Below are 57,066 nucleotides of genomic sequence, written 5' to 3'. Positions count from 1 at the left end.
GGAAACTACGACGGGTGGGAACGCACTGAAATTCTACAGCTCGGTCCGCCTCGACATCCGCCGTATCGGCGCGATCAAGAACCGCGACGAGGTCGTCGGTAACCAGACGCGCGTCAAGGTCGTCAAGAACAAGGTCGCGCCGCCCTTCCGTCAGGTCGAATTCGACATCATGTACGGGGAAGGCATTTCCAAGACGGGTGAGCTGATCGACATGGGCGTTCTGGCCGATGTGATCCAGAAAGCCGGGTCTTGGTATAGTTATGGTGATGAGCGGATCGGCCAGGGCCGGGAGAACGTCCGCAAGTTCCTGATGGAAAATCCGGATGTCATGGCCGAGGTCGAGCAGAAGATCCTGCGCGAAAAGGGTTTGCTCGACGATGAACTGCTGATGCCGAGCGATGAGCAGGTTGAAGATAATGGCTCAGAACCCCAATTGGGGATCGGTGCCTGATGTCCTGATCGGACTGTTCAGCCCGTATTCAAGTGCGGGCAGATAGACATATTAAAAATCGGGACGCGGACCGCGCAAGCGATCCGCGTCCTTTTTCGACTCGCGACCGCATCCGTCCAGCGGTAATGAGTTGATTCCGTCCGGGGGTCTGGCTTGAATGCGCGGTCCGTCCACTGCGCTTCCGGATCCCCGGGCACCAGATAAGGCCTCACCTCTGATACGCGTGAGCGTCGCAGGGGCAAAAGCTCCGTGGTGCACTTATTCAACGAGCGACAGGCAGAGCCGTTCCAGCGAACTGCAGTTATGTTTCAGTCGGCTTCATACCATTCATAAAGTGAGCCTGCCGATCGGTCAGGTGAGGCCAAGATCGACTTCCAGTTCACTGATGGAATGGGTGAAATTGTTCGGCAGGATAGTCTGTTTTCCGGTCCATTCAATGTTGGGGAAGCGGTCGAAAATCTGCGTAAAGGCAGCATTGAGCTGCATGTTTGCGATCCGCTGGCCCATACAGACATGGCTACCAACACCGAAGGCGATATGTTTCGACGCATTGGCGCGTGTGACGTCGAACTGATCGGGATTGGCGAAAATTTCAGGGTCGCGATTGCCGGCCCCGTACCACATGACAATCTTCTCTCCCGCTGCGATGGTCTGACCCCGCACGGCAGTTTCGTTGAGGGCGGTCCGGCGCATATACATGACCGGGCTGACCATCCGGACAATTTCGTGGCACATATTCGGCAGCAGCGAGCGATCCGCCATCACTTTGGCCTTCTGATCGGGATTGCGCCCGAGCAGCCGCAATCCGCCCGAGAGCGAGTTGCGGGTCGTGTCATTGCCAGCCACGATAATCAGCAACCAGGAGCCGTCGAGAAACTCGTCGGGTAATCGTGCGCCATCCACTTCGACATTCGCGATGGCCGACAGCAGGTCATCCGTCGGTTCGGCCCGTCGCTTCAACAGAATATCACGGCCATAGGCGAACATGGCTTCGACTTCGGAGAGGAACGTCATGACCATCTGGGGGTCGATTGAAGACAGATCCTGCTGGCCGAGAATATACTGCGCCATTTCCAGCATATCCATCCACTCACGGATCTTGGACCGATCCGCTTCCGGCACGCCGAGCATTTCGCATAATGTGAAGAGCGGCAATTGCGAGGAGAAGTGCTCGACCCAGTTCAGTCGCGGACCAACCTTTTGCGCGGCATCGAGCAAAGCGGAGACGCGCTGATCGACCTTCTGGCGCAGTTGCTTGACATAGTCCGGCTTGACGAACTGCATGTGTTCACGCCGCAGCTGCATGTGATGCGGCGCATCCAGACAGATCATGGTGTTCAGCGAGGCGGAATGCAGCTTCGAATGCTGTCGCTGATCATTGGCATAAGCCATCATGATCCCGCCCATTTGCGACGACCAGTTCTGCGTATCCAGACTGACGGAACGAATATCGTCATAACGGGTCAGCGACCAGAACCCTTCCAGATCCTTGTCAGCCATGGAATGCCACATGACGGGCGCCTTTTCCCGCATGGTCTTGAAATGATCGAAGGGCTGCTCCCCGGCAAAGGTGGTGGCACTACCCAGATCGACCGGTGTTTGGAAATTGAAGATCGGAGGGTGGATAGGGTCACGCGGACCACGATCCGGTTGAACCGTGTCCGTTACCAATGGCAAACCCATGATCGTCTCCGTGCTAGAGTCCCTCGGGTCGCCCGATCACGAGCTTGAAGGGTCTGATGTCAATATCCTGCGGCAGACCTGCCTTGGCATAAGGGTCATCGGCCAGCCATCTGTCCAATGCCTCACGGGAGGGGGCTTTGACAATGAGGAGGGACCCTCGCATCGCATCTGTGTTATCGAGCCAGGGGCCGGCAGACAGGACAGTGCAGTCTGATGGGGCTTTCAACCAGTCGAGATGGTCCTGGCGAATGCGAGCGCGAATGGAAGGTCCGTCAGGAACGTCTCGGGACAGGATCATGAAGTCAGGCATAACAAACGCTTAATGTCGGAATGACCGCCTGTCGATACAGGCCGTTAACGGCTGAAATGAGGCCGTGATGGACGCCCAAAAACAAAGGCCCACCGGCAATGCCAGTGGGCCTCGTTTTGAAGTTTGGGTCTCACGGGACGCCATGCCCGCTTCGTTAGTGGTCGTTACTATGGACGCATCCGGCGCAATCGACCCTACCCAGTTTCGCGTTTACGAAAGGCTGAGCTAACAGCTCTGGGCAGACCCCCCAAAAAAGATAGACAAGTCACACCTCCTTTCATTCACGCGGCCCCACCATGGGACGGCAGTTGATGAATCACATCTGTGTCGGAAGTTCGATTCACGCAAGTAAGAAATTTTATGAAATTGCAGGCGGCGTTAACCGCCTGCTAACCATGCATCAGGCCGCATCCGGGATGAAATCCAGGGCGACGCCATTATTACAGTAACGCAGTCCGGTTGGTCGCGGACCATCCTTGAAGACATGCCCCTGATGGCCGCCGCAGCGCGCGCAATGATATTCGGTGCGCGGCACAACCAGTTTGAAGTCGCGCTTGGTATCGATCGCCCCGTCAATGGTCGTGAAAAAGCTCGGCCAGCCCGTTCCGGAATCGAATTTCATCTCCGTGGTGAACAGGGGTAGTGCGCATCCGGCGCAGATATAGGTTCCGGGTCGCTTTTCATCGTTCAGTGCGCTCGAAAACGGACGTTCAGTGCCTTCCTTGCGAAGCACATAGAACTCTTCCTCCGTCAGCCGGTCTTTCCAGTCCGCGCGTGTCAGCGCAGCCCAGTCGATATTGCTCTCAGTTGCGCTCATGACGTCGGTCTTTCTTTGTGCTTGGGCCTGACTGCGAGCCCGACCCTGAGTCTGGTCCTGGGCCTGGCCGCTGGCGCCACAGGCGCTCAGGATAAAGGCGGAACCGCCCATCGCCAAGCCTGACAGGGTGAAATGGCGGCGGTCGATCTGTTGTGGTGACTGTTTCATATCGGCCATGTGAGGATGTTACGCGCAGAATGCCAATCAGGTTTCCCTCACAACTGGGTGAGGACGAGGCCGGTGATCAGCCAAAATGCGGCCCAGACATTAGATTGGAACAGGCTCAGCGCATTGGCATAGTCATCCTTATCCAGCTTTACGACCTGTCGGGCCAAGTGAGCGGCAAATGGTATGATGGCGAGCGCGGTGAATCCGTTCTGGGAAAGGCTGAGGCCGACCGCGATGAGCGTAACACTCAGGCCATAAGTGACGGCAACCCCGCGCTTGACCTGAACGCCAAAACGCCGCGCTGTGCTACGGACTCCGATCATCGCATCGTCTTCGATATCCTGCAGCGCATAGATAGTATCGTAACCCACGGTCCAGCAGGCTAATCCGAGATAGATGAGGCCGATCGTCAGATCGAGACCGCCCGTCTTGATCGCATAGGCGACTAGGACGGCCCAGTTAAAGGTCAGGCCGAGCCAGACTTGCGGCCACCATGTGATCCGTTTCATGAACGGGTAGGCCGCGACCAGCGGCAGAGCGGCCAAGGCAACGATTTTCGCGCCTAGGGGCAAGGCCAGCCAGACGGCGAAACCGATCGCCAGTTGCAACGCCAGCCAGATCCAGGCCTGCTTCACGCTGATACGCCCCGAGGGCAGGGGGCGAGACTGCGTCCGCTCGACCTGTGCGTCGAGATCGCGGTCGACAATATCGTTATAGCTACAGCCCGCGCCGCGCATGGCGATGGCGCCGACGAGAATTAACCCGGCCCAGTAAAGCGGCGAGACAATCAACTGCCAGTCGGGACGGCAAAGCCAGGCCGGAACCAGCAAGCCGATCCATCCCGGCAGGGCCAGGAGCCAGTAGCCGACAGGTCGATCCAGCCGCGAAAGTTGGAGGTATGGCCGGATCGTTTCTGGTGTCCGGTTGACCCAATGCGATCTGGCCGCATCGGCGACCTTCATCGGCGTGTCTCGTAGAGGGCGATCCCGGCGGCTGTCGCCACGTTAAGGCTTTCCGCCTGCCCGGCCACAGGCGCGGATTGCATCGGAATGCGCGCCAGCACATCGCAGTTGCGCGCAACGAGTTCGCGCAGCCCCGGCCCTTCTGCACCCATGACAAGCGCATAGCGGCCCTCGCCTTTCAAGGCTTGCGCCACGGTCGTGTCCGTTTCGCCGGCCAGTCCGACGACCGTATAGCCGAATGTCTGCAGGGTCTTGATAGACTGAGCGATATTGACTTCCAGGCAGACAGGCACGGTTTCGACGCAGCCCACGGCAACCTTGGCCGTCGCTCCCGACAGGGGCGGGGCTTTGCGGGTCTGCATCACCAGTGCAGTGACTCCGAACGCACTGCACAGGCGCAGCATGGCCCCGACATTGTGCGGGTCCGTGATCTGGTCGAGGACTAAAATGACGGCGTCGTCATCCGCATCATCGGCCAGCTGCGACAGGTCGGGCCATTCCAGCGGCGCTGCCTTGACCGCAACACCTTGATGCGCCGCGCCGCGCGGCAGGGCGCTGTCGATATAGTTCATGGCGACAATCTTCAGGTCAGGGCGCCCATCCGCCAGACCGAGTCGTCCTGCGGCCTGTTCCGTCACCATGATCTGATGGATGGTGCGCCTGGGGTTGGCGATCACGGCCTGCACGGCATGCCAGCCCCAGATCCAGCTTGTGCCGCCACCTGATCCGGATCGTCCACCGTTTCCCTTCCGGCCACGGCTGCGATTCGGTCGACGCGGACTGGACAGGCTGGTATGCTGACGCGCCCCTTTCGATTTTCGCGGCTGATCTTTGGACGAGCCGCCGATCATGCCCTTGGACCGGAAAGCGCCTTTTCCCTCTGAGCGGGCGGAATTGCCGGAAGAATCCCCGGAATCGGTGCGTTGACGCCGACCCCGCTTTCCCCCGGTTCTACCTGCGTTTTCGTCCTTGCGCGGACCTTCTTCCATGGTTATATGCCCGCTTCGATCAACATCATGTCTCTGTTCCCGGCGCGGCTAACACGATGGCCCTTTGGGTGACAGAGCGTTTTTTGTTGGAATGAGCACTTTCGCGGTTTTTGCCCTGCGTTCAGGGCGGAAATCCAGATATATCAGGAGTTTCCACCCAGGACGGAAAATTGGCCTAAACAGAAAATTGGGAGGGGTGGCCGAGTGGTTAAAGGCGCCAGACTGTAAATCTGGTCACTATGTGTACGTTGGTTCGAATCCAACCCCCTCCACCACTTTCCGCGAATTTGCCCGGGGTCTGCGCCCCAAAAAACCGCAGCGGGTATAGCACAATGGTAGTGCAGCAGCCTTCCAAGCTGAATATGCGGGTTCGATTCCCGCTACCCGCTCCAGAATACGGATATCACCGCAAGGTGGGTCCGCGATGACAGTAAACCCTTAACGGCCTGATGAGTGGGCCAATTGAGAGGACTAGCCAGATGGCGAAGGAAAAGTTCGAGCGTAACAAGCCGCACGCGAACATTGGCACGATTGGTCACGTTGACCATGGCAAGACGACGCTGACGGCGGCGATCACGAAGTATTTTGGTGACTTCAAGGCGTATGACCAGATTGATGGCGCGCCGGAAGAGAAGGCCCGCGGGATCACGATTTCGACCGCTCACGTGGAATATGAGACGGACAACCGTCACTATGCTCACGTCGACTGTCCGGGTCACGCCGACTACGTCAAGAACATGATTACGGGTGCGGCGCAGATGGACGGCGCGATCCTGGTGGTGAACGCGGCTGACGGCCCGATGCCACAGACGCGCGAGCACATCCTGCTGGCCCGTCAGGTCGGTGTTCCGGCGCTGGTCGTCTATATGAACAAGGTTGACCAGGTCGACGATGAGGAGCTGCTGGAGCTGGTCGAGATGGAAATCCGCGAGCTGCTCTCATCTTATGAGTTCCCGGGCGACGACATTCCCGTCATTGCCGGTTCGGCGCTCGCCGCCATGGAAGGCCGCGATCCTGAGATCGGTGAAGAGTCGATCAAGAAGCTGATGGCTGCCGTCGACGAGTATATCCCGCAGCCTGAGCGCGCGGTCGACCAGCCTTTCCTGATGCCGATCGAGGACGTGTTCTCGATCTCGGGTCGGGGAACGGTTGTGACCGGTCGTGTCGAGCGCGGCGTGATCAATGTCGGTGACGAGATCGAGATCGTCGGTATCCGCGACACGTCCAAGACGACCTGTACCGGTGTCGAGATGTTCCGCAAGCTGCTGGACCGCGGCGAAGCCGGTGACAATATCGGCGCGCTGCTGCGCGGCATCGACCGCGAAGGCGTCGAGCGCGGCCAGGTTCTCTGCAAGCCGGGTTCCGTGACACCGCACAAGAAGTTCGAGGCCGAAGCCTACATCCTGACCAAGGATGAGGGCGGTCGCCACACGCCGTTCTTCAACAATTACCGTCCGCAGTTCTACTTCCGGACGACGGATGTGACCGGTGTCGTGACCCTGAAGTCGGGCACGGAGATGGTCATGCCGGGCGACAATGTGAACGTCGATGTCGAACTGATCGTGCCGATCGCGATGGAAGAGAAGCTGCGCTTCGCCATCCGCGAAGGCGGCCGCACAGTCGGCGCAGGCGTCGTGTCCAAAATCACGGAGTAGGGAGACGTAGGGGTATAGCTCAGTTGGTAGAGCACTGGATTCCAAATCCAGGTGTCGAGGGTTCAAGTCCTTCTGCCCCTGCCATTTTCTAACACATCCGGGCCCGGCAGAACGGGTTCGGGACCGGGCGTCGCGGGGGCTGACAAAGCTTCCGCGTTTCGCCGTTTAAGCAAGGGAACGCCCTGATGGCGAAAGGCAAACAGGCCAATCCAGCCAAGAAGGACGCAGATGTTGCGCCCAAGGTCTCTCCGGCGACCTATCTGGCTCAGGTTCAGCAGGAAGGCCGTAAGGTCGTCTGGCCGACCTGGAAGGAAACGCGTCAGACAACCGTGCTCGTGATGATCATGGTTCTGATCATGGGTCTGTTCTTTTTCCTGGTGGACTTTCTGATTGGCATCGTCGTGCCGTGGGTTCTTAGTTTCGGGAGTGCTTCTTAATGGCCGCACAATGGTACATCGTTCAGGCCTATTCGAATTTCGAAAAGCGCGTGAAAGAAACGCTCGAGCGTGAAGCCGAAGACAAGGGTCTGGCCGATCTCTTCGAGGAAATTCTCGTGCCGACGGAAACGGTCGTGGAGGTGCGCCGGGGCCGCAAGGTCGAGAGTGAGCGCAAGTTTTTCCCGGGCTATGTTCTGGTCAAGGTCGACCTGACGGACGCTGCCTACCATCTGATCGCCAACTCCCCGAAAGTGACGGGATTTCTCGGCGCATCGGGGGCGTCCAAGAAGCCGCGTCCGGTTCCTGAAAAGGAAGTGGCGCGCATTATCGGTAACTCGGAAGACGGCGCTCCGGCACCGCGTCCGATGATCAGTTTCGAGATTGGCGAGACCATCAAGGTTGTCGACGGACCATTTCAGAGCTTTTCGGGCTCTGTTGAGTCGGTCGACGAAGAGGCTGCGCGCCTCAAGGTCCTGATCAATATCTTCGGGCAGGGAACGCCCGTCGAACTCGATTATTCGCAGGTCGAGAAGGAGAGCTAGTCTCGGCGATCTGCAAATCGTGACTGTGGGAGGGGCGGCGAAAGTCCAGCCGTTCCCAGACCACGGTCTCCACACGCGCAAGGGCAATCCTGCTTTTGCGTGAGCGCCAATTGGGGCGCAACCGCTATAGGAGTGGAAAATGGCAAAGAAGATTGACGGCTATATCAAGCTGACGATCCCCGCGGGTTCTGCGAACCCGTCTCCGCCGCTGGGCCCTGCACTGGGTCAACGCGGCGTCAATATTATGGAATTCGCCAAGGCTTTTAACGCTAAGACCGAAGAGCTCGAAAAGGGCATTCCGACGCCGACCATCATCACGGTGTTCGCCGACAAATCGTTCAGCTTCGTCACCAAGACGGCGCCGGCGAGCTACTATCTGAAGAAAGCGGCCGGGAAGACATCCGGGTCGAACAATCCGGGTAGCGAAGTTGGTGGAACGGTAACGCGCGCCCAGTGCCGCGAGATCGCGGAAGCCAAAATGGTCGACCTGTCTGCGAATGACCTGGAGCAGGCCACCAAGATCATCGAGGGCTCTGCCCGTTCGATGGGTTACGAGGTCACGGAGTAGGATCATGGCACAGGGAAAACGTTATAAAGCCGCTCTGGCATCGTTCGACCGCGAGACGGAATACAGCATCAAAGATGCCGTCGATCTGGTGAAGAAAAACGCAACAGCGAAATTCGACGAAACCGTCGAACTTGCTCTCAATCTGGGTGTTGACCCGCGTCACGCCGACCAGATGGTCCGGGGTGTCGCCAATCTGCCGAATGGGACAGGCCGTTCCGTCCGTGTCGCCGTCTTCGCCAAGGATGCGAAAGCGGATGAAGCGCGCGAAGCGGGTGCCGATGTTGTCGGTGCCGAAGATCTGGCCGAGCAGATTCAGAATGGCGACATGCCGTTCGACCGCGTGATCGCCACGCCGGACATGATGCCGCTCGTCGGTCGTCTGGGTAAGGTTCTGGGTCCGAAGGGCCTGATGCCGAACCCGAAAGTCGGTACGGTTACACCGAACGTCGCGCAGGCGGTCAAGGACTCCAAGGGCGGTGCTGTCGAGTATCGTGCCGAGAAGTCAGGCATCGTTCATGCCGGTGTCGGTAAAGCCAGTTTCGATGCTGACAAGCTGGCTGAAAATGTCGGCTTCCTGCTGTCGAAGATCCAGAAAGAGCGTCCGACGGGCGCGAAGGGAACTTTCATTCAGAAGGTTACGCTGAGCTCGACTATGGGCCCCGGCGTCAAGATCGATACGGCGGATATCGCCTAGAAATTTTGGCGAGGCTTTCGCCTCGCCAGATCGTCCGTCGCTCCCTCAACGGGTGGCGGGCACACTGTCCGAGACCGTCGGTGGGTCTGCCAGTTTCTGGTGACCCATAATTCCGGCGCAGGCAGAGCAAAAGCCAGTTCACGTGCCGGGCGACCGGGACAGGGGTTTGGTTCGAGCTTTGGGACAGACAACCGTTCGTTGCCGCGTCCCACCCTGGCTTTTCAGGGACTGAGACGGTGCAGCGGGCACCCCAATGGGCCTTAGGCCCAAACTGTAGGATCACGGCAATGGTGCCGGGATCCGCAACAACGGAGACCGCAAATGGATCGCACTCAAAAAGCGGAAGCCGTCGAAGAGCTGAAAAGCATCTTCGCGGAAGCCGGATCCGTGGTGATGGCTGAATATTCAGGCATGACCGTTGCGGAAATGACGGAACTGCGTGCCAAGCTCAGAGAGCGTGGCGCAACGATCCGCGTTGTAAAGAACCGTCTGGCGAAGATCGCCATGAAGGACCAGCCTTTCGAAGGTGCTGGAGCCATGTTCAAGGGACCCGTGGCAATCGCCTGGGCCGAAGACATGATCAGCGCCCCGAAGGTTGCCGTCGCATTCCAAAAGGAATCCGACGCCTTCAACATCATCGGCGGTTTTATGGGTGATGAAGTGTTTGATTCCTCTGGGATCGACGCTCTGTCGAAACTGCCAAGCCGCGAGGAGTTGATCTCCATGGCCGCACAGCGTCTGCTGAGCCAAGCCACGAACGTCACTTCCGCCCTCATGTCGCCCGCCCGGAGCCTCTCCGGCGCGATCGCGACAATCGAGGAAAAGGCCGCAGCCTGATCTTTACGACATCATTCTCGCAAAACTCGAACCAACCGTTTCGTTTCGAAACACACTAATCAAGGAACTACATCATGGCTGATGTTAAAAAACTCGCAGAAGAGCTGGTCGGTCTGACCATCCTCGAAGCGAAAGAGCTCAACGACATCCTCAAGGATGAATATGGCATCGAGCCGGCAGCAGCAGCTGTCGTCGCCGGTCCTGCTGCTGAAGGCGGCGCTGCCGCTGAAGCCAAGACCGACTTCGATGTCGTCATGACCTCTTTCGGCGGCAACAAGATCGCCGTCATCAAGGAAGTCCGCGCCATCACAGGCCTGGGCCTCAAGGAAGCCAAAGAGCTGGTCGAAAGCGCACCGAAAGCCGTCAAGGAAGGCGCGCCGGAAGCCGAAGCCAACGAGATCAAAGAGAAGCTGGAAGCTGCCGGCGCCTCTGTCGAACTCAAATAGGATTTATCCTGTTTCGTCTGCGGGCTCATCTGATGGGCTCGCAGACACTTCCTGCGGGTTAGGGAAGTCAAATCTCACCCGAACTGGCGTCCGGTCGTCAGTCTAAGCGCAAACCGGACCAATTTTGACCGGCATTCGGGGGCTGCAGCCCTGATTGTCTGGCCGCGACTGAGAAAAGGGTGTCTTTGATGTCACTGACCTTTACCGGCAAGAAACGTATTCGCAAAAGCTTCGGGCGGATTCCCGAAGCTGTCTCCATGCCTAACCTGATCGAGGTGCAGAAAAGCTCCTACGACAACTTCCTCCAGAAAGATATGGACGCGGCCGACCGCGGCAAGGATGAGGGCATTAACGGTGTCTTCAACTCCGTATTCCCCGTGCGCGATTTTTCCGACCGCGCCGTTCTGGAATATGTCTCTTTCGTGTTCGAACCGCCCAAGTTCGACGAAGAGGAATGCCAGCAGCGTGACATCACGTTTGCGGCACCGCTGAAAGTGAAAATGCGTCTGGTCGTCTTCGATATCGATGACGATACTGGCGCGCGCTCCGTCAAGGACATCAAGGAGCAGGACGTCTATATGGGCGATATTCCGCTCATGACCGACAAGGGGACGTTCATCGTGAACGGCACGGAACGCGTGATCGTGTCCCAGATGCACCGTTCGCCCGGCGTCTTCTTCGATCACGACAAGGGCAAGTCCCACAGTTCCGGCAAGTTCCTCTTCTCGGCCCGGATCATTCCTTATCGCGGCTCCTGGCTCGACTTCGAATTCGACCATAAGGATATTCTGTATGCGCGGATCGATCGTCGCCGGAAGCTGCCGGCCACGACTGTGCTCTATGCACTCGGCATGTCGCGCGAAGACATTCTGGAACAGTATTACGATGCGATCGAGTTCAAGCGTGACGCAAAAAAAGGCGGCTGGACACGTGACTTCAATCCGGACGCTTATCGCGGCGGCAAGCTGCAGCGCGATCTGGTCGATGCCGGCACAGGCGAAGTCGTCGCCCCTGCAGGTCGTAAGCTGACCAAGCGGGGTGCGAAGAAGCTCGCCGATGATGGCCTAAAGAAGGTGCTGATTTCGGATATGGAAATGGCCGAACGCTTCGTCGCCGAAGACATCGTCAATATGCAGACGGGTCAGATCTACGCCGAAGCGGGTGATGAGCTGTCCGAAGACGCGATGGAGCAAATCAACGAAGCCGGTGTCGGCGAGATTGCGGTCCTGAACATCGACCACATCAATGTCGGGCCTTATATTCGCAACACGCTGGCTGCGGACAAGAACGATTCGCGCGAAGGTGCGTTGGTCGACATCTACCGGGTCATGCGCCCCGGCGAGCCGCCCACGGCCGAAGCCGCTGAAGATCTGTTTAATTCGCTCTTCTTCGATCAGGAACGTTACGACCTGTCTGCCGTCGGCCGGGTCAAGATGAACCTGCGCATGGATATGGACGCCGACGACGAAGTCCGCGTGCTGCGCAAGGAAGACATTCTGGCGGTCGTCGACACGCTGGTGAAGCTGAAGGACGGTATCGGATCGATTGACGATATCGACAATCTCGGCAATCGCCGCGTCCGCTCCGTTGGTGAGTTGATGCAGAACCAGTACCGGATCGGTCTTCTGCGCATGGAACGTGCGATCAAGGAACGCATGCAATCCGTCGATATCGAAACGGTCATGCCGCATGATTTGATCAACGCCAAACCGGCGGCGGCAGTCGTGCGCGAATTCTTCGGCTCGTCGCAGCTGTCGCAGTTCATGGACCAGACCAACCCGCTGTCAGAGATTACGCATAAGCGTCGTCTCTCGGCGCTTGGCCCTGGCGGTCTGACACGCGAACGTGCCGGCTTCGAAGTGCGCGACGTGCACCCGACCCATTATGGCCGGATCTGCCCGATCGAGACGCCGGAAGGCCCGAATATCGGCCTGATCAACTCGCTCGCCACCCATGCGCGCGTGAACAAGTACGGCTTCATCGAAAGCCCTTACCGCAAGGTTGAGGGTGGTAAGCTCAAGGATAAGGTCGAATATCTCTCCGCCATGGAAGAGGCGCGCTACACGGTGGCGCAGGCCAATGCCAAGGTCACGGATGACGGCATGCTGGTCGATGACTTCGTCATCTGCCGGGCAAACGGCGAAGTTCTGCCTGTCGCGCGCGACGATGTGGACTTCATCGACGTCTCGCCGAAACAGCTGGTCTCAGTTGCCGCCGCGCTCATCCCGTTCCTCGAAAATGACGATGCGAACCGCGCCCTGATGGGGTCGAACATGATGCGTCAGGCCGTTCCGTTGCTAAAGGCCGAAGCGCCTCTGGTCGGGACAGGCATGGAAGGCGTTGTGGCTGTTGACTCAGGTGCGACCGTAACAGCGAAACGCGACGGCATCATCGAGCAGGTCGATGCCAAGCGCATCGTGGTTCGCGCCAATAAGGAAAAGGATCTGTCCAAATCCGGCGTCGACATCTACAACCTGCTGAAATTCCAGCGCTCCAACCAGTCGACCACAATCAATCAGCGTCCGCTGGTGAAGGTCGGCGACGAGATCAAGGCTGGCGATATCATCGCCGATGGTCCGAGCACGGATATGGGTGAGCTGGCGCTCGGCAAGAATGTGCTGGTCGCCTTCATGCCGTGGAATGGCTACAACTTCGAAGACTCGATCCTGATCTCCGAGCGTATCGTGCGTGACGACGTTTACACGTCACTGCATATCGAAGAGTTCTCCGTCATGGCTCGCGATACGAAGCTGGGTCCGGAAGACATTACGCGCGATATCCCGAATGTCGGCGAAGAGAGCCTGCGCAATCTGGATGAGGCCGGGATCGTGGCCGTCGGTGCAGAAGTGCATGCGGGCGACATTCTGGTCGGGAAGGTCACGCCCAAGGGCGAGTCCCCGATGACTCCGGAAGAGAAACTGCTCCGCGCCATCTTTGGTGAGAAAGCATCCGACGTTCGCGACACCTCCCTGAAGCTGCCTCCGGGTGCGTCCGGGACGGTCGTGGAAGTTCGTGTCTTCAACCGTCAGGGCGTCGAAAAAGACGAACGCGCGATGCAGATCGAACGTGAGGAAATCGAAAGCCTTGGCAAGGACCGGGATGACGAGCTCGCGATTCTGGAACGCTCGATCTACGGTAATGTCCGCACGGTTCTGACTGGGAAAACAGCTGTTTCTGGCCCGCGCGGCTTCAAGAAAGGTCCGATCACTGACGAGACGCTGAACGATGTTCCACGTTCCGACTGGTGGCGGATCGGTCTCGACGATGAGAAAGCCATTGGCGAACTCGAAGCCCTGAAGGAGCAGTATGACAGCTCCAAAGCGCGTCTTGATGCGCGTTTCGAGGACAAGGTCGACAAGCTGCAACGCGGCGACGATCTGCCTCCGGGTGTGATGAAGATGGTCAAGGTTTTCGTCGCGGTGAAGCGCAAGCTTCAGCCGGGCGACAAGATGGCCGGACGTCACGGCAACAAGGGTGTCATTTCCAAGATCAACCCGATCGAGGACATGCCCTTCCTGCCGAATGGCAAGGCCGTCGACATCGTTCTGAACCCGCTCGGCGTTCCGTCGCGGATGAATGTCGGTCAAATCTTGGAAACCCACCTCGGTTGGGCCTGTGCTGGCGTCGGCGACATGATTAACGAAGCGCTGGAAGCCTACCGGGAAGACGGCAACATGGCCGGCCTGAAAGAGACGCTGCAGCATGCTTATGGCGACGACGTCACCTTGCCACGCAAGAATGACGAGCTGATCGAGCTGGCCGGCAATCTCGAACGCGGTGTGCCGATTGCGACGCCTGTCTTTGACGGCGCGCGTGAACCGGACATCGTCAAGATGCTGGAAAAGGCCGGGCTGCACAGCTCTGGTCAGGTCACATTGTTCGATGGCCGCACAGGCGATCAGTTCATCCGTCCGGTGACAGTCGGCTACAAGTACCTGCTGAAGCTGCACCACCTCGTGGATGACAAGATCCATGCGCGGAGCATCGGCCCATACTCGCTCGTCACGCAGCAACCGCTGGGTGGTAAGGCGCAGTTCGGTGGCCAGCGCTTCGGTGAGATGGAAGTCTGGGCACTCGAAGCCTACGGCGCCGCCTACACGCTGCAGGAAATGCTGACCGTCAAGTCGGACGATGTGGCGGGGCGGACGAAAGTCTACGAATCCATCGTGCGCGGCGACGACAGTTTCGAAGCGGGCATCCCGGAGAGCTTCAACGTTCTCGTCAAGGAAATCCGCTCGCTCGGCCTGAACGTCGAACTGACGAACGGGTAAGGCCTGTTTCGACCATAATTCCGTCCCCGGCATTTATTGCCGGGGCCTTTCGCGGCCATCGCGCGATATCGATGGAGGTCCCTGCAATAAATGCCGGGAACAGGAATAAAACAAAGGAAGTCCCATGAACCAAGAGGTCATGAACATCTTCAACCCGGCGCAAGAAGGCCCGTCCTTCGACCGGATCCGTATCTCGTTGGCCAGCCCGGAGAAAATCCTGAGCTGGTCCTTTGGCGAGATCAAGAAGCCCGAAACCATCAACTACCGGACCTTCAAGCCCGAAAAGGACGGCCTGTTCTGCGCGCGTATCTTTGGCCCGGTCAAAGACTATGAATGTCTGTGCGGCAAATATAAGCGCATGAAATATAAGGGCGTCGTCTGCGAAAAATGTGGCGTCGAAGTGACTGTGACGCGCGTTCGTCGCGAGCGCATGGGCCATATCGAGCTGGCTGCGCCGGTTGCGCACATCTGGTTCCTGAAGTCGCTGCCGTCGCGCATTGCGACCATGCTGAACATGACGCTGAAGGAAGTGGAGCGCGTGCTCTACTTTGAGAGCTATGTCGTGACCGAACCGGGCCTCACCAGCCTAGATGAGCGTCAGATTCTGTCCGAAGAAGAATATCTCGATGCCCAGGCCGAGTTCGGCGAAGACAGCTTCACCGCCGGGATCGGCGCCGAAGCCGTCCGCGAAATGCTGGGTGGTCTGGATCTCGACGCCGAAATCGAACGCACGCGTTTCGACATGACCGAGACAGGCTCCGAGCTGAAGCTCAAGAAGCTTTCCAAGCGTCTGAAACTGCTAGAAAGTTTCAAGCGTTCTGGCAACCGTCCGGAATGGATGGTGCTGACGATTGTGCCGGTCATTCCGCCGGAACTGCGCCCGCTCGTCCCGCTGGATGGTGGCCGCTTTGCGACGTCCGACCTCAACGATCTCTATCGTCGCGTCATTAACCGCAACAACCGCCTGAAGCGTTTGATCGAGCTGCGTGCGCCCGACATCATCATCCGCAACGAAAAGCGGATGCTCCAAGAGTTGGTCGACGCTCTGTTCGACAATGGTCGTCGTGGTCGGACCATTACGGGCGCGAATAAGCGTCCGCTGAAATCCATGTCCGACATGCTCAAAGGTAAGCAGGGTCGTTTCCGTCAGAACTTGCTCGGCAAGCGCGTCGACTATTCTGGCCGCTCCGTGATCGTGGTCGGTCCCGAATTGAAGCTGCACGAATGCGGTCTTCCCAAGAAGATGGCGCTCGAGCTGTTCAAGCCGTTCATCTATTCGCGTCTGGACGCGAAGGGCCTGTCCGGCACAGTCAAACAGTCCAAGAAGCTGGTCGAGAAGGAACGTCCCGAAATCTGGGATATTCTGGACGAGGTCATTCGCGAGCACCCGGTTCTGCTGAACCGTGCCCCGACTCTGCACCGTCTCGGCATTCAGGCGTTCGAGCCGAAGCTGACGGAAGGCAAGGCCATCCGCCTGCACCCGCTGGTCTGTGCGGCCTTTAATGCCGACTTCGATGGTGACCAGATGGCCGTTCACGTGCCGCTGTCGATCGAAGCGCAGCTGGAAGCCCGCGTGCTGATGATGTCGACCAACAACATCCTGTCGCCCGCCAATGGTCGTCCGATCATCGTGCCGTCGCAGGATATCGTTCTCGGCCTCTATTACATGTCGCTGATGCGTGATGACGAAAAAGGCGAAGGCATGATGTTTGCCGATATCGCCGAAGTCGAGGCCGCGCTGGATAACAAGCTGGTGGCCCTTCATGCCAAGGTCAAAGGCCGGTTCCGCGTCATCGACGAGGACGGAAATGAGAGCTGGGAAGTCGCCGAAACGACTCCGGGACGTCTGAAGCTGGGCGAGTTTCTGCCCAAGCATAAGGACATCCATTACTCCGTCATCAACAAGGAGTTGACGAAAAAGGAGATCGGGAAACTGATCGACATCGTCTATCGCCATGCCGGTCAGAAGGCGACGGTGATCTTTGCCGACAAGATGATGGGTCTGGGATTCGGTGAAGCCTGTAAGGCCGGGATTTCATTCGGCAAGGATGACATGATCATCCCCGACGCCAAATATACGCTTGTCAACGAGACCGAGGCCCTGGTTCAGGACTTCGAACAGCAATATGCTGACGGCCTCATCACCAAGGGCGAGAAGTATAACAAGGTTGTCGATGCCTGGTCGAAATGTACGGACCGTGTCGCCGATGCGATGATGGATGAGGCGTCCAAGCCGCGCAAGATGATCAACTCGATCTTCATGATGTCGGACTCCGGTGCCCGCGGTTCGAAGAACCAGATGAAACAGTTGGCCGGTATGCGAGGCCTGATGGCCAAACCGTCCGGTGAGATTATCGAAACGCCGATTACCGCGAACTTCAAGGAAGGCCTCACGGTGATGGACTACTTCAACTCCACCCACGGGGCCCGGAAGGGTCTTGCGGACACGGCGTTGAAGACGGCCAACTCGGGCTATCTGACGCGTCGTCTGGTCGATGTCGCGCAGGATTGCATCGTGACCGAGCAGGATTGCGGGACCGAGAACGGTATCGAGATCAAGCCGGTCGTTGATGGCGGCGACGTTGTCGTCTCTCTGGGCGAGCGTATTCTGGGCCGTGTCACATCCGAGGATCTTCACGATCCGCGGACAGGCGATCTGCTCTACCCGGCCAACACCTATGTCGATGAAGACATTGCCGCTGCGGTGGACGAATCCGGTGCGATCGATATTCGCGTCCGTTCGCCTCTGACCTGTGAAACCGTGACCGGTATCTGCGCGACCTGTTATGGCCGCGATCTGGCCCGCGGTACGAAAGTCAATATGGGCGAAGCGGTCGGCGTCATTGCGGCGCAGTCGATCGGCGAACCCGGCACGCAGCTGACCATGCGGACCTTCCACATTGGTGGTACGGCGTCCGTGGCCGACAAGTCGGTCATCGAAGCCGTCAATGAAGGCAGCATCAAATATGATGAGGCCGACGTCATCAAGACGGATAATGGTTTCATCGTCAAATCACGCAAGCTCGAATTCGAAGTCGTCAATGCCGATGGCAAGGTACTGGAAATCCACAAGGTGGACTACGGCTCCCGTCTGCCGCTCGATAATGGTGCGATGGTCAATATCGGCACGAAACTGGCCGAGTGGGACCCGTATACTATGCCGATCCTGACGGAAGTCGGCGGCAAGGTGCGTCTGCTCGATCTGGTCGAAGGTGTGTCCGCCAAGGAAGAAACCGACGAAGAAACCGGCATTTCCTCCAAAGTGGTCGTGGACTGGCGCGCCAGCTCCAAATCCGGCGACATTCAGCCTGCGGCTGTGATTGAAGGCGAAAACGGCGAACCGGTCGAACTCGGCGAAAACCGTATTGCGCGCTACATGCTCGCCGTCGGGGCGATCCTGTCCGTCAATGATGGCGACACGGTCAAGCCGGGTGCGGTCCTCGCGCGTATTCCAAAAGGGTCTGCGACCCAGCGGGATATTACCGGTGGTCTGCCGCGTGTGGCGGAACTGTTCGAAGCCCGTCGTCCGAAGGATGATGCCATTATTGCCCAGCGTGACGGCAAGATCGAATTTACGCGCGATTACAAGAACAAGCGCAAGATCTCGATCCTGCCTGAGAATGAAGACGGCGAAACGATCAGCTTCCTTGTCCCCAAAGGCAAGCACATGCTGGTTGCGGATGGCGATATGGTGAAGCGCGGCGATTACATCGTCGACGGCAATCCGGCACCGCACGATATTCTGGCCGTGATGGGTGTTGAAGCTCTGGCTGAATATCTCGTGGACGAAGTGCAAGGCGTTTACCGCCTGCAGGGCGTTCCGATCAACGACAAGCACATCGAAGTGATTGTCCGGCAGATGTTGCAGAAGGTCGAAGTCACCGATCCGGGAGACACCTCCATGATCCGGGCTGAACAGCTCGACAAAGTGGAGTTCAACGAGCGCAATGCGGAGCTTCTGGCGGAGAACAAGAAAGCCCGTCCGGCCACAGCCGAACCTGTGCTTCTGGGGATCACCAAAGCCTCGCTGCAGACCCGCAGCTTCATCTCTGCGGCCTCCTTCCAGGAAACGACGCGCGTCCTCACGGAAGCCTCGGTTCAGGGTAAGGAAGACCTGCTCGAAGGGCTGAAGGAAAATGTGATTGTCGGACGTCTGATCCCGGCGGGTACGGGCGGCAATCTGCGTCGTTACCAGAAACTGGCCAACGACCGCGATACCAAGCTGCTCGAAGAACGGGCTGCCGCCGCGCCGATGGAAGAGTTCCCGGCAGAGCTGGACGGCGACGCCGCAGAATAGGCACTCACATCACGAAACTGTTTGAAAAGCCGCCCCTTGGGGCGGCTTTTTTCGTATAGAGACAAGCCACCACCGAATTGGAGATTTTCATGACCTACGACCTGACCAACAAAACCGCCATCGTCACGGGAGGGTCGCGCGGGATCGGGGCGGCCATTGCGAAACGGTTGGCGGCTGATGGGGCGGATGTCGTGTTGACCTATCATAGCAGCCCGGACGCCGCGAATGATGTCGTTGTCGCGATCGCTGACGCTGGCGGGTCTGCCGAAGCCGTGCAGGCGGATGCGTCCGATCCGGCGTCCGTGTCTAACTATCTCGACGTGGCAGCCGGCAAGGGCGGGATCGATATTCTCGTTCATAATGCCGGCATTGCGCGCATGGCCAAGATTGACGAGGCTGGGCTGGACTTGTTCCGGAAAGTCTACAAGACCAATGTCGACGGCGTTTATGCGGGCACACATGCCGCCATTCCCCACCTGAATGATGGGGCCTCGATCATTGTCATCAGCAGCATCAATTCCCACACATTCCCGATGCCGGGCGCGGCGATCTATGGCTCGTCCAAGGCGGCTGTTTCGGGTCTGGTCAAAGGCTGGGCCCGTGATCTGGGGCGGCGTAATATCCGGGTCAATGCGATCCAGCCCGGACCCATCGACACGGACATGAACCCGTCGGACGGTGACTTTTCAGAGTGGATGCGCAAGATGACGGCGCTGGGCCGCTACGGCAAAGCAGATGAGGTTGCGGCGCTCGCCGCGTTTCTCGCTTCGGATGAGAGCAGCTACATTACGGGTGCAGGCATCGATATTGATGGCGGTATGACCCTCTAGCCGATCACGCCCTGCTTGCGGAGGGTTGCCAAGTCCAGACCCAGGTCGTTGAACACTGTATCCGTATGCTCCCCGGCTTTGGGCGGGCTGTGGCGCAGCCCCACACGCTCGCCGTTCAGAGCGACGGGAAGGGCGGGCAGCTTGGCCATCGTGCCGTCTTCCATCTCCATATTGAGGAGCCCGCCGCTGGCATTCAGGTGCGGATCGTCGAACATGTCTTCGGGCCGACCGATCGGGGCGAAGGGCAAGCCGAGATGTTCGATCCTGTCCATCAATTCGGATTTGGTCAGGGATTTGAAGGCGGCTTCGATCTCGGGCAAGAACCGGTCCTTATGGATGACCCGGTCCCGGTTTTCGGCGAGGTCTGGATCGGCGAGGAGGTGTTCCAGACCGAATGCGTTGCACAGGGTTTTCCATTGTCCGTCACTGACCACGCCGACGAAGACCTGCTCTCCGTCTTTGGTGTCAAACAGTTGGTAAATCGCCCAAGCGGACGTGCGGGCCGGCATGGGTGCGGCGGGCTGCCCCGTGACGGCCATTTGTGCCATATGCTGACCGACCAGAAATACAGTCGTTTCGAACAGCGATGCAGTAACGCGTTTGCCCCTGCCAGACTGTTCGCGCTCATACAGGGCCGCCATCACGCCCATGGCGCCGAACATGCCACCTGTGACGTCTATGACGGACGATCCAGCGCGCAAGGGTCGCCCGGGTGGGCCCGTCATATAGGCGAGGCCGCCCATCATCTGCGTAACTTCGTCCAATGCCGTGCGATGTTCATAGGGACCGTCGAGGAAGCCCTTTTCCGAGCAGTAGATCAGACGGTCATTCCGCGCTGACAAGGCGTCCCAGCCAAAGCCGAGTTTATCCAGCGCGCCCGGCCGGAAATTCTCGATGAAAACATCGGCCCCATCGATCAGGGTCAGAACCGCATCGCGGCCCTGCGGGGACTTCAGGTCGACACAGATGGATCGCTTGTTGCGGTTATACATGGGAAAGTAGCCCGCGCCTGCACCGCGCAAGCGCCGCGTCTTATCGCCGCCGATCGGTTCCACCTTAATTACGTCCGCACCGAGATCGGCGAGCATCATGCCGGCTGCTGGCCCCATCACCATGTGAGAGAATTCGACAACCTTGATGCCATGCAGGGGAAGGGAGCTCATGCAGTTTGCTTTCTGAATTGGGCGGCCACCTCACCGGGTGTGAGGACAGCGACATCGTCCCGGCGACGCAGATCGGACAGAAGCGCGTCCAGCATGGCGATCCGGAAGGGTTGACCCATAATATAGGGCGTCAGCGTGACGCACAGCGACTGACCGCCAAAGCGCTCATGCTCGGAAGCGAGACAGTCGACGGCGTCGAGGAGTTGACGTTTCCAAGCACTTTCAGTCTGCAGACGCGTATGCAGCAGGGTGAAGTCGGACAGCTCATAGATGTTCGGGACCAGCGTTACGCCGGTCGTCGTGGCGACCGGTACGCTGTCATTTTCCCAGTCGAGACAATAGGCTAGTCCGGCTTTGCCGAGACAGTCCAGCGTCCGCGATGATTGGTTCCGCGCCGGACTCATCCAGCCCGTGACGGGCGGCAGCGCGTTCAGCGTCCGTTGGATCAGATCCGCTTCTTCTGACTCGCTCAGTCCCTCATGATGGATGTGATCGGTCGAGACACCGTGGGCAATGATCTCGTGCTGAGAAATATGGTCCATCAAAGGCGGGTAACGCTCTGCGACTTTTGCATTGACCGCGAACCCCGCGCGTGTGTGTCCTAACGCCTCCAGAATGCGGTAGACGCCGACACGATTGCCGTAATCGCGGACGGTATAGTGCCGCAGATCCGGATAGGGCGTCGCCATCGCACCGGGATGTTTGAATGGAACGCCGGACGGGTTGAGCGGAAAGAATTCAAGCGGGACGATGAAAGACAAGGCGACCTTGGCGCCGCTATCCCATTGTATCGGGGTGCGGTCGCGCGACAGCCGCCAGTTATAGAGCGCGTGGTCCTGACCGTGCTGGCGATTGGGATAGGTGAGATAGGAGGCGTCCATCATCTTTCCTCTCCCTTCAGGGAGAGGTCCCGCCGCGTAGCGCAGGGGGAGAGGGTCGAGCGAAGCGAGTTCGACATGTCGATAACCTCGCTATCGCTCGGACCCCTTCCACCTCCCTGCAGTCGGCACCTTCCCTTCAAGGGGAAAGAAAGCGTCGCTCTTGCCGCCATCATGCCGCAAACCCCGTTCCGCCTGTTGCCACACCGCGGGCTTTTATATCGGCGATGGATTGATCCCAATAATGGTCGATGTAGTGTTTCGCGATTTCCTTGCCCGTCGCGAACCACACATCATCGCTATGCGCCGTAATATGCCTGAGTGCCTCTTCGAACGGGCGGATCCTGTGGGGCTGGCTGACGAGATAGGCGTGCAGTGGAATGCACATGACGGTGCCGGAACGCTCGCCCTCTTTCAGCAATTGATCGAAATGACGTTTCAGCATATCGGTATAGCGGTCTGGGTCGAACCCCATGACAGAGTAGGTGATGACGTCATTCACTTCGAGCGAATAGGGCATCGAGACAAGCTTGCCGGATTTGGTCTTGAGGGGTTGCGGCTGGTCGTCCTGAAACAGGTCGCAGGAATACCAGAAGCCATTCTCTGCGATCAGATCGAGTGTCGATTCCGTATGTGTAAGGGCCGGTGCGAGATAGCCGCGGATGCGTTGCCCGGAGGCCGTCTCGACCGTGCGAATACTATCGTCCAGGACCGCCTGTTCCTGTTCGGGTGACAGGCCATAGGAATAGCGGGTGTTGTAGATGCCGTGGCTGAAAAACTCCCAGTCGCGCTTGATGCAATCCTCGATAATTTCCGGATGATGGTCGCAGAGCGCGACGTTCAGACTGACCGAACCGCGAAGCCTGTACTTGTCTAGCAGTTCCATCAGGCGCTGGTGTCCGACCCGGTTGCCGAAGTCGCGTTGGCTATAAGCCTGCACGTTCGGAATGGCATTCGGCCAAGGCTGCCGCTGGGGGTTGGACGGGGGCAGGAACTCGTAAAACTCGATGTTCGGCGCAATCCAGAAGGCAAGCTTCTTCCCACCCGGCCAGACGATCTTCGGCCGACCCGTATAGGGCCAGTAGTCGTAGAGGTTGGGATCAGCCTTCATAATCATCCAGCCACGCATCCACCTCGGCTACGTCCACAACATCCGCATATTTGATCAGCAGGTCGGTCAGATTGGCGAAGTGATAGCTCTCATGTTTGTCGGCCACGCATTCGACCGGGACGATGGTGCGAAAGCCGTATGACAGGCTGTCGACAGCTGTTGCGCGGACACAGCCGGAGGTGCTGCCGCCCGTCACGACGACCGTATCAATCTTGTGCCAGCGTAGAAAGCTGTTGAGCGGCGTTTCGAAGAAGGCGCTCGGCATGCGCTTGGTGTAGACAGCATCGACCTCGCAATCGATGTTGAGACGGTCATCGAACTCGTGTCGATGGGAGCCATATTTGATGTTCTGCAGGCTGTCCGGCGTATCCGTCCGCGTGCCCCAGACCCCGGCGTCAGCGGCATTGGGCATATAGGCCACACGGGTCCAGACGACGGGCAGGCCCTTGGACCGCGCCTTGTTGCTGATGCGGTCCGTATGCTCCATCTGGCGCGGATCGGTGACATAGGCGGTCTTGAACAGGTCAGGCCGGGTGTAGCTTTTCTGCGGATCGACATTCACGATGGCTAGGCGTTGACCAAAGCCGAAACGCGCGCGCGCCGGGTTGGCGCGGACCTCGTTGAAAATCTCTCTTGCGGTCTTGTCGGACCGGACCATCGTGGAACCGGTCGGGGTTGATTCAGTCATGTCGACCTTTCACTCTGTTTAAGCCGAGCCTATCTTGCTCTAACGCAAGCCGTAAAGTCCGCGGCTAATGGAAATGGTCATCATGCGCGATCACATTACGATTTCCGAAGTCGGTCCCCGCGACGGTCTGCAGAACTGCAAAGGGGTAATGCCGACCGATCTGAAGAAGCGCTGGATCACGGCGCTCTATGAGGCCGGCATTCGGGAAATCGAGGTCGGCTCCTTCGTGCCGCCGAAACTGTTCCCGCAACTGGCTGATACGGCAGAGATGGTGGCCCACGCCAAAACCTTGTCGGGCTTGCGTGTGCTGGCGCTCGTTCCCAACCTGCGCGGCGCACAGGGCGCGATTGCCGCCGGAGTTGATGCGATGGGGTTTCCACTGTCTGTCTCGGAAACGCATTCGCGCAAAAATCTGCGCCAGACACACGATCAGGCGGTCGAGAATGTCCGGCAGATTGCGGGTCTGATCGCTGAGCAGCCCGAGCATAGCCGCCCGAGTTTCGAAGGCGCGCTATCGACAGCCTTTGGATGTTCGATCGAGGGCGTCATCAAGGAAAAGGCCGTGCTGCGTCTCGCCGAACGGCTGGTAGAAGCAGGTGTGGATGAGCTCGGCCTGTCCGACACGGTCGGGTATGCCAATCCGGTTCAGGTCAAACGTCTGATCCGGCGCACGCGCGACGTGGCCGGGGCGGATCGGGTCAAATCGGTCCATCTCCACAATACGTACGGTCAGGGTCTCGCCAATGCATTTGCGGCTTGGGAAGAAGGGATCGAGACGTTCGATAGCTCGCTCGGCGGTCTCGGGGGCTGTCCGGCATCGCCCGGTGCCAGCGGCAATATCGTCACCGAAGACATGGTCCAGATGTTTCACGCCATGGGGGTAGAAACCGGGGTCGATATGGACAAGCTGATCGCGACGCGGGCTTTCCTGGAAGAAGGTCTCCCGGGCGAAGCGATCTACGGTTTCACGCCGAATGCGGGACTGCCAAAACATATGGTGGCTTGATGCGGGTTGGTGCGGTCGCACCAAGCCATAAAAAATGCCCCGCTCAAAGAGCGGGGCCCGATCGAAAGAAGGGTTCGATCGTTTCAGCTTAGCGGGTCAACTGCGCAAACTTTTTCGTGACCGGCTTATTGTGTTTCTCGGCAAAGTAGCGCTGCAGCTCGACCATCTCGATCCGGTCAATGGCGGATGCCATCAGTTCGGATGTGCAGGTCTTCAGATATGCGCTGCGGATCGACATCGACTTCACAGTCCGGAGCTGACCTTTGCAGATCGATCGCGACTGTTTCTTGATCGACGTGTAAATGACGTCGACGGGGGCGGAGGCATCAAATTGTATGGCTGCATCGAAGGTCGGTGTTGGCGCATTGTTGGCCAGCGCCGGCGCTGTGCTGGCCGCGATTGTCGTCAGGGCGATCAGGGTGGCGAGCGTCTTGGTCATGGCGGGTCTCCTGTGGGTTCGGTTCAGTTCAGGTGCAGCCTAATGGCCACGACCGATCGATGGACCGACCGCACGAACCAAGTCCTGAAGGAGAGAATGAGGATAGGTGATGGATATATGATGTCATTGAATTCGCTGTGAATTTACATGATTTTTACATCCTATGATGGTTGAAACGCTCCGGCTTTTCATGACATGTCTGGTCCATCTGCTTTTCGGCAGCTGATTGGACGGCCCTGCTTTATGACGATCGACCCCACATCGCAGTTCTGGATCGATGAATTTCGGATCGATCTTGCAGGGTTGCGAATTTTCGCTGCCAATGGCCCGCTCTCCGTCGAACCGAAAGTCATGCAGGTTCTGGAAATTCTGGCCGAGCATCCGGGCGAAACTGTTCTGCGCGAAACATTCATGCAACGTGTCTGGGACGTAGACTATGGTAGCGATGAGAGCTTGACGCGTGCCATATCTATCTTGCGCAAAGCCTTTGGCGATAGTCGTGGGCGCCGCACGATGATCGAAACAGTCCCGAGGAAAGGCTACCGTCTGATTGCGGACATCCGCTCCGGTCCGGCCAATTCTGAGAAGGATACTCCTCAGAAAGCGGGTCTTGAAAAAGCGGATGCTCAGGGAAGAAATCCTGAAATGCCTCAGGTCGGAATGCGGGAGTCAGTGCCTGAGGATTATTCGCCCGTCAGAGCTCGCCGCTCATATCTTGTTTTCGCACTCGCTGCCGCTTTGATTATCATCCCCGGCATGATCTGGCTGTTTTCCGGTAAGGCGGGAAGCTTGATCGGGGAGCAGACAGTCCGCCATTCGGTTCAGCTTCAGGGCTTTGAACCCGGAAGTCAGATTGAGGCCGACACACGACTGGCCCGCAACCTGACGTCATCGATCGCTTCGAGCTTGTCAGCCTCATCGATTGTCCTGATGGCCGGGGCGACAGATATGGAAGACACTGCCGAGATTGTGGTTCGGGGAGAGGCTTGGGTCGAGGACGGACAGCCCCATGCGCAGCTCACTTTCGATCATGCGCGTTCTGACTATCAAATCTGGACAACCGTCCTTGATCCGGAACAGATCGCAGCGCCAGACTTCGCCTTCGGCGTATCCCTTCATGTTGTGCGTCTTCTGAACTGCATGGCGTCATGGCGCGGCGACGATTATGAAAATTCGCCAGAGGCCTTGGCGCTCTATGTTCGCTTCTGTGATGCCGTCGAGCATCAACGCCTGCGGGACTATTCGCCCTTCACGCAGGACATATACGAAGCCGAGCCTGACAATCCCACGGCACTCGCACTCCACGCCTATATGCTGCATTCACGTTTGACGCGTTACCGCGATACGCCCGATGCAGAACGCAAGCCTCTCGTGGACATGTATGAGGCTTTGATCTCCGAGGCTCAAAGCTTATCTCCGGACTCGCCTTTGGTAAAAGGTCTGGCTGCTATTGTGACATCCGATGCCGATGATTGGATCGGAACGGCAGAGGCGCTTGGACCGCTCGCCTCCCGCAACGGTTTGCCGCGTACCATCTATACCCAGTATGGCGAGCATCTGCGCAAGACCGGTCGGATCCGCGATGCGCTTCAAGTTTACACGCAGTATCTGGAAAGAGATCCGACCCATCCGGCGCTTTTTTCCCGGATCGGCTGGTTGCACACGCTTGTGAATGAACACGATGCGGCTGAGCTGGCGTTCGCGCGTGCCGAAAGGATAGATCCCGATCACCCGGGCCTGTCTCAGCGTCGCGGCCAGGCGGTTCTGCACTATGGAAGCCCTGAAGAGGTGCGTAGGCTGTTCCAGAGCTATTTCGGATCAGCGGAGATCGATCCGTCCAAGCTGAGAAATTGCGATCAGCTGGCAAGCTGGATGATCGCGTTCGACCGGGTCGATCTTTCCCAGTTCAAGGCCATTTGCGGATCGTATCCCGACAGATTCTACCCGGTGCGCCAGCTCTCCTTTCTTGGCGATGTCGATGGCGCTTATCAGGCGGCCGAAGGCTACGATTGGTCATCTCATCACGGCGCCACGATCATATTGTTTTACAGAGAGATGGAAGCGTTTCGCGCCGACCCCCGTTTCTGGCCCCTCGTGGAGGATCTGGGTCTTGTCGATTATTGGAAAACGATCGATCGCTGGCCGGATTTCTGCCTCTACGAAGATCATGAGGGCTATTGTCCGGCGCGTTGAGGGGCGAGCATCATGACCGATGATAAAGCGCTCGCCTTACGCGGCGCGGAGCATTAAACTCGAAATGTGCGTTTCGGCGAAGCTTTTCTCGAAGAATTGAAATCCCGCATCCGGCCATCGGATGTGATCGGGAAACACGTGAAGCTGCGTCGGCAGGGCCGGGAGTTTGCAGGGCTGTCACCCTTTACGAATGAAAAAACGCCGTCCTTCTTCGTCAACGACCAGAAGGGGTTCTATCACTGTTTTTCCTCAGGAAAGCATGGCGATGCGATCAGCTTCCTGATGGATGTGCAGGGGCTGAGCTTTCCCGAAGCGGTCGAACAGCTCGCCCAGATGGCCGGTATGGAGCTACCAAAATCCGATCCGCGCGCCGAAGAAAAAGCCCGCGACCGCAAGGATGCCATCAGCTGGATGGAACGGGCGCAGGATCATTTTGTCAAGACGCTTTACCGCGCACCGGGCGAGGCGGCGCGCGACTATCTGAAAGGGCGTGGCCTTAGCAAAACGGCGGCGCAGCATTTCGGTCTAGGTTTTGCCGAAGACAGTTTTTCCGGTCTGAAAGATAATCTGATCCGCGAAGGTGCCGATGAGCGGCAACTGATCGAAGCGGGACTGCTGATTGATCCGGACGACAGCTCGCGCGGCAGCTGGGACCGGTTCCGCAACCGGATCATGTTCCCGATCCATGACAGCCGCGGGCGACTGGTCGCCTTTGGCGGGCGCGCCATGGACAAGGATGCCAAGGCGAAATACCTCAACTCTCCAGAGACCAAACTCTTTTCAAAAGGGCAACTGCTCTACAATTATCACCGGGCACGCGCGGCCCTGTCGGACCCCAAGAATCCGGCGCGCGGCCTGATCGTCGTCGAAGGCTATATGGATGTGATCGCCCTGTCGCGGGCCGGATTTCGCCATGCCGTCGCACCGCTGGGCACGGCGTTGACGGAAGACCAGCTGGCGCTGATCTGGCGCGCGGGACCAGATGGCTATCTCTGTTTCGATGGCGACAAGGCAGGTCTGCGCGCGGCCTACCGGTCGATCGAGCGCGCTTTGCCGTTGCTTAAACCCGGACAGAGCCTGCGCTTCGTTATCCTGCCGGACGGGCAAGACCCGGACGATCTGATCCAGGATAAAGGCGCGCACGCGTTCACCGCCCTGCTCGAGCGCAGCGTGCCGCTCGTCGACATGCTCTGGCGGCGCGAAGTCGAGCGCGAGCCGCTCACCACGCCGGAAGCCAAAGCCGGGTTGAAATCGCGCCTTTACGATGCCTTGCGCGAAATCCGGGACGCCACGGTGCGCGAACTGTACGAAGCCAATCTTTTGGGTCGATTCGATAAACAGTTCGGACGGGTCTGGACCCCTAATCGGCGTAAACCACAGGAGAAGAAGGCAGATAAGGCGATGATCGCGCGCGGCGCGGCCACGCTCGCCAACCGGACACGGAGTGCCAACACCTTATTAGGTGGTATTTTGCTCTTCCCGGAGCTGCTATCTGAGGTCGATGAGAGCTTTTTCGGGCTCGAATTCGACGATCCGGCCCACATAGCGGCACAAAGATCAGTTCTGCGCTACTGGCGACAGACGAAAGCTGTTGATATCACGGGGTTGCATGCGCATATGTCCGAGGACGGATTGGAGGAGGAGCTTCGCGCCATCCTGTCACGGCGGCTGTTGATAATGGCGGCTCTGGGCGGTGCGGAAGCGGAAAAAGGCGATCGCGCGGCAAACTGGATGGCCATTGCCGGCACCTATATGGATAACGCCCGAACAGACGCAGCTCCCCCTGACGCGCGGTCACGCATGGCCGAAACGATCCGCAAGGATAATGCTGAGGCGATGCATCGCCTCATGCGGGCACAATCGCGTGCTCGCGACTGACAGAAACAAGGCCCTGGCGTTGCACTGGCAAGCGTGAGGGCTCTTTGAGTTTGTGCGACCGCGGTATTTGCCGCCGGATCGCCTAAGGAGACGGACGTTAATGGCCGAGGCCGATCCCAAAACAGACGTAAGCGAAACCGCCGCGGCCGATCAGGCCGATCAGACGGAGGTGCCGAAAAGCCGGCTCGACTTCGATAATATCGACGTCAAGCGGATGCTGACCAAGGCCAAGAAAACGGGTCTGCTTACCACCGAAGAGCTGAACAAGCATCTCGATATCGATGGGATTTCCGCCGAAGAGATTGAGGTCGTTCTGGCGGCACTCTCCGAAATGGGCATTTCCGTCCACGAGGAGAAGGAAGAGGAAACGCTCGGCCCGAAAACGCTGGCCCGGACGGAAACGACGGCGGTCAAGGGCGGTAATTCCAAAGAAGAACTCGACCGGACCGACGATCCGGTGCGCATGTATTTGCGCGAGATGGGCGTGGTCGAATTACTATCTCGCGAAGGCGAGATCGCCATCGCAAAGCGGATCGAGGCCGGACGCAACACCATGATCAAGGGTCTGTGCGAAAGCGCGCTGACGTTTGAAGCCCTGATGATCTGGCGGGACGAACTGGCCGAAGGGGCCATCCTGCTGCGCGACATCATCGATCTGGACGGCACTTATAACCGCGCCATCGGCAACATTCAGGAAGATCGTTCGCATCTGGCCGTGCGCCGCGAAAAGATCGAAAAAGGCGAGCTGGAAGCCGAAGAGGGTGATCTGCCGAGCCTGGCTGAAGAGCGGAAGCTTAAACTGCCGGAGCGCAACTACAAGCCTGGCGAGAAGCCGATCGAGGACGATACGGACGACGAAGAGGATAAGACCAACCTCTCCATGGCCGCGATGGAAGCCGCGCTGCGCGAAGACATTATGGAGAAGCTGGACCGGATTTCCGAAGACTTCCAGCGCTTCCAGAAACTGCAGCAGATGATTATTGCCGCACGGTTGAAAGGCAAGAAGCTGCGCGCGCCGCAACGCGCCGAGTATGAAGAGATTCAGGACCGGATCGTCGACGAGATCAAGGACCTGCAGCTCAACAATGCCCGTATCGAAGCGCTGGTCGAGCAGCTCTTCCACATCAATAAGCGCTTCATCAGTCTGGAAGGTCGTTTGATGCGTCTGGCGGACGGCAATGGCGTGCCGCGGCAGGAATTCCTCGCCGCCTATCTCGGGTCCGAACTCAATCCAAACTGGCTGGAAGAACAGCGCGGGGCTTCCGATGCGTGGGATCGTTTCATCGCGCGCGAAGGCAAGACGATCGAGAACATCCGCAGCGAGATCGGCGAAATGGCCAAGGAAACCGGCGTGCCAGTCGATGAATTCCGCCGAATTGTTCAGACCGTTCAGAAAGGTCAGCGCGAAGCACGTCAGGCCAAGAAGGAAATGGTCGAAGCCAATCTGCGCCTCGTGATCTCCATTGCGAAGAAATACACCAATCGCGGTCTGCAATTCCTTGACCTGATTCAGGAAGGCAATATCGGGCTGATGAAGGCGGTCGACAAATTCGAATATCGGCGCGGCTACAAGTTCTCGACCTATGCGACTTGGTGGATTCGTCAGGCCATCACGCGCTCCATCGCCGATCAGGCCCGGACTATCCGGATTCCGGTGCATATGATCGAAACGATCAACAAGATCGTCCGCACATCACGTCAGATCCTCCACGAAATCGGTCGTGAGCCGACACCCGAAGAACTGGCTGCCAAGCTCTCCATGCCGCTCGAAAAAGTGCGCAAGGTGATGAAAATTGCCAAGGAACCAATCAGTCTGGAAACGCCGATCGGGGACGAGGAAGATAGCCAGCTGGGTGACTTCATCGAAGACAGTAATGCGATCCTGCCGATCGACAGCGCGATTTAATCGAACCTGCGTGAAACCACGACCCGCGTTCTCGCCTCACTCACTCCGCGCGAAGAACGCGTCCTGCGCATGCGCTTCGGCATCGGCATGAACACGGATCATACGCTCGAAGAGGTCGGTCAGCAGTTCAGCGTGACGCGAGAGCGGATCCGGCAGATCGAAGCCAAAGCCCTGCGTAAGCTCAAGCACCCAAGCCGGAGCCGCAAGCTACGGAGCTTCCTGGATCAGTAGTTTCAGGCGATGGTTGTTCATCCTACTTGCCGGTGTTTTCTTGGTGGGTGGGTATATCTTGGCCAAATACATCGGATTGTGGGGGCGCCAGTTTTCCGCTGGCTTCAACTCCGACGCGATACTCCGATTTGACCGGGTTGGTCAGACTTTGGTTCACGAGATCGCTCCCTCGTCTCGCGGTATTACCAAATATAGACTATATACGCCCATGGATCGCGATGTAGGCGTGTCAGCGTTTCGGTATGACTTCCATGTCGGGCACGGTTTTTGCCGTGGCGGTGTTTTTGAAACCGACACTGAAATTGTTCAGCTTTTCAAAGATGAAAGCAGGCGTCTGAGCTATTCCTACCCTTATTTTGGGAACGTCGTATCTCCACCGCTTTCAAAGCGGTCCGAACCTGTCTGTCTCAATATTACCTTGGCAAGCATGTCTGAGGAGTCAGTGCCAACTGAGCCTATTCGTATCGCCGTGGTCAATACTCGGCCTTGCTGGTTGATCGAGTGCTGGCTGGACTGAGGATCCATATGTCTGGAGATGGTAGGAACGATGGGCGTCGATCAAGAGAATAGGACGATATTGGGGTAGGATCACTTCCTTATCGTGAGGCTTTAAAGCACAAATATCATCGCGGCTATTGCACTATCTTTGCGGCGCCGTCTCTGACCGGGCGACGCGGATGAGCGCAGCCGCAGCCTTGCGGGTCGGAGCAGGACTGGTGACGATTCTCACTACGCAGCGTGGGACTAACGCTGCGGCGTTCCTTACTCATCGACAGGGTCGCCTTGCCGATCAGAGCAATACCTAAAAGCTGAACTGCCCGACGATCGGGACGTGGTCGCTGGGCTTGACGCCTTCGCGCACGAATTTGTCGATCGTGACGTCTTCGAGCTTATCCACAGCCTGCGCGTTGCAGAGCAGGTGGTCGATGCGGATGCCGTAATTATTCTGCCAGGCCCCGCCCTGATAATCCCAGAAGCTGTACATACCGTCCCGCCCGTCCAGCGTTTCGAACGCATCATAGAGGCCGAGATTCTTGATTGCGCGGAATGCGGCCAATGTTTCCGGACGGTAGAGCGCATCGCCCCACCAGGCTTTGGGATCATGCGTGTCGCCCGCGCGCGGAATGACGTTGTAATCGCCTGCCAGAATGAGCGGTTCTTCGTGGCTCAGCAAGCGGTGCGCATGGTCCTTCAGACGCGCCATCCAGTCCAGCTTGTAACGGTATTTCTCGCTATCGCCCTGTTCGCCGACCGGATTGCCATTGGGCAGATAGATCCCGCCAACCCGCACGACACCCGTGCCTGCGGGGACGACCACTTCGATGTAGCGGGCCTGTTCGTCGCCATCATCGCCCGGCAGCCCGGTTATGGTTTCCTCTGGCGTTTCCCGACTCAGGATCGCCACGCCGTTATAGCTTTTCTGTCCATGGACCGCGCAATGATAGCCCAGCGCCTCGATCTCCATGCGTGGAAAACCCTCATCGACCGTCTTGATTTCTTGCAGGCAGAGCACATCAGGCTGAGCGGTCTCCAGCCACTTAGTCAGCGCATGCATCCGCGCCTTGACCGAATTGATGTTCCAGGAAGCAATTTTCATGCGCTGCGCGTCGGAAGTTTGGGCGGATGTGTCAAGGTGGTGCCGTGAAACTTGCCGGAAGGTGCGCTTGAAGCCATGGCGAGGGGCTGACCCGGATTAGGCGTTGCACGCGCCGCTCAGCCTTCCTATCCCGTTATCGTGTCGCAACTTTCCGACAATTCCCGACTGATCGTTGTTTCGAACCGCACGGCGGTCGATCCGGAGAGCCGGGCCGGGGGGCTGGCTGTCGCGGTGTGGGACTCGCTGTCCAAGCGTGGCGGTACCTGGATTGGCTGGTCCGGGCAGCTCAAGGATTATCCGTCGTCGCGGCCCCGTCTTGTCGAAGATGGGGCGGTCGATTTTGCGCTGCTGGATCTGCGCAAGGCCGACTATGACGACTTCTATCTCGGCTACGCCAACGAAGTTTTGTGGCCAACCCTGCATAACCGGCTCGATCTGGCTCAGTTCGACAATGACTCCTACCCAGCTTATCGCCGCATCAATCGGCACTTTGCGGACTGTGTCATGGACCGGGCGCGAGATGGAGATTTCGTCTGGGTGCAGGATTACCATTTCTTCCCGCTGGCCCGTGATCTGCGCGCAAAGGGCCGTACGGGACCCATCGGTTTCTTTCTTCACATCCCGTTTCCTGCGCCGGAAATCTTTCGCGCGATTCCGGATGCGCCGGATCTGATCCAGGCCATCGCGCATTATGACCTGATCGGGCTGCAGACCGCTGGCGACGTCAAGAATTTGCGCGACACGCTGATCGAGGAACTGGGTGGGGTCGCTCTGGACGATGACTGTGTGCGTATCGGCGAGCATATTGTCCGGCTGCGTCATTGTCCGATCGGGATCGATGTCGATGCCTTTCGCGACGAAGTGAATAGCGAGCCGGCGCAGCAGGCCGTGGCGCGACTATCGCAGTTTCTAGATGGGCGGAAACTGATGCTGGGTGTCGACCGGATGGATTATTCCAAGGGGTTGCCGCAGCGGTTCGAAGCGATTTCGCGCCTGTTCGATACCTATCCAGATACGCATGGCACGGTGAACTTCACCCAGATCGCGCCGCCGTCGCGATCCCGCGTGGATGAGTACAAGAATTTGCGCAAACGCATCGATCGGCTGTGCGGGCGGATCAATGGCAGCAATGGCGATCTCGACTGGCTGCCTATCCGGTATCTGGCGCGCGGCTATAAGCGCGAGGAACTGGCCGGTATTTACCGGCTTGCCAAAGTCTGTCTGGTGACCCCTTTGCAAGACGGGATGAACCTCGTCGCCAAGGAATATGTGGCCGCGCAGGATGCGGATGATCCGGGCGTGCTGGTTCTGTCCAAATTCGCCGGCGCAGCGCGACAGATGGGCGATGCCGTCATCGTCAATCCGCATGATCTGGACGGGACGGCAGCGGCGATCAAAATGGCGCTCGACATGCCTTTAGCCGAGCGGCAACGGCGTTGGCAGTCGCTCTATGACGGTATTCGGCGCGAAGATATCAATTGGTGGCGGGCGCGCTATTTCGCCTGAGCGGCGGACGCGATAAACACGTTTATGAGTCGATCCCTTCCGCAGCCACTCGATGCGTCCCACGCGCTTTTTCTGGACTTTGACGGCACATTGACGCCGCTGCAGGATGATGCCGACAAGGTCCACCTGAGCGAGGCCAAGACGCATTGGCTGACCGAACTGGCGGCCCATCTGGGCGGCGCACTGGCCATCATATCGGGACGAGACGTCCGCGATCTGTCACGCCGCACGCCGGACACGCTGCTGCGGATCGGAAATCACGGTCTCTACCGTCTGGACCCGGGTCAGACCGCGCTGCCGGCGCTGGCCGCCCTGCCGACATCAGCTCAAGCGGTGCTGCAGGACATTGCGGCGAGCCATGACAAGGTCTTTCTGGAAGAGAAAGGGCCGGTCGGAACGCTGCATTTCCGGGCCAATCCGCAGGCAGGACCGACTATTATCGGGGCGTTGCGAAAGCTGGCAGACGCTGTACCTGATTATGGCTGCAAAGTCGGCAATCATGTTGCAGAACTGATTCCCGATCATGCGAATAAAGGCGCCGCGCTGACTCGCACTATGACCGCACCGCCATTCATTGGGCGGATACCCGTCATGATCGGGGACGACACAACTGACGAAGACGGCTTCATCGCGGCCAAAGCGTTGGGCGGGTTCGGCATCAAGGTCGGACCGGGCGACACTGCCGCAACGGCGCGGCTCGCGTCGGTCGATGCGGTCTGGGCCTGGCTGAAAGGGACAAAATGAGCGCGGCACGAGCCAGCAATCTGGATTTCGGGGTGATCGGCAATTGCCGGATCGCGGCCCTCATCGATAGCCGGGGTGACTATCAATGGCTCTGCCTGCCGCGCCTGGACGGGGATCCGGTGCTAAACGCACTATTGGGCGGCGAAGGGCGTTTTTCCATCACACTGTCCGATCTGGCCGACACAGAACAATGCTATCTTCGCAATACGGCGGTGCTACGCACGGTTCTCACCGATGCGAACGGTGCCCAGATCGAAATCGTCGATTTCGCCCCGCGTTTTCGCAGTCGGGGTCGCATGTTTCGTCCGGCGCAGATCGTTCGCCTTATTCGCCCGCTCTCGGGTCTGCCGCAGATCGCCGTTCAGCTCTCGCCTAGTGAAGGTTTCAACAACCAATCGATGCCTTCCAGTCGCGGCGTCAGCCATGTCCGCTATGGGGAGGGATCCGACGCGCTGCGCGTGACCACCAATGCACCGATCGATCATCTGATCAGCGGGCACAGCTTTGCCATTGATCGCGAGCTGGTTTTCATCCTGGGGCCCGATACGACAATCCCCGAAGATCCCATTCATCTGGCGCGCGAATGGGAGCAGGAAACGATCGATTACTGGCGGAACTGGGTCCATGCCATGGCGACCCCGCCTGACTGGCAGGAGGCGGTTATCCGCGCCGCTATCACGCTGCAGCTCTGCGTCTATGAGGAAACTGGCGGCATTGTTGCGGCGCTGACTACGTCGATTCCGGAACATGATCATTGCGAACGCAACTGGGATTACCGCTATTGCTGGATTCGCGACAGCTACTTTACCGTGACGGCCTTGAACCGCTGCGCATCGATGGGGGCGCTGGAACATTATCTGCGCTTCCTGCGCTCCGTCGTCGCCATGACCGATCAGGACGGTCCCGATAGCGGCCATGTCCAGCCGCTCTTCGGCATCGGTCTCGAAACCAACATCACCGAGCATATCGAAGATGCTCTGCCCGGCTATAAGGGCAATCGCCCGGTCCGGCGCGGCAATCAGGCCTATGAACATATTCAGCACGACGTCTATGGCCAGATCGTGCTGGCGGCAACGCCGGCCTTTTTCGATCAGCGTCTGCATTCGGCGTACGGCGAAGCTGAATTCCGCGCCCTTGAACCGATCGGCGAACGCGCCTTTCGCGTTCATGATACGTCAGATGCAGGCATCTGGGAGTTTCGCGAAATCGCCCATGTCCATACCAGCAGTGCCATCATGTGCTGGGCTGCCTGCGACCGCCTGTCCCGGATTGCCAATCATATCGGCCTGGCAGAACGGGCTAGCTACTGGGCGGAACGGGCCGCGATCATCCATGCCACGGTGTGCGAGCGCGGGTTCGATGCGAACAAGAATGCCTTCACCATGGCCTACGGTGTCGAAGACCTCGATGCGTCGGTTCTGCTGATGGCGGAGATCGGCTTCCTCCCCGCCAGTGACCCGCGCTACATCGGCACGGTCGATGCTGTCGACCGGGAGCTGCGCGTCGGCAACCATGTCTTCCGCTACAAGGCAGAGGACGATTTCGGAAAGCCGAAGACCGCCTTCACCGTCTGTACCTTCTGGCATCTAGATGCGCTCTGGCGGATCGGTCGCCGTGACGAAGCCCGCGCTATGTTCGAGACTGTCTTGCGACAAGCGAACCATCTCGGCCTGCTCTCAGAGGACCTCCATCCTGAAACGGGCGAACTCTGGGGCAACTTCCCTCAAACCTATTCCATGGCGGGGATTATCAATAGCGCCTTCCTGATGAGCCGCGACTGGCCGGATGTGGTGTAAGGAAGTTGAACCAAAGATACTGTTGACTCCATACATAATGTTGTATACATACAACATTATGATTTATAATCGCATCAAGACACTGCGAACAGATCGTGGTCTGTCACGGAAGGCGCTGGCCGATGCGATTGGCGTGAACTTTCAGACGATCGGCTATCTGGAACGGGGTGACTATAATCCGTCACTCGAGTTGGCCTTCAAGTTGGCAGACTATTTCGATGTGACGGTTGAGACGGCCTTCAGCCGCACCCCGTTCCAGAGCTTGGCCGAAGAATTGCGCGCATCTCGGGCTGCCGAATAGGAGAGTATGATGTTGAAATGGTATGCGGACGTTTTTCGTTTCAAGCCCGACACATTGACGCGTAGGAAGTTGATGCGTCTTCGGGCGCTCGCTCTGCTCGCACTGCCCGTATTTCCACTATTCATTCTTTTAAGAACCAATCTGGAAAGTGATGTTCCGGCAATGGAGCCGCTCATCAATGCTCTGGATAATCCGGCCGGATGGGGCGTCATGTTCCTGTCTTTCTGCGCCCTGACCGCTCTGTGTCTGGCACGCGTGATCAATCGGTTCTGGGCCCGTGATCGCTATCTGGATGAATGGGAAGTCGAGATGAAGCATGCCTCCATGGCCTTCGCCCTGCAATGTATTCTCTATCTTTCTCTGTTCACGCTGATTGCGGGAATGCTCTTGCAATATTGGGGTTGGGTCGATCCAATCCGCATGTCCGTGGTGACGGCGATGTTTATTCTGGTTTCCCTGATGTTTTACGCCCAATTCCTCTATGTCCTTCTCAATCTACAACCCATCCATGAGGAGGATGAATTAGCCTCCTCCGCATAATCAATCCCCGTATTCCCGCACCATGCCAGACCTCTATCCCTCACGTCACACGCATGAGGGGACACATCATTCCTCGAATTGGGGCGTGGCGACGGCATGGGTGTGCCGGATGGGTTGCGGTGACGCGTGATCAACGGTTGGGGGCGAGAGCTCTCGCGACAGTCCGATGCAGTGATGGGATGGCGCGTGATGTGCGCGCCATGATCATCCGGACTGTGCGCGACCGGCTGGACTGGTCAGGCGGAGAACGGTGGGCGTGCGCCCGCAAGGGGGGGTCCGTCAGCGAGGCACAGCGTGAGCCGGACCGACCGTGTCATTCCGGACGAGGCCGTCCCCGCCTCATGTCTTCTTATTACGATCGAGGGGACACCAAGGCGTGATGCCGGAGATGGCCTCCGGTTGGATGGAGGCGGCTGCCTGCATCTAACATGTCATCCCGGACAAGCGGTATCAGCCGGGACTAGCCGGATGTAGTGTGGGAAGTTTGATACTTATCGTCTATTCTGGTTGTTCTGTGAGTTCTTCGATTATTTCGGCTGGGTCATCAGACAGAACGAAATCATAGAGACGACCTTTCACGAGGATTGTGTTGTACAGACGTGGGGTATCCCTTTTCAATGATAGCAGTTTCTGATCTACTTCTACAACGCTTAGCCCTTCCAGAGCTGGAGTCTCATTCAGTTCCGCTGCTTCGTTAGCAATATCGATTGGTGGGGATGTCTCTTTGACACCATCAATGTCTGGCGCTGGTCCGATCGCTAATCTTATAGTGCCGAAAGTCATAGGAGATTGGGAAAAGCCGGGTGCATTGCGGATAGACCTGACGCCAAGGAAGATCCGTCGATTGTGAATGGCAATCTCACGCTCAGAGTCCAGTTCGCCTAATTTGACCAAGATAAGTCTGTTTTCTCTCTCATTATCTAAAAGGAGTTGGAGCATTTCCAAATTACGCTGAGTGTATATCGTCTCAACGACATCAGCAGACGAGTTGCTTCGAGGCGCGTCGATCTGCTGGTTACCGAAAAATTTCAACATCATAGCGAACGCAATAATGACGAACACGAAACCTAGGGCGATCTCTGGGCCAAGGCCTAGTTTTTGGGTGCGGTCGGGTTGAGCGAGTGGTACCCGGTGCTTTGGCGCATAAGTAGTGTTGATCCGCATGCAATTTTCAATCCAGCTGATCTGGGCGTGTCGCGGGCCATCAATCTCGGTTGAATTGTCCCAGTCCATGCCCCTGAAGATACCGGCGGCCAGTGACGGTTCGATAAGCGGTTTAGGCGGGGCGACAGGTTCGGGCTGGTCGCGTCGCCGGTCGATATCCGCATTATATATATCAATAAGGTGGCTACGGAGCACGGCGTCGAAGATGATCCAGTCATCCAGCGACTCTTCGCGTCTGGGACGGATCAAAGCCCTCCATGCTGTAGGGTCATTGCGCTTGTCTTCATCCGTCAGGACGGCCTGGATCAGTTCTGAATAATGATTGGCCGTCTTCTGATGCGGTGGCTCATCATCAGGTCTGGCGGGCCTCCCGCTTTGGATGGTGTCACTGTGACTGTGCGCTGCTGCATCGTCGATATTATGAGCCGAAACAGAATGACCGTCTGCCACATTATCATGATGTGGATTTTCGTCTTGGGATTGCCGGAAGGCAACCCGCGCCTTCACGAAATCGTAGGCCTGACGCAATGCCATGAACCCTTCAGGGTCATCTTCCGGCCGCGTTTGACGTAGTTGCTGACTATAGGCCCGCTTGATCGCTTTCAGATCGAGGTCATCGTCCCGGAGACCCAGAATGGCGAGTGCTTCGGGGTAAGTCATAGAAGATCATCGCGCTCAAGCATGTCGAGGTTTTCGTGCAATTGCTTGCGTGCGGTCTCGATCTCCTTCGGCACCTGTCGGGCGATGATGGCTTCGAAATCACTCAACATGCCTTCTATCAACTGCCGTCGATCTCCGAGCGAATTCTCGTAAAGGGATTTGCAGCGTTCAATGGCGGCCCGGTTGATGGAGTGTTCGATCGGATGTACTTTCAGCGCTGCCAGGCCCATCAGCCTCTCATTGATTTCGCCTTCAGTCATGGCGCCCGAATTGCCTTCGATCACGAGCCGCTTTTCATGGCCCGTAGAAACGACGGTGGCGATCACTTCCAAGATGCCCGATACGTCATAGGTGAAGCGGACATCGAACCCGCTTTCTTCAATTTTTCCTGACCCGATATGCAGCTTGAGTTTTCCGAGAAACACGTTTTCGTCAACTCTCGGAGACTCACCCTGATAGATATCGATCTCGACCATGGTCTGTTCGGGATGCATTTTCTGAAATCTATCGACGCGCGAAACGGGTATCACCATATTGCGTTCGATGATTGGGACGAAGTGGCCTGTCGTGATCTGACCGCCCTGACCGTGGCGCGAGGAATCGATGCCGAGCGTAAAAGGGCTGACATCTGTCATCACCCTGTCTTCCAAAGCCGCATGTCGTGCCAGAAGACCGGACTGGACACAGGCGCCTAGGGCGATGACCTTGTCAGGGTCGAGCCGATGCTCCGGGAAGGTTTTCATCAGTCGCGTGATGGCTTGGCGGACAATCGGCATTCGCGTTGCACCGCCCACAAGGATGACCCGGTCAAGGTCGCGCGTCATCATACCGGCATCGCCAAGGGCGCGCTGGATGGGGCGCCGCAGTCGTTCCAGCAGAGGCTTGGCGATTTCGGAAAACCGATCTTGGGTCATTTCCAGCGTGTGCTCTTGCTGATCATGCCGATACACGGGTGAGAGACGTTCGATGGTTCCGAGAGCGATCTTGGCCTGTTCGGCAATATGTCGCAAGGAGGCCGCAGCCTCGCTGGACAGGCTCTTGCCGATATCGCCAAGTTGCTCTCGGAAATCGGCATCGATAGCGTCTGTAAAATCCTCGCCGCCGAGCATGATGTCGCCCGCGCTGGACCGGACCTCCATGATGCCATCAAAAACCTCGAGTATGGAGACATCAAACGTTCCGCCTCCCAAATCCAGTATCAGGAGGGATTCGTCCTCATCCGTATCGACCCCGTAGGCAAGAGCCGCCGCGGTCGGTTCATTGATAAGCCGCTCCACATTCAGACCTGCCATGCGCCCGGCGGCAAATGTGGCTTTACGCTGCAGGTCGTTGAAATAGGCTGGAACTGAAATAACTGCGCGGCTCACACTCTGTCCGAGCATGCGTTCTGCATCACCCTTGAGAGATCGCAAGACCATCGCCGACAGCTCTTCGGCGCGATAGTTCGTCTTGCCCAGCTTGAATATCTTGTTGGTTCCCATGAACCGCTTGAAACGCGCCGCTGACAGGTCAGGGTGGGAGATCAGCCTGTGTTTCGCGACGTCGCCGACCGCAATATTGTCTTTTTCCAGAAGTGTGACCGCTGATGGCGTCATATGCGAGTCGTTCGCATTTTCGACGAGCGAAGGACCATCATTGGTAAAAACTCCGATCAGCGAATTGGTCGTGCCAAGATCTATACCGACGATGATGTCGGAATTCCTGTTATCCCAGGGCGATGATGTCACGTCCGGAGTCCCCCATTCATGCGGCATGACTATTCGGTGTCATGATGCTTATATCAAGACTTTCATTCCTCAAAACCAACAGGCCGACAAGCGTCTGCGGCTTGAAACCTTGCGACAAAACGATCATATGCATCGTAAGTTATCGCGGCTCATTCCGACCGCCCCTCACCACACGCTATCGACCGACAGGAACGCCCATCATGGCACGCCAATTCGCCTATCATATGCAAGGTCTGACGAAGAAATTCGGCAACAAGACCATTCTCGATAATGTCCATCTCTCTTTCTATCCGGACGCCAAGATCGGTCTGGTCGGGGTCAATGGTGCGGGTAAATCCACACTGATGAAGATCATGGCGGGTGAGGACACGGAAGTGACCGGGGAACATTGGGCCGCCGAAGGCGTCAAGGTCGGCTACCTGCCGCAGGAGCCTAAGCTGGACCCGGAAAAGGATGTTTGGGGCAATGTGATTGCAGATTGCGAAGACAAGATAATTTTCGACGAATATAATGCGGTCGCCATGAAGATGGCCGAGGACTATTCCGACGAGCTGATGGAAGAGATGACGGCTTTGCAGGAAAAGGTCGATGCGCGCGATGCGTGGGATATCGACAGTAAGATCGAAATGGCGATGCAGGCGCTGCGCTGTCCGCCCAAGGATTCGGACGTCACCAACCTGTCGGGCGGAGAACGCCGCCGCGTGGCGATCTGTCAGCTGCTGCTGGCCAAGCCTGACCTGTTGCTGATGGATGAGCCGACCAACCATTTGGATGCTGAAACCGTCGCCTGGCTGGAAAACTATCTCGTCAATTACAAAGGCGCGATCATCCTGATTACGCACGACCGCTATTTCCTCGACAATATCACCAACTGGACGCTGGAAGTCGATCGCGGTCGGACCTTCCCGCATGAAGGCAATTATTCGAGCTGGCTGGCCTCCAAGGCCGACCGGATGGATCAGGAAGGCCGTGAAGCGGACTCCAAGACCAAGGCGCTGAAACGCGAACTGGAATGGATCCGGTCCAATCCGAAAGCACGCCAGACCAAGTCGAAAGCGCGGATCAGCGCCTATGAAGAACTGCGCGATTCGGCCGAGAACGAAGTCGTCAGCCACGCCGAAATCCGCATTCCGATGGGTGACCGACTGGGCAATATCGTCGTGGAAGCCAATAACGTCTCCAAGGGCTTTGACGACAAGCTGCTGATCAAGGATCTGTCGTTCAAACTGCCGCGCGGCGGTATTGTCGGTGTGATCGGACCGAACGGGGCCGGTAAGACCACCCTGTTCAAGATGATCACCGGCGAAGAGCAGCCGGATGAGGGCAGCTTCAAGGTCGGCGAAACGGTCGAGCTCGGCTATGTCGATCAGAACCGCGACGCGCTGGATAATAGCAAGAATGTCTGGGAAGCGATCTCGGACGGGCTCGACATTCTGAAGCTTGGTAAGCGAGAAGTGCCAAGCCGGGCCTATGTCGGCGCATTCAATTTCAAGGGCACGGACCAGTCCAAAAATGTCGGTCAACTGTCCGGCGGGGAACGTAACCGGGTCAATCTTGCCAAGATGCTCACGCGTCCAGCCAATCTTCTATTGCTCGATGAACCGACCAACGATCTGGACCGCGAAACGCTGGCATCATTGGAAGTCGCGCTCGAGAAGTTCCCAGGCTGCGCCGTGGTGATTTCGCACGATCGTTTCTTCCTCGACCGTGTCGCGACGCACATCCTAGCCTATGAAGGTAATAGCCACGTCGAGTGGTTCGAAGGCAATTTTGCGGATTATATCGAAGACAAGAAGCGTCGCCTGGGTGAGGATGCCGATATTCCGAAAAAGCTGAAATTCGTTAAATTCGAGCGCTGATTCAGCAATTGCGAAACGGATATCGGTCCGGCGGGTCGTTCTCCGCCGATGAACCGATCACATTATCCTGCCGCTCACAATAGGTAGGTAGGCCGTGTTTTTACGGCCGGCATTGCATATAAAGAAATTTTTATATGCAATCCGTCTGGCCCATGCTAACGCCCGCTCCGTGGATCGTGTTGCCCGCATATTGAAGCTTCTGGGTCATCCGGATCGGCTCCGGATCGTCGCCTTGCTCAGTCGGGGTGAGCTGACCGTATCGGAGCTCGTCTCCGTACTGGAATTGTCGCAGCCCCGGGTGACGCAATATATTCGCTCGCTTGAAGAGGCGGGCATTATCGATCGTTTGCGGGAAGGGTCCTGGACGTTTTCAAGGCTACGCCCGGAGTGCGACGGGCAGTCACCGCTATTGTCGAGCGTTCTGTCGGCGCTACCGCAGGACGATCCGGTGCTGCAGGCGGATCTGTCGCGATTGGGATCCGTCCGAGCGCGCCGGGCCCAGCAGAGCGAACAGTTTTTCGCCGATGTGGCCAATAATCGCGGCCAGCTGAGCCATGAATATCTCCCGCAATCCAGAACCGAAGCGGTTCTGCTCGATGCAATCGGAGACCGCCACTTTGATGCGATGGTCGATCTGGGCACCGGGTCCGGGCGAATGCTGGCATTGCTGGCCGAGCATGTGTCACGCGGGACAGGGGTCGACCTGTCGCCGGACATGCTCCGAGTCGCGCGTCACACGCTGTCCGAGCCCCGCTTCGGTCACCTGCTGGTGCAGCAATCCGACCTGACGCAAACAGAACTGCCGGACCGTAGCGCTGATCTGGTGACATTGCATCAGGTCCTGCATCATCTGGACCGACCGGCGGATGCGCTACGCGAAGCCGCGCGTCTGCTTCGCGCTGATGGCGTGCTGCTGATCGTGGATTTTGCCGAACATGACCGGGATGAATTCCGGGATCGCTACGCGCATCGTCGGCTGGGCTTCAGCGCGGACGAGATTCTGACTGCGCTGGAACCGCTGGGATTCAGAAATTCTGTCTGCCACCGTGTCGATTCCGGTGAGGCTGACCGTCCGGACCTGCTTGTCTGGCAGGCCGTGCGGGTATGCAGCGCGGAGATGGAGCTGGCATCATGAGTGCGTCCATGCCCGGTCGGGACCCGAATGCGCCGGTCGGCGCGATCGCCCGAACTTCATCGGAATTGTCCGCGCCGCGGTCGCAGACAGGTGTCAGCGTCAGCTTCGAATTCTTTCCACCAAAGACGTCCGTCGCGGAAGACCGCCTGTGGGATGCCATTCAGAAGCTCGAACCGCTCGAGCCTGATTTCGTTTCGGTCACATATGGCGCAGGCGGGTCGACGCGTGAGCGAACGCACAGGACAGTCGCGCGCATGGCGCAGGAAACGCGGTTTGCGCCTGCGGCGCATCTGACCTGCGTTGACGCCTCGCGGGCGGAAATTGATGCAATTGCACAGGATTACTGGGATGCCGGCGTCCGCCACATCGTCGCGTTACGTGGCGACTCGCCTTCGGGTATCGGCGCCGCCTATCAGCCGCATCCTGAGGGCTATGCCTATGCCGCCGATCTGGTCGAAGGCGTCAAACGGATCGGCGATTTCGAAGTCTCCGTCGCTGCCTATCCGGAACTCCATCCGGAAAGCGCCGACTGGTCGGCTGAGATCGATAATCTGAAGCGCAAGATCGATGCGGGCGCAACGCGCGCGATTACGCAGTTTTTCTTTTCGCCAGATGTTTTCTGGCGCTTTCAAGACCGCGTTCTGGATGCCGGGATCAACATTCCAATCGTGCCAGGCCTGATGTTGCAGCCCAATGTCAAAGGTCTGCAACGTATGTCGGCACTTTGCGGTGTCGCTGTCCCGAACTGGTATGTCGAACTGTTCGAAGGGTTGGAAAACGATCCGCTGACGCGGGACATGCTCACGGCGTCGCTCATGTCGGAATTGACCGCAGAACTCTATGCGCGCGGTGTTCGCCATTATCACCTCTACACCCTCAACCGGGCCGAAATCGCCAGTGCGGTCGCGCGTGTGCTGGGTCTGCATCGTCGACCGCATGCCGTCTGAGATGTCGCTGCCAAGGCTCGCACATCCATGATCTGGACACGCTTGTTCACCGCCGCGGCGCAGCTCTTCGGTCCGCCTGAACGCCCTGATGGGCGCGGACAGGCGGGATCGGTCGAGGACGGTCCGGTTGTGGCCGGTCTGATTGCGCTGGGCGCAAAAATGGCTAAGGCCGATGGCGAAGTGCGCCGTGAAGATATTGCGGCCTTCGAGCAGGTCTTCAAACCCGAGCCGGGTTCGCGAGAGATGGTCGAGCGTTTCTTCCGGCTCGCGCGTCAGACGACACATGGTTATGAGCGCTATGCGCGGCGGATCGCCCGGCATTTCCGGGCTCGCCCGGCGGCGCTGGAAGACGTCATGGACGGCCTGTTTCACATCGCGCTGGCGGACGGGATCCTCACGGAAGACGAGGAGACCTATCTGGCGCGGGTGGCGGAAATCTTCGGCTTTTCGGATGCGGAGTTTGCGCGTCTGCGGGCGACCCATGTGGGACGCGACTCCGATGATCCTTATCTGCTGCTCGGCGTCGATGAAACGATCAGCGACGACGATCTGAAAAAAGCCTATCGCCGGGCCGCCGCTGCCAATCACCCGGACCGGATCGTCGCCCGGGGTCTTCCGCCCGAAATGACGGCTTTGTCGACACAGAAGATGGCTATGATCAATCGGGCCTATGCGCGCATACAGGCTCAACGCAAGCAGGGACGCGCCATTCGTCTCTAACCCGAAGCGCCATTTTGTGGTCATGTGACGATAAGGCAATGCTAACGCCCTTGACCCACAGCGTGATTATCCCGATCTATAGGCATGTAGGAGAAGAACGATGACAGGAACGCATCACCTTTCCGGCCCGGGCACACCGGGCTTTCTGGGACAGGTCGCACGCTGGCTTACTTTGGCGGGCGTGACCATCGCTGCCGCCTTCATGCTGTTTTTCTCGGCTGCCTTCGCGCTGGTTCTGGTCGGCGTGATCGCCATCATCGCTCTGATCGCCATCAGTGTTTTCTGGATCCGGGCCAAGCTGACGGGTCGGCCCTTCGGTCCCAAGGCGCATATGGCTGAAATCCGCCGACAGATGGGCATGGATGTTCAGATGGGTCAGGACGCCAGACAGGGACCAAGACAGGACCCACGCCGTACGCAGCGTTCCCGCACAGGCATGCACGGATCGAACGGTCCGATTATCGACGCCACCGAAACTCCGGAAGGCTGGACGGTCGAACGCTAAACGCCTACGCGCCCGTCCATGACGGGCCGGGACTTCATCATTCTGATGCTTTGCTGCCTCGGCTGGGGCGGTAATTTCGTCATGACGGCCTGGGTCGTCGGCATAAACCCTGTTCCTCCATTTATGCTGGCGCTGTTCCGGGCCGGCTTTGTCCTCGCATTCATGGGGCTGTTTCTGTTCAGGCCGCTGCCGAAGCGGTTTGGTCGGTTGCTGATTGTCGGCCTCTGCGTTGGGCCGCTCCATCTGGGCCTGCTTTATTCTGGACTGCAGACCGCCCCGGCTTCGGCCAGTTCCATCGTCAGTCAATCGCTGATCCCGATGTCGACCCTGCTATCCGTACTGTTCCTGCGCGAACGTATTGGATGGGTTCGCGCCCTGGCGATCGGTATCGCGCTGACGGGCGTCTTGATCATGGTCTATGAACCCGAAGCGCTGCGCTTCGATATCGGAATGATCTATCTGTTGCTGGCCTATGTCGCGATGGCGGTCGGATCGGTGCTGATGCGCACCATGCCTGAGGTTGATTGGCGACAATATGTTGCCTGGACCGCCTTGCTCCTGTTCGCTCTGTCACTGGTTGCAACATCGCTGTTCGAAACCGGGCAAGTCGCGGCTTGGGAGCAGGCGGGCTGGAAGCTGATTGTCGCCGCACTTTACTCCGCCTTGCTCGTCTCCATCTTCGCGCATGGTCAGTATTTCCGCCTGATGCAGACCTATGAGGTCAGCCAAGTCATTCCCCTCACGCTCATGACAACCCTGTGGGCATGTCTGCTGGGCGTAGTCTTTCTCAACGAGAAGCTCTATCTACGTTACATGATCGGGGCTGCACTGATCCTGCCCTGCGTCTGGATAATCGCCAGGCGGGGCGCGGTTCCGCCCGTGCAGGAGGACTGAGTATGACGAACAAGACGGTGCCGACTGATCTTAAGATCGGTGACTATATCAGCAGCATCACAAACTCGCAGCGTCGTGAAGATTGCCAATGGCTGCTGGAAACCATGCAGGACATATCCGGCTATGAACCGACGCTCTGGGGGGCAAGCCTCAAGAGCGCGATCGTCGGCTTCGGAACCTATCATTATAAGTATGAAAGCGGCCGGGAAGGGGATTTCATGCGGCTTGGCTTTGCCAACCGCGCGCAGAACATCTCGCTCTATATCATACCGGGCTATGAAAGTCTGGGCGACGAACTCTCCCGGCTCGGCAAGCACAAGACGGGGAAATCCTGCCTCTACATCAAGCGGCTCTCCGATGTGGACAGGGATGTTCTGAAAGACATTATCCGCAAGGATGTCGCGATCATGGCGGAGCGCTACCCGGAATGAGCCAGTTGATCGCCGCGCCGTCACCCAATCACGACGAAAGAACGCTGCCCATATCGATGCTGGTGCTGCATTATACCGGCATGGAGACGGGCGCGGCGGCGCTCGAGCGTCTCACGGAAAGCGCGGCGAAGGTCAGCGCGCATTATCTGGTCGAAGAGGATGGCCGCGTCTTTCAATTGGTCGAAGATGATCGGCGGGCCTGGCATGCAGGCGTGTCGGCGTGGAACGGGATCAGCAATGTCAATTCCGCCAGTATCGGCATCGAGATCGTCAATGGCGGGCATGATTACGGGTTGCCGGCTTACCCGGACGTACAGATCAATGCGCTGATTCCGCTCTGCAAGCGACTGATCAGGCGTTTCGACATACGGCCCCAAAATATTGTCGGGCATTCCGACATTGCACCTGATCGCAAGGATGACCCCGGCGAGCGTTTTCCATGGGCCGGACTGGCGGCTGCTGGGATCGGTCTCTGGCCAGGTGAGGGCAATGGCGATCGCCGTATTCTGTTTGGACCCGATGACCGGGATCGGGGTGTCGCTCTGTTGCAAAGAGGTCTGGCCGGGATCGGCTACTGTATCGAGATTGACGGCGTTATGAGCCCTTTGAGCGTTAACGTCGTGCAGGCTTTTCAGCGCCGCTACCGGCCGGACCAGATTGATGGCCACGTTGATATGGAGACGTTCGATCTGGTCGGCCGACTAGCTCAACAGCTCTGATCCGGCGTGTCGGCTCTGGCACGGTTGAGGACCCAGACGCGTATATAGCTTGCTAGCCCCTGATCCGGTCTGGTTTCCAGTCGTTCATCGTCAAGCGTCCGGATCAATCGTGAGACCGAACTGTTCCGTTCCGTCGCGGCGCGATCGATTTCTGCCCAGAATTCCGGTTCGAGCGCGACCGAGGTGGGATGTCCGTGAATCGAAACGGAACGTTTTTTCATGCTGAGTCCGACTGGCTGAGCCCGGGGCCTGCGGCGTGTCGAATAGGGCGTCCGTTCTTGTCGATGGCGATGAAGACCATCCGCTCGATCCTGACAATATTGCGTTTGGACCGCAGTTCGCGGACCGAGCATTTCAATGTGATCGATACGCGCGTAGTATCGATGATTTCCATGCCGAGCTCGATGACGTCGCCGAGATAGGCCGGCGCCTGGAAATCCATCTCCGAAATGAACTTGGTTGCGACCAGATCCGCGCCGCTTTCGATGGCTGCATAGACCGACGCCTCTTCATCGACCCAGGCCAGCAACCGCCCGCCGAACAGCGTGCCGCGACTATTCAGATCGGCAGGCATGACCAGGCGTCGGGAGAGGAACTTCATGATATCGGTGGCTTCGGCTGTGAGTTTTTCTGCTCACGCATATGCACATCCACCGTCCGTGTCAGCGCATCGCGGTCGGCTTTCGTTTGCCGGCGCTCGCCTGCACTGCGACCGTGCGCAATGCGGTTCAGATCCGCCCGTTCCGAGGCATTGGCCCGCACTCTGCGTTTGCGGTCCTGTCGCAGATTGATAACCGGGCCGTCCATATCAGCGCGGCGAAATCATCAGTTCCGGGCGGACGATTTCATCGAATTCAGCCTCGGTCACGAAGCCCAGCCCGACAGCTTCTTCACGCAATGTCGTGCCGTTCTTGTGTGCCGTCTTCGCCACCGTCGTCGCATTGTCGTAGCCGATCGTCGGCGCCAGCGCCGTGACCAGCATAAGCGAGCGGCCCATCAGCTCGGCAATGCGGTCTTCATTGGCCGTGATGCCGACGACGCATCGATCCGCAAAACTGCGCGATGCGTCGGCCAGCAGCGTGATCGATTGCAGCATATTATAGGCCATGACGGGCTTGTAGACGTTGAGTTCGAAATGGCCCTGACTGCCCGACAGGCTCATCGTCGTATTGTTGCCCATCACCTGTGCGCAGACCATTGTCAGCGCTTCGACCTGTGTCGGGTTGACCTTGCCTGGCATGATGGAACTGCCCGGTTCATTCGCCGGCAGGCTGATTTCGCCGAGACCTGACCGCGGCCCGGAGGCGAGGAAGCGAATATCGTTGGCGATCTTGAACAGCGACGTGGCCACCGTATTGAGCGCGCCGTGCGCAGACACGAAGGCATCATGCGCGGCCAGCGCTTCGAACTTGTTGTCCGCAGTGCGGAAGGGCAGTCCGGTATAGCTGGCGACTTCGGCGGCGAAATCTTCGGCAAAACCCGGTTTGGCATTCAGTCCCGTGCCTACGGCTGTACCGCCCTGCGCGAGTGGAAACAGCTCTTCAAGTCCGCGTTTGATGCGCTCGACACCTAGATCAAGTTGCGCGACATAGCCGGAGAATTCCTGACCGAGCGTGATCGGTGTGGCGTCCTGCGTATGGGTCCGCCCGATCTTGATGATACCGGCGAATTCTTCCGCCTTGTCGTTGAGTGCGTTCCGTAGAACCTGCAATTCCGGCAGAAGCCGGTGCACGATCTGCTCGGCGGCGCTGATATGCATGGCGGTCGGGAAGGTGTCGTTGGAACTCTGGCTGCGATTGACGTGATCATTGGGATGGACCGGATCCTTGGACCCGATTGTGCCGCCCAGAATGTCGATGGCCTTGTTGGAAACCACTTCATTGGCGTTCATATTCGATTGGGTGCCGGATCCGGTCTGCCAGACGGAGAGGGGGAAGTTATCGTCCAGCTTGCCTTCTGCAACGTCTGACGCGGCTTGGACGATTGCATCCTTGATCCGGCCATTGAGATTGTCTGCCTTGTGGTTGGCGATGGCGGCAGAGCGCTTGATAATGCCGAGCGCGCGGATAAGGGCCGGCGGCATGGTCTCAATGCCAATCGGAAAGTTGATTAGAGACCGCGCCGTCTGTGCGCCGAAATATTTGTCGGAAGGGACTTTCAACTCGCCGAAGGAGTCGGATTCGATACGATAATCTGTCATGGCCGGGCGGTTAGCAGTGCGCTGCCGCAAGAGCAATCAGACGAATGCCGGTGCTTGCAGAAATCCCGGTAGGTCAGCGCCGTTTAGCGATGATCGACGATCTCTCCCAATGTCCACATCATGAACAGAAGTCCCGCCACGATAATCGCGATCAGAATGATGACGATGAACAGGAACTGGACCAAGGGCAGAGCCGCCAGTTCGGCTGTTTTGGCGATGAAGACAAAGCCGCTCAATGTGATGCCGAGATAGATCAGAAACAGAACCCAGCCGACCAGTGTGATCGGAACCCCTTTCACCCGTCGGGAGTAGCGGTGGATCTGGAAATGCGGACCGTTCATTTTTTCCGGAAGCTGTCGAGGCTGACGACTTTCGGTCCGTCATCATCGCCGTCGGTCGGCGTATCCGGCTCGTCATCATCCATCTCGGTCGGCCCCTCGCTTTTACCCAAGGCAGGTGCTGTCATGGCCGGCGCGCCGAGTGCCGTGCCGGAGGCGAGCCCAATTATTGGGCTGCTGGCACTCGCATCAGGAGGCGTATCAAAAGCGAGGGAGAAACCGACGCTTGGATCATGGAAACGGGTGATCGCATGATAGGGGACACGCAGATATTTGGGAATTCCGCCAAATTTCAGCGTAACCTCGAAATCGTCGGAATTGGCGGCCAGATCCCAGAACTGATGCTCCAGCACAATGGTGATTTCTTCCGGATATTTGGCGGCCAGCGTGTCGTCGATTTCCACACCGGGAAAACGCGTCATGAAGGTGATGTAGAAATGGTGCGCACCCGGCAGCCCGTCTTCGCGAATGACGCGCCTAATGGCGTCACGAACGACTCCGCGTAGCGCAAGGCTTCGCATCTGTTCGTAGTTCATCAGGTCCTGGCTCATGGGCTCACATTAGAGCGGGGGTCTAGCGGGTCAACCGCCAAGAGTGAATCCGCTGTCAAAGCGCCTGCCAAGACGTCGCAAGACAAATCGGACACCGAACCGTAGACTGACAGGATGACCGATACGCTGTTCCAGCCCCCACATGCTCAACCTCTGACGGGTGATGAGAGCTTTCTTGAGGCGACATGGCGTTTCATCCGCAACCCGGTCGAAGGGTTCGGCCCGCTAGCGTACCGGCAGCCGATCGTGACAGCGAAAACATTTGGTCAGACCCTTCATGTGATTTCCGATCCGGTCGGGATGACCGACGTGCTGGTTCGGCATGCCGACAAGTTTACCAAAACGGCGATCGATGCCCGCATTCTGGGACCTGCGACGAAGGAGGGCTTGCTGTCCGTACATGGCGAGCAATGGAAGCGTCAGCGCAAGGCCGTCGCGCCGATCTTTCGCAAGCGCCACGTGGAAAGCCTGGCCCCCTTGATTACTGACGCCCTGTCCGATTTCACCGCGCGGCTGGACCAGCGATCAAGGCTCGATCTGTCGCGGGCGATGGCCGATCTGACGTTCGACGTCCTGGCCAAGGCCCTGTTGGGGGGCCCGAAGGGTCTGGATCGTACCCGGTTGAAACGTGCCACACGCGCAGTCGTTACGGGGGCAGGGACCTTGCGCCCTGACGATCTGCTGCCATGGCCGCGCTGGGTGCCGCGCCCCATGACGCCGACAGGATCGGGCGCGCTGCGGCGTTTGAAGCGCGCGGCCGATGATCTGCTGGCCGAACGGGCGCAGAATCCCGATGATGATCTAGTCGGACTCCTGATCGGCGCCGATACGCTGAGCCCGCGTGAGCGCCGCGATAATCTGATCGGGTTCTTCATTGCCGGACACGAGACCACGGCGCTGACCCTGACCTGGGCGCTATATTTGCTGGGGCGACATCGACCGACGGCTGAGCGCGTACGGAACGAAGTTCGTCAGGTCTGTGGAACGGGTGACGTTCGTTTCGATCAACTGGCCGACCTGCCGTTTACACAGGCGATAATCGACGAGACAATGCGGCTCTATCCGCCGGCCCCCTTGCTCAATCGGGAACCACGTGAAGTCGTGAATGTTCTCGGACGGACGCTCGAACCGGGCCACGCCGTTCTGCTGAATAATTACGTCATGCACCGCACAGAGCGGCTTTGGGATCAACCCTTATTATTCGATCCCGACCGTTTTCTGCGCGATCCCTCGCTCAAGGCCAAAGGTGCACCCTACATGCCGTTCGGAGCCGGGCCGCGCATCTGTGTCGGCGCAGCTTTTGCGACGATGGAAGCGCTCATGGTGCTGGCGACGCTGGCGCGCGACTTCGACATTCGCGTAGACGACAATGTCTATCCGCGCCCCCTTATGACGGTCACGCTTCGACCGGAAGGCGGTGTTCCGGCGCGCCTAGAACGCGTTGTCGAGTAGAGGCTCAAACGTTTCTCCAGCAAAGATCTGGACGCCTTGCGCTTCGATGTCTTTCAACGGCAGTCGGTCTTCTTCGCCCATGCCCGGACCCGGTGTCCTGATGAAGACACCCTTTATGCGTCCCGGGTGGCGCAGGACGGCATCGCGGTAAACGACCGGGTCATGCTGCCCGCTATCGCCGATCAGATAGAATGGCAGATCGGGATTGGCCGCCAGAACCGTGTCGATGGCATTGCCCTTATGATTGCCGTGCGTCCCGACGATCATCTTGGTCGGATCGATACCGAAATCACGCAGAAATTTCGGACCGCGAACGACGCCATTGGCCATGAAGACGGCTTCCAGAAAGCCGTGCAGATTCCAGGGTGAAGAGCTGACATAGAAGACAGGGTTCTTTGTTCCGGCCATGGATCCGGCCATCAGCTTCAGCAGCGTCGCCGTATCGGGATAGATGTACCGACTGCCGACCGAACCCGTAACACTGGTCCAGAGGTTCTTGCGCGTGGACCAGGCTTTGGTCTGCATGACCGTGTCGTCAATATCTGAAATGATGCCATACTCGGCTTTGGGCGAGGTGATCAGAACGGGATGGCTGATCGTCTCGCCTGTGCGCTCCGCCTTGACGGCCGCCTCCGTCCACCCGGCGGGTGGATTTTTGCGCGGGAGTTCGATCCGGTAATAGCCCTCATCGTCCGTTTCGGCGGAATAGTCGCCCAAACGCACGGTTTCGCCTTCGACCTCACGAGTCATGAACAAGGCTGCCATCGCCGCCAGATTGTCGACAAGTGATGGGGTGTCGTTGGAAGCCCGACTTGTGTCAGCTGCAAGCGCGCGACCGCGAATGATGATCTTGTCGGGAGTCGAATAGCCGAAATAGGGCTGTAGATGCAGATCTTCGGGTGGGTCGTTGTCCTGAATGCTATCGAGAATATTGTCCGCTTTGACGGCGATCGAGTGCATAAATGATTTCATCCGCTCTTCAACGCGGCGGCGATCGAAAAGGTTCCTGAAAAGTTAATATAATTTGCAAGTCATTGAATAAGTGGGGAGTTTCTGTTGCCAGCTACTCCCCGGAGCCCGCCTAGGGCGCTGAAGCCCTAGGAGTTAAGTCGGAAATTATCCGGACTGCTTACGCAGCCAGGGCAAAATCCTCAGCATAATTGTCATTAGCAATTACTGTTGCCGGACTTTTGACGGAGTCCACACGAACGAAAGCTAACGTCTTTGGGCGTCTGTCGAAACTATGTCGGCCCCATGAAAAGCGCTCTCTATTCCGTGGAGAATAGTGAGCGCTTATGGTGGAGCCGCCGGGTACCGCCCCCGGGTCCAGTCCGCTTATTGCACGCGCCTTTATCGTCATATCTGGCAAGCCAGCCATAACTATATAAGCGGAACGGGGCCGGATTTCCAGTCCCCATGAAAAAAGCCGCCCCGAAAGGGCGGCTTCTCGTAATCGTTATGATGAGTTTAGCCTGATACTTAGGCTCTAGCCGGTCCAGCCCATGCGGGTCGCATTGGCTTCGCAATCACGCTTGGCCTTGTAGCCTTCCGTGCTGCGACCAACAGGCTCGCCATTGGAAGCGGTGCGACGCCAGCGATGCTCGCCTGCCTTGTCTTCGTAGAATTCCCACTTGTCCTTGGCGCCAAGACTGTTCGGATTGCCATTATAGCCATGCCGTTCAGCATTGGCTTCGCAATCACGTTTGGCTTTGTAGCCTTCCGTCGCGGCACCGATGATATTGCCGTTGGAGGCTGTGCAGCGCCAGCGATGCTCGCCTGCCTTGTCTTCATAAAATTCCCATGTGTCGGCCATAAGGGTCTCCCAAATTGCTTGATATCTCCGGTTAACAACAGCCTTGAGCTGATTTCAATGCAAATAAAGTTGGTCTCACCATCGGTTCCTGCGTTGAAAGGCGCGCATGTGCTTGTCATAGCAGAGTTTATGAGATCGACTCTCGACTATCTGCGAGACCTCGTCGCCTTCGATACCCGCAACGGGACTGGAGATGAAGTGGCCTGCGTCGCCTGGTTGGCAGAGGCCCTGTCTCGATTCGCGCCCGATCAGCTGATCATTAAGACGGTCCCACGTTCGCGTGGCAAGCCGGATAGCGCCTATGTCTTGGCAATCTGGGGAGCGCCCAAAGCCTTGCTCAATGTCCACATCGACACTGTCCCGAGCGGCGAAGGCTGGACTGCCGATCCGCTGGAACTCGTCGAGCGTGAGGACCGAGTGCACGGGCTAGGCACATCCGACATTAAGGGTGCGGCTGCCGCGATCCTCGGCGCGCTTGGGACAGCGACTCCCCGGAATGTCGCTGTCCTTCTGTCAGGTGATGAGGAGGCCGGGTCGGAGGTGATGCCGGCTATCATCCGCAGTGGATATCTGGACGGTATCGAGCGGGCCGTCGTCTGCGAGCCAACATCCTGCCGCGTCGGTCGCGCCCATCGCGGCATGCTGGCCATGCATGTGCGTTACACCGGGCCGGGCGGACATTCGAGCCTGTCGGACACGGTCGCAGCCCCGCTGTTGAGCGCGACGCAATTCTGTGCGCGATTGGGCGATTATCGTCAGGATCATCTCGATTTCGGTGTGGATCCGTTCAAGGGGCTATGCGTCAATATTGGCGAGGTCACTTCGGATGGGGCCTATAATGTGATCCCAACGACGGCCTCGGCCAAGGTGTCTATGCGGCCGCCACCCGGCGATCATGTCGCTGCCCGTGAGGCCGATATGGTAGCGATAGCGCGATCCGCCTCTCCGGACGCAGAGATCGATACGATCGTCGCTTTCGCGCCCTTTGCTACGCGAGATATATCGGCCTTCACAGGGATGTTCGACGAAGCTGTCGTCGATCTGCCCTACTGGACGGAGGCTTCCATGCTGAGTCAGGCCGGGATCAATGCGATTGTTTACGGACCCGGCAATCTCGAACAGGCGCACCGTCCCGACGAATATGTTGCGCTGGACCAGCTCTACGCCGCACAGGCGCGCTATGCCCAAGTGCTGGGCGGGGCGCTGTCATGACGGTCGTCCGTCAGATCGTCCTGTCATCTCTGTCCGCTGTGGGCGCGACGCAGGAAGCCAAATTTTACGCCGAGCTCTTCGCCAAGGAAGATCCCGAACGATTTGCGCTGATCCTGCTCGACCCGCGTGTTCTGAAGAACCCGCTGCTCGAATCGCTGACCTCAAATCTGCAGATACTGTCCAATCTCGGCCTGACGCCGACATTGCTGATCGGGGCGCTTGATGATGACCGGACCTCGATCCGCTTCCAGGCGCAGCGGCTTATGCGGGACCTTGACAGTTCCGGCGTCAAGGTCGCCAAGCTGGACACGGCGACCTATGGGCTGATCGCGGATATTCGCAAGCGCGCGCAAGCGGGCATCATTCCGATTCTGGAAATGACGGAGCGCCGCGGTCCGGCGAGCCTGACCAAGCTGATCAATGACTTGCGGCCGATCAAGATCGTGTCCTTACAGCCATCGGGCGGATTGAATCTGAATGGCAATCGTCGGCGCAATCTGCGGCTGCGGGAAATCGACACCATTATCGACCGTCACGACATCACACCCGGTCAGCAAGTTTTCCTGCGCACTGTGCAGCGGATCGAGCAGGATGCCAATGAAGGGCGTCGTGCCTATGTTCTGGCGTCGCCTCTCAATCTGCTATCAGAGCTGTTCACGACCAAGGGGTCCGGCACCTTTATCCGGCGCGGCGCGGCCATTGCCCGCCGCGAGGATCTGAGCGACCTTGATCATGCGGCGCTGGAAAGGGCAATCAATCGGGCCTTTCGGCGCGACATAGATCCGGCTTTTTTCGGACAGCCGGT

General features: G+C 58.2%; 52 protein-coding genes, 3 tRNA genes, 1 other RNA gene and 1 pseudogene (2 of these 57 cut by a window edge). 35 read left to right on the top strand and 22 right to left on the bottom strand.

The genetic code is table 11. The features are described from left to right. On the top strand, positions 1-451 hold the final stretch of the coding sequence (gene recA, locus AB6B39_RS12650; RefSeq protein ID WP_284373635.1) for a recombinase RecA. Its footprint begins 656 nt before the window's first position; the window shows 451 of its 1,107 coding nt (coding positions 657-1,107); its start codon lies off the left edge, out of view; it ends in the stop codon at positions 449-451. A gap of 351 nt (positions 452-802) precedes the next feature. Here recA and AB6B39_RS12645 read toward each other — a convergent pair whose 3' ends face one another. The 5 genes from AB6B39_RS12645 to AB6B39_RS12625 form a co-directional block, all read right to left on the bottom strand. Next, positions 803-2,134, bottom strand: a complete 1,332-nt coding sequence (locus tag AB6B39_RS12645) for a cytochrome P450 (RefSeq protein WP_284373632.1) — start codon at positions 2,132-2,134, stop codon at positions 803-805. A gap of 13 nt (positions 2,135-2,147) precedes the next feature. Further along, positions 2,148-2,444 carry a YciI family protein gene (locus AB6B39_RS12640; RefSeq protein WP_284373630.1) on the bottom strand — a complete coding sequence of 99 codons (297 nt, stop codon included), beginning with the start codon at positions 2,442-2,444 and terminating at the stop codon, positions 2,148-2,150. A gap of 400 nt (positions 2,445-2,844) precedes the next feature. Next, positions 2,845-3,261, bottom strand: coding sequence for a peptide-methionine (R)-S-oxide reductase MsrB (gene msrB / locus AB6B39_RS12635; RefSeq protein ID WP_348520202.1), 417 nt, complete (start codon positions 3,259-3,261; stop codon positions 2,845-2,847). Between the two features lie 215 nt (positions 3,262-3,476). Beyond that, entirely contained in the window at positions 3,477-4,391 is a 915-nt protein-coding gene (ubiA, locus tag AB6B39_RS12630) for a 4-hydroxybenzoate octaprenyltransferase (protein WP_284373626.1), read from the bottom strand. Next, positions 4,388-5,242 (bottom strand): TrmH family RNA methyltransferase, encoded by an 855-nt coding sequence (locus AB6B39_RS12625; RefSeq protein ID WP_284373623.1) that lies wholly within the window; start codon positions 5,240-5,242, stop codon positions 4,388-4,390. The genes ubiA and AB6B39_RS12625 overlap by 4 nt, the downstream gene beginning before the upstream one ends. Positions 5,243-5,570: 328 nt before the next feature. On the opposite strand from AB6B39_RS12625, the gene AB6B39_RS12620 reads away from it, so the two are divergent. The 13 genes from AB6B39_RS12620 to AB6B39_RS12560 all read left to right on the top strand — a co-directional run bounded on the left by AB6B39_RS12620 (position 5,571) and on the right by AB6B39_RS12560 (position 19,957). Beyond that, positions 5,571-5,655, top strand: a tRNA-Tyr gene (locus AB6B39_RS12620). A gap of 43 nt (positions 5,656-5,698) precedes the next feature. Continuing rightward, positions 5,699-5,772, top strand: a tRNA-Gly gene (locus AB6B39_RS12615). Positions 5,773-5,859: 87 nt separating this feature from the next. Further along, positions 5,860-7,035: an elongation factor Tu gene (tuf, locus tag AB6B39_RS12610; protein ID WP_284374397.1), complete on the top strand. Its 1,176-nt coding sequence runs from the start codon at positions 5,860-5,862 to the stop codon at positions 7,033-7,035. Positions 7,036-7,043: 8 nt separating this feature from the next. Further along, a tRNA-Trp gene (locus tag AB6B39_RS12605) sits at positions 7,044-7,119 on the top strand. A 101-nt stretch (positions 7,120-7,220) separates the two neighbouring features. Beyond that, the gene (gene secE, locus AB6B39_RS12600) at positions 7,221-7,472 is read left to right on the top strand and encodes a preprotein translocase subunit SecE (RefSeq protein WP_284369800.1); all 252 of its coding nucleotides are present in this window, start codon (positions 7,221-7,223) and stop codon (positions 7,470-7,472) included. After that, a complete protein-coding gene (gene nusG / locus AB6B39_RS12595) occupies positions 7,472-8,014 on the top strand; it encodes a transcription termination/antitermination protein NusG (RefSeq protein ID WP_284369806.1) in 543 nt (180 codons plus the stop codon). The genes secE and nusG overlap by 1 nt, the downstream gene beginning before the upstream one ends. A gap of 139 nt (positions 8,015-8,153) precedes the next feature. Further along, positions 8,154-8,582: a 50S ribosomal protein L11 gene (rplK, locus tag AB6B39_RS12590; RefSeq protein WP_284369808.1), complete on the top strand. Its 429-nt coding sequence runs from the start codon at positions 8,154-8,156 to the stop codon at positions 8,580-8,582. Between the two features lie 4 nt (positions 8,583-8,586). Further along, positions 8,587-9,276 carry a 50S ribosomal protein L1 gene (rplA, locus tag AB6B39_RS12585; protein ID WP_284369810.1) on the top strand — a complete coding sequence of 230 codons (690 nt, stop codon included), beginning with the start codon at positions 8,587-8,589 and terminating at the stop codon, positions 9,274-9,276. Positions 9,277-9,597: 321 nt separating this feature from the next. Beyond that, positions 9,598-10,113, top strand: coding sequence for a 50S ribosomal protein L10 (rplJ, locus tag AB6B39_RS12580; RefSeq protein ID WP_284369812.1), 516 nt, complete (start codon positions 9,598-9,600; stop codon positions 10,111-10,113). A gap of 74 nt (positions 10,114-10,187) precedes the next feature. Beyond that, complete coding sequence (rplL, locus tag AB6B39_RS12575; RefSeq protein WP_284369814.1) at positions 10,188-10,559, top strand: 50S ribosomal protein L7/L12; 372 nt, start codon at positions 10,188-10,190, stop codon at positions 10,557-10,559. Positions 10,560-10,747: 188 nt separating this feature from the next. Continuing rightward, a complete protein-coding gene (gene rpoB / locus AB6B39_RS12570) occupies positions 10,748-14,830 on the top strand; it encodes a DNA-directed RNA polymerase subunit beta (RefSeq protein WP_284369817.1) in 4,083 nt (1,360 codons plus the stop codon). Positions 14,831-14,954: 124 nt separating this feature from the next. After that, positions 14,955-19,127, top strand: coding sequence for a DNA-directed RNA polymerase subunit beta' (rpoC, locus tag AB6B39_RS12565; protein WP_371398607.1), 4,173 nt, complete (start codon positions 14,955-14,957; stop codon positions 19,125-19,127). Between the two features lie 89 nt (positions 19,128-19,216). Next, a complete protein-coding gene (locus AB6B39_RS12560; protein WP_284369821.1) occupies positions 19,217-19,957 on the top strand; it encodes an SDR family NAD(P)-dependent oxidoreductase in 741 nt (246 codons plus the stop codon). On the opposite strand, the gene AB6B39_RS12555 is transcribed toward AB6B39_RS12560, so the two are convergent. From AB6B39_RS12555 to AB6B39_RS12540, 4 genes are all read right to left on the bottom strand, one after another. Beyond that, complete coding sequence (locus tag AB6B39_RS12555) at positions 19,954-21,120, bottom strand: CaiB/BaiF CoA transferase family protein (RefSeq protein ID WP_284369823.1); 1,167 nt, start codon at positions 21,118-21,120, stop codon at positions 19,954-19,956. The genes AB6B39_RS12560 and AB6B39_RS12555 overlap by 4 nt on opposite strands. Further along, a complete protein-coding gene (locus AB6B39_RS12550) occupies positions 21,117-22,004 on the bottom strand; it encodes a hypothetical protein (RefSeq protein WP_284369825.1) in 888 nt (295 codons plus the stop codon). Before AB6B39_RS12550 ends, AB6B39_RS12555 begins: the two co-directional genes overlap by 4 nt. A 166-nt stretch (positions 22,005-22,170) precedes the next feature. Continuing rightward, positions 22,171-23,109, bottom strand: a complete 939-nt coding sequence (locus AB6B39_RS12545; RefSeq protein ID WP_348520149.1) for a polysaccharide deacetylase family protein — start codon at positions 23,107-23,109, stop codon at positions 22,171-22,173. Further along, complete coding sequence (locus tag AB6B39_RS12540) at positions 23,099-23,767, bottom strand: isochorismatase family protein (protein ID WP_348520150.1); 669 nt, start codon at positions 23,765-23,767, stop codon at positions 23,099-23,101. Before AB6B39_RS12540 ends, AB6B39_RS12545 begins: the two co-directional genes overlap by 11 nt. 97 nt (positions 23,768-23,864) lie before the next feature. Between AB6B39_RS12540 and AB6B39_RS12535 the strand changes: the two genes are divergently transcribed. Then, complete coding sequence (locus tag AB6B39_RS12535) at positions 23,865-24,803, top strand: hydroxymethylglutaryl-CoA lyase (protein WP_371398606.1); 939 nt, start codon at positions 23,865-23,867, stop codon at positions 24,801-24,803. 88 nt (positions 24,804-24,891) lie between these two features. Here the strand turns inward: AB6B39_RS12535 and AB6B39_RS12530 are convergent, their stop codons facing one another. Next, positions 24,892-25,242, bottom strand: coding sequence for a hypothetical protein (locus AB6B39_RS12530; RefSeq protein ID WP_284369832.1), 351 nt, complete (start codon positions 25,240-25,242; stop codon positions 24,892-24,894). Positions 25,243-25,485: 243 nt separating this feature from the next. Here AB6B39_RS12530 and AB6B39_RS12525 point away from each other — a divergent pair, with 243 nt between their 5' ends. The 4 genes and pseudogenes from AB6B39_RS12525 (at position 25,486) to AB6B39_RS12510 (ending at position 31,967) form a co-directional block, all read left to right on the top strand. After that, a complete protein-coding gene (locus tag AB6B39_RS12525; RefSeq protein ID WP_284369834.1) occupies positions 25,486-27,435 on the top strand; it encodes a winged helix-turn-helix domain-containing protein in 1,950 nt (649 codons plus the stop codon). A gap of 66 nt (positions 27,436-27,501) precedes the next feature. Next, a complete protein-coding gene (dnaG, locus tag AB6B39_RS12520) occupies positions 27,502-29,313 on the top strand; it encodes a DNA primase (protein ID WP_284369836.1) in 1,812 nt (603 codons plus the stop codon). Positions 29,314-29,413: 100 nt separating this feature from the next. Then, positions 29,414-31,450: pseudogene (gene rpoD, locus AB6B39_RS12515) on the top strand (RNA polymerase sigma factor RpoD). Between the two features lie 208 nt (positions 31,451-31,658). Next, positions 31,659-31,967 (top strand): hypothetical protein, encoded by a 309-nt coding sequence (locus AB6B39_RS12510; RefSeq protein WP_371398605.1) that lies wholly within the window; start codon positions 31,659-31,661, stop codon positions 31,965-31,967. Positions 31,968-32,252: 285 nt separating this feature from the next. On the opposite strand, the gene xth is transcribed toward AB6B39_RS12510, so the two are convergent. Further along, entirely contained in the window at positions 32,253-33,047 is a 795-nt protein-coding gene (xth, locus tag AB6B39_RS12505) for an exodeoxyribonuclease III (RefSeq protein ID WP_284369840.1), read from the bottom strand. Between the two features lie 138 nt (positions 33,048-33,185). Here xth and AB6B39_RS12500 point away from each other — a divergent pair, with 138 nt between their 5' ends. The 5 genes from AB6B39_RS12500 to AB6B39_RS12480 are packed head-to-tail and all read left to right on the top strand — an operon-like array spanning position 33,186 to position 37,934. Continuing rightward, positions 33,186-34,553, top strand: coding sequence for an alpha,alpha-trehalose-phosphate synthase (UDP-forming) (locus tag AB6B39_RS12500; protein ID WP_284369842.1), 1,368 nt, complete (start codon positions 33,186-33,188; stop codon positions 34,551-34,553). A gap of 24 nt (positions 34,554-34,577) precedes the next feature. Next, complete coding sequence (gene otsB / locus AB6B39_RS12495; protein WP_284369844.1) at positions 34,578-35,297, top strand: trehalose-phosphatase; 720 nt, start codon at positions 34,578-34,580, stop codon at positions 35,295-35,297. Beyond that, on the top strand, positions 35,294-37,093 hold the full coding sequence (locus AB6B39_RS12490; protein ID WP_284369846.1) for a glycoside hydrolase family 15 protein: 1,800 nt from the start codon (positions 35,294-35,296) through the stop codon (positions 37,091-37,093). Before otsB ends, AB6B39_RS12490 begins: the two co-directional genes overlap by 4 nt. A 58-nt stretch (positions 37,094-37,151) precedes the next feature. Then, positions 37,152-37,394, top strand: coding sequence for a helix-turn-helix transcriptional regulator (locus AB6B39_RS12485; RefSeq protein WP_284369848.1), 243 nt, complete (start codon positions 37,152-37,154; stop codon positions 37,392-37,394). A 6-nt stretch (positions 37,395-37,400) separates the two neighbouring features. Further along, entirely contained in the window at positions 37,401-37,934 is a 534-nt protein-coding gene (locus AB6B39_RS12480; protein ID WP_284369850.1) for a hypothetical protein, read from the top strand. A gap of 498 nt (positions 37,935-38,432) precedes the next feature. On the opposite strand, the gene AB6B39_RS12475 is transcribed toward AB6B39_RS12480, so the two are convergent. Both AB6B39_RS12475 and AB6B39_RS12470 read right to left on the bottom strand, forming a co-directional pair. After that, the gene (locus AB6B39_RS12475) at positions 38,433-39,758 is read right to left on the bottom strand and encodes a hypothetical protein (protein ID WP_284369852.1); all 1,326 of its coding nucleotides are present in this window, start codon (positions 39,756-39,758) and stop codon (positions 38,433-38,435) included. Further along, the gene (locus AB6B39_RS12470; protein ID WP_284369853.1) at positions 39,755-41,485 is read right to left on the bottom strand and encodes an Hsp70 family protein; all 1,731 of its coding nucleotides are present in this window, start codon (positions 41,483-41,485) and stop codon (positions 39,755-39,757) included. Before AB6B39_RS12470 ends, AB6B39_RS12475 begins: the two co-directional genes overlap by 4 nt. A 200-nt stretch (positions 41,486-41,685) precedes the next feature. Here AB6B39_RS12470 and ettA point away from each other — a divergent pair, with 200 nt between their 5' ends. The 8 genes from ettA (at position 41,686) to AB6B39_RS12430 (ending at position 48,695) form a co-directional block, all read left to right on the top strand. Further along, entirely contained in the window at positions 41,686-43,344 is a 1,659-nt protein-coding gene (ettA, locus tag AB6B39_RS12465; RefSeq protein WP_284369855.1) for an energy-dependent translational throttle protein EttA, read from the top strand. 169 nt (positions 43,345-43,513) lie between these two features. Next, the gene (locus tag AB6B39_RS12460) at positions 43,514-44,479 is read left to right on the top strand and encodes an ArsR/SmtB family transcription factor (RefSeq protein WP_284369857.1); all 966 of its coding nucleotides are present in this window, start codon (positions 43,514-43,516) and stop codon (positions 44,477-44,479) included. Then, positions 44,476-45,426, top strand: a complete 951-nt coding sequence (gene metF / locus AB6B39_RS12455; protein ID WP_284369859.1) for a methylenetetrahydrofolate reductase [NAD(P)H] — start codon at positions 44,476-44,478, stop codon at positions 45,424-45,426. Before AB6B39_RS12460 ends, metF begins: the two co-directional genes overlap by 4 nt. Before the next feature lie 27 nt (positions 45,427-45,453). Next, positions 45,454-46,146 carry a TerB family tellurite resistance protein gene (locus AB6B39_RS12450; RefSeq protein ID WP_284369860.1) on the top strand — a complete coding sequence of 231 codons (693 nt, stop codon included), beginning with the start codon at positions 45,454-45,456 and terminating at the stop codon, positions 46,144-46,146. A gap of 100 nt (positions 46,147-46,246) precedes the next feature. After that, positions 46,247-46,651, top strand: a complete 405-nt coding sequence (locus AB6B39_RS12445; RefSeq protein ID WP_284369862.1) for a hypothetical protein — start codon at positions 46,247-46,249, stop codon at positions 46,649-46,651. An 18-nt stretch (positions 46,652-46,669) separates the two neighbouring features. Beyond that, entirely contained in the window at positions 46,670-47,545 is an 876-nt protein-coding gene (locus AB6B39_RS12440) for a DMT family transporter (protein ID WP_284369864.1), read from the top strand. A gap of 2 nt (positions 47,546-47,547) precedes the next feature. Beyond that, positions 47,548-47,976, top strand: coding sequence for a DUF1801 domain-containing protein (locus tag AB6B39_RS12435; protein WP_371398604.1), 429 nt, complete (start codon positions 47,548-47,550; stop codon positions 47,974-47,976). Then, complete coding sequence (locus AB6B39_RS12430; protein ID WP_284369869.1) at positions 47,973-48,695, top strand: N-acetylmuramoyl-L-alanine amidase; 723 nt, start codon at positions 47,973-47,975, stop codon at positions 48,693-48,695. The genes AB6B39_RS12435 and AB6B39_RS12430 overlap by 4 nt, the downstream gene beginning before the upstream one ends. Here the strand turns inward: AB6B39_RS12430 and AB6B39_RS12425 are convergent. From AB6B39_RS12425 to AB6B39_RS12400, 6 genes are all read right to left on the bottom strand, one after another. Further along, a complete protein-coding gene (locus AB6B39_RS12425) occupies positions 48,683-48,916 on the bottom strand; it encodes a ribbon-helix-helix domain-containing protein (RefSeq protein WP_284369871.1) in 234 nt (77 codons plus the stop codon). The genes AB6B39_RS12430 and AB6B39_RS12425 overlap by 13 nt on opposite strands. Next, on the bottom strand, positions 48,913-49,296 hold the full coding sequence (locus tag AB6B39_RS12420; protein ID WP_284369873.1) for an acyl-CoA thioesterase: 384 nt from the start codon (positions 49,294-49,296) through the stop codon (positions 48,913-48,915). The genes AB6B39_RS12425 and AB6B39_RS12420 overlap by 4 nt, the downstream gene beginning before the upstream one ends. Continuing rightward, positions 49,293-49,502 carry a DUF4169 family protein gene (locus AB6B39_RS12415; RefSeq protein WP_284369875.1) on the bottom strand — a complete coding sequence of 70 codons (210 nt, stop codon included), beginning with the start codon at positions 49,500-49,502 and terminating at the stop codon, positions 49,293-49,295. Before AB6B39_RS12415 ends, AB6B39_RS12420 begins: the two co-directional genes overlap by 4 nt. 1 nt (position 49,503) lies before the next feature. Continuing rightward, a complete protein-coding gene (fumC, locus tag AB6B39_RS12410) occupies positions 49,504-50,895 on the bottom strand; it encodes a class II fumarate hydratase (RefSeq protein WP_284369877.1) in 1,392 nt (463 codons plus the stop codon). Positions 50,896-50,978: 83 nt separating this feature from the next. After that, positions 50,979-51,236, bottom strand: a complete 258-nt coding sequence (locus tag AB6B39_RS12405; RefSeq protein ID WP_284369879.1) for a hypothetical protein — start codon at positions 51,234-51,236, stop codon at positions 50,979-50,981. Continuing rightward, a complete protein-coding gene (locus tag AB6B39_RS12400; RefSeq protein ID WP_284369881.1) occupies positions 51,233-51,784 on the bottom strand; it encodes an SspB family protein in 552 nt (183 codons plus the stop codon). The genes AB6B39_RS12405 and AB6B39_RS12400 overlap by 4 nt, the downstream gene beginning before the upstream one ends. Positions 51,785-51,898: 114 nt before the next feature. Between AB6B39_RS12400 and AB6B39_RS12395 the strand changes: the two genes are divergently transcribed. After that, on the top strand, positions 51,899-53,236 hold the full coding sequence (locus AB6B39_RS12395) for a cytochrome P450 (RefSeq protein ID WP_284369883.1): 1,338 nt from the start codon (positions 51,899-51,901) through the stop codon (positions 53,234-53,236). On the opposite strand, the gene AB6B39_RS12390 is transcribed toward AB6B39_RS12395, so the two are convergent. The 3 genes from AB6B39_RS12390 to AB6B39_RS12380 form a co-directional block, all read right to left on the bottom strand. Beyond that, positions 53,216-54,208, bottom strand: coding sequence for a phosphatase domain-containing protein (locus AB6B39_RS12390; RefSeq protein ID WP_284369885.1), 993 nt, complete (start codon positions 54,206-54,208; stop codon positions 53,216-53,218). The two genes, AB6B39_RS12395 and AB6B39_RS12390, sit on opposite strands and share 21 nt — an antisense overlap. Positions 54,209-54,277: 69 nt before the next feature. After that, positions 54,278-54,650: a transfer-messenger RNA gene (ssrA, locus tag AB6B39_RS12385) on the bottom strand. A 72-nt stretch (positions 54,651-54,722) separates the two neighbouring features. Further along, positions 54,723-55,049 carry a YegP family protein gene (locus AB6B39_RS12380; protein ID WP_284369887.1) on the bottom strand — a complete coding sequence of 109 codons (327 nt, stop codon included), beginning with the start codon at positions 55,047-55,049 and terminating at the stop codon, positions 54,723-54,725. 129 nt (positions 55,050-55,178) lie between these two features. Between AB6B39_RS12380 and AB6B39_RS12375 the strand changes: the two genes are divergently transcribed. After that, positions 55,179-56,261, top strand: coding sequence for a M20 family metallopeptidase (locus AB6B39_RS12375; RefSeq protein ID WP_284369889.1), 1,083 nt, complete (start codon positions 55,179-55,181; stop codon positions 56,259-56,261). Then, positions 56,258-57,066 carry the 5' portion of a hypothetical protein gene (locus tag AB6B39_RS12370; RefSeq protein ID WP_284369891.1) on the top strand. It continues 349 nt past the right edge of the window, so the window shows 809 of its 1,158 coding nt (coding positions 1-809); its start codon is at positions 56,258-56,260; the stop codon falls past the right edge of the window. The genes AB6B39_RS12375 and AB6B39_RS12370 overlap by 4 nt, the downstream gene beginning before the upstream one ends.

Origin of the sequence: Algimonas porphyrae (assembly GCF_041429795.1) — a bacterium.
GTDB classification, from domain to species: domain Bacteria; phylum Pseudomonadota; class Alphaproteobacteria; order Caulobacterales; family Maricaulaceae; genus Litorimonas; species Litorimonas porphyrae.
This window is presented reverse-complemented; position numbering and strand designations above follow the sequence as displayed.

What these genes read in the sequence shown, in the direction of transcription:
- msrB (WP_348520202.1), bottom strand. Translation starts at nt 3,261, where the DNA reads ATGAGCGCAACTGAGAGCAATATCGACTGGGCTGCGCTGACACGCGCG.
- AB6B39_RS12485 (WP_284369848.1), top strand. Translation starts at nt 37,152, where the DNA reads ATGATTTATAATCGCATCAAGACACTGCGAACAGATCGTGGTCTGTCA.
- AB6B39_RS12450 (WP_284369860.1), top strand. Translation starts at nt 45,454, where the DNA reads ATGATCTGGACACGCTTGTTCACCGCCGCGGCGCAGCTCTTCGGTCCG.
- AB6B39_RS12545 (WP_348520149.1), bottom strand. Translation starts at nt 23,109, where the DNA reads ATGAAGGCTGATCCCAACCTCTACGACTACTGGCCCTATACGGGTCGG.
- AB6B39_RS12530 (WP_284369832.1), bottom strand. Translation starts at nt 25,242, where the DNA reads ATGACCAAGACGCTCGCCACCCTGATCGCCCTGACGACAATCGCGGCC.
- AB6B39_RS12625 (WP_284373623.1), bottom strand. Translation starts at nt 5,242, where the DNA reads ATGATCGGCGGCTCGTCCAAAGATCAGCCGCGAAAATCGAAAGGGGCG.
- AB6B39_RS12475 (WP_284369852.1), bottom strand. Translation starts at nt 39,758, where the DNA reads ATGACTTACCCCGAAGCACTCGCCATTCTGGGTCTCCGGGACGATGAC.
- rplA (WP_284369810.1), top strand. Translation starts at nt 8,587, where the DNA reads ATGGCACAGGGAAAACGTTATAAAGCCGCTCTGGCATCGTTCGACCGC.
- AB6B39_RS12480 (WP_284369850.1), top strand. Translation starts at nt 37,401, where the DNA reads ATGATGTTGAAATGGTATGCGGACGTTTTTCGTTTCAAGCCCGACACA.
- secE (WP_284369800.1), top strand. Translation starts at nt 7,221, where the DNA reads ATGGCGAAAGGCAAACAGGCCAATCCAGCCAAGAAGGACGCAGATGTT.
- otsB (WP_284369844.1), top strand. Translation starts at nt 34,578, where the DNA reads ATGAGTCGATCCCTTCCGCAGCCACTCGATGCGTCCCACGCGCTTTTT.
- rplJ (WP_284369812.1), top strand. Translation starts at nt 9,598, where the DNA reads ATGGATCGCACTCAAAAAGCGGAAGCCGTCGAAGAGCTGAAAAGCATC.
- xth (WP_284369840.1), bottom strand. Translation starts at nt 33,047, where the DNA reads ATGAAAATTGCTTCCTGGAACATCAATTCGGTCAAGGCGCGGATGCAT.
- AB6B39_RS12560 (WP_284369821.1), top strand. Translation starts at nt 19,217, where the DNA reads ATGACCTACGACCTGACCAACAAAACCGCCATCGTCACGGGAGGGTCG.
- AB6B39_RS12490 (WP_284369846.1), top strand. Translation starts at nt 35,294, where the DNA reads ATGAGCGCGGCACGAGCCAGCAATCTGGATTTCGGGGTGATCGGCAAT.
- rplK (WP_284369808.1), top strand. Translation starts at nt 8,154, where the DNA reads ATGGCAAAGAAGATTGACGGCTATATCAAGCTGACGATCCCCGCGGGT.
- AB6B39_RS12420 (WP_284369873.1), bottom strand. Translation starts at nt 49,296, where the DNA reads ATGAAGTTCCTCTCCCGACGCCTGGTCATGCCTGCCGATCTGAATAGT.
- AB6B39_RS12395 (WP_284369883.1), top strand. Translation starts at nt 51,899, where the DNA reads ATGACCGATACGCTGTTCCAGCCCCCACATGCTCAACCTCTGACGGGT.
- AB6B39_RS12400 (WP_284369881.1), bottom strand. Translation starts at nt 51,784, where the DNA reads ATGAGCCAGGACCTGATGAACTACGAACAGATGCGAAGCCTTGCGCTA.
- ubiA (WP_284373626.1), bottom strand. Translation starts at nt 4,391, where the DNA reads ATGAAGGTCGCCGATGCGGCCAGATCGCATTGGGTCAACCGGACACCA.
- AB6B39_RS12445 (WP_284369862.1), top strand. Translation starts at nt 46,247, where the DNA reads ATGACAGGAACGCATCACCTTTCCGGCCCGGGCACACCGGGCTTTCTG.
- AB6B39_RS12555 (WP_284369823.1), bottom strand. Translation starts at nt 21,120, where the DNA reads ATGAGCTCCCTTCCCCTGCATGGCATCAAGGTTGTCGAATTCTCTCAC.
- AB6B39_RS12645 (WP_284373632.1), bottom strand. Translation starts at nt 2,134, where the DNA reads ATGGGTTTGCCATTGGTAACGGACACGGTTCAACCGGATCGTGGTCCG.
- AB6B39_RS12380 (WP_284369887.1), bottom strand. Translation starts at nt 55,049, where the DNA reads ATGGCCGACACATGGGAATTTTATGAAGACAAGGCAGGCGAGCATCGC.
- AB6B39_RS12640 (WP_284373630.1), bottom strand. Translation starts at nt 2,444, where the DNA reads ATGCCTGACTTCATGATCCTGTCCCGAGACGTTCCTGACGGACCTTCC.
- AB6B39_RS12435 (WP_371398604.1), top strand. Translation starts at nt 47,548, where the DNA reads ATGACGAACAAGACGGTGCCGACTGATCTTAAGATCGGTGACTATATC.
- ettA (WP_284369855.1), top strand. Translation starts at nt 41,686, where the DNA reads ATGGCACGCCAATTCGCCTATCATATGCAAGGTCTGACGAAGAAATTC.
- metF (WP_284369859.1), top strand. Translation starts at nt 44,476, where the DNA reads ATGAGTGCGTCCATGCCCGGTCGGGACCCGAATGCGCCGGTCGGCGCG.
- tuf (WP_284374397.1), top strand. Translation starts at nt 5,860, where the DNA reads ATGGCGAAGGAAAAGTTCGAGCGTAACAAGCCGCACGCGAACATTGGC.
- AB6B39_RS12440 (WP_284369864.1), top strand. Translation starts at nt 46,670, where the DNA reads ATGACGGGCCGGGACTTCATCATTCTGATGCTTTGCTGCCTCGGCTGG.
- AB6B39_RS12375 (WP_284369889.1), top strand. Translation starts at nt 55,179, where the DNA reads ATGAGATCGACTCTCGACTATCTGCGAGACCTCGTCGCCTTCGATACC.
- AB6B39_RS12390 (WP_284369885.1), bottom strand. Translation starts at nt 54,208, where the DNA reads ATGAAATCATTTATGCACTCGATCGCCGTCAAAGCGGACAATATTCTC.
- rpoB (WP_284369817.1), top strand. Translation starts at nt 10,748, where the DNA reads ATGTCACTGACCTTTACCGGCAAGAAACGTATTCGCAAAAGCTTCGGG.
- AB6B39_RS12525 (WP_284369834.1), top strand. Translation starts at nt 25,486, where the DNA reads ATGACGATCGACCCCACATCGCAGTTCTGGATCGATGAATTTCGGATC.
- AB6B39_RS12535 (WP_371398606.1), top strand. Translation starts at nt 23,865, where the DNA reads ATGGAAATGGTCATCATGCGCGATCACATTACGATTTCCGAAGTCGGT.
- rplL (WP_284369814.1), top strand. Translation starts at nt 10,188, where the DNA reads ATGGCTGATGTTAAAAAACTCGCAGAAGAGCTGGTCGGTCTGACCATC.
- AB6B39_RS12415 (WP_284369875.1), bottom strand. Translation starts at nt 49,502, where the DNA reads ATGGACGGCCCGGTTATCAATCTGCGACAGGACCGCAAACGCAGAGTG.
- rpoC (WP_371398607.1), top strand. Translation starts at nt 14,955, where the DNA reads ATGAACCAAGAGGTCATGAACATCTTCAACCCGGCGCAAGAAGGCCCG.
- AB6B39_RS12425 (WP_284369871.1), bottom strand. Translation starts at nt 48,916, where the DNA reads ATGAAAAAACGTTCCGTTTCGATTCACGGACATCCCACCTCGGTCGCG.
- AB6B39_RS12430 (WP_284369869.1), top strand. Translation starts at nt 47,973, where the DNA reads ATGAGCCAGTTGATCGCCGCGCCGTCACCCAATCACGACGAAAGAACG.
- fumC (WP_284369877.1), bottom strand. Translation starts at nt 50,895, where the DNA reads ATGACAGATTATCGTATCGAATCCGACTCCTTCGGCGAGTTGAAAGTC.
- nusG (WP_284369806.1), top strand. Translation starts at nt 7,472, where the DNA reads ATGGCCGCACAATGGTACATCGTTCAGGCCTATTCGAATTTCGAAAAG.
- AB6B39_RS12510 (WP_371398605.1), top strand. Translation starts at nt 31,659, where the DNA reads ATGGATCGCGATGTAGGCGTGTCAGCGTTTCGGTATGACTTCCATGTC.
- AB6B39_RS12550 (WP_284369825.1), bottom strand. Translation starts at nt 22,004, where the DNA reads ATGATGGACGCCTCCTATCTCACCTATCCCAATCGCCAGCACGGTCAG.
- AB6B39_RS12540 (WP_348520150.1), bottom strand. Translation starts at nt 23,767, where the DNA reads ATGGTCCGGTCCGACAAGACCGCAAGAGAGATTTTCAACGAGGTCCGC.
- AB6B39_RS12405 (WP_284369879.1), bottom strand. Translation starts at nt 51,236, where the DNA reads ATGAACGGTCCGCATTTCCAGATCCACCGCTACTCCCGACGGGTGAAA.